The sequence below is a fragment of the Kitasatospora sp. McL0602 genome, assembly GCF_052076145.1.
Lineage (GTDB): Bacteria > Actinomycetota > Actinomycetes > Streptomycetales > Streptomycetaceae > Kitasatospora.
Genome location: NZ_CP197246.1, coordinates 4,543,428 through 4,597,253, shown reverse-complemented (window position 1 = coordinate 4,597,253; position 53,826 = coordinate 4,543,428). Strand labels below are relative to the sequence as shown.

The window sequence follows — 53,826 nt, the reverse complement described above, 5'->3', positions numbered from 1 at the left end:
CATGCCTCGGATTGTGCCTCGGGTGCTCGCCCGCCCCAAAATCAATTACCCGAGTCCAAGATCCGGAACGCTGCATCCCTGACGGGCAGTCAATCCGGGACAAAGGGGACACCGGGCACGCCACTCGAACGGGCCGTCGACCGGGCTGGCTAGGCTGTGGCGCATGGGGATGCAACCGAACAAGCGGCAACGGCTGGTGGCGGCAGTGGTCGCCTTCGTGGTGTCGCTGCTGGCGACGATCCTGGCCAGTGCCTTCCCGTCCGCGTCCTCCTCCCCGCCGGAGCCGGCCCCGTCGCCCTCGGCGAGCGGCTCGGCCCCCTCCCCCACCGCGACGGCGGCCGCAGCCGACCCGAACGAGCTGCGGATCGGCATCGCGTACGGCGACAGCCTCACCTGGAAGTCCGACCCGGACCTGGCCGTCGGGCTCGACGACGCCGTGCACTCCGGCGCGAAGTGGGTGCGCGTCGACCTCTCCTGGAAGAACATCCAGCCGGACAACGCCACCCACTACCAGTGGCAGCGCTTCGACCGGATCGTGAAGGCGGCCCAGGCGCGCAACCTGGAGGTGCTGGCGACGCTCGCCTACACCCCCACCTGGGCCCGGAAGTCCGGCTGCGGCAAGGACGACGGCTGCCCGCCCGCCAAGCCGGAGGCGTTCGCCGCCTTCGCCAAGGCCGCCTCCCAGCGCTACACGCCGATGGGCGTGCACACCTGGGAGATCTGGAACGAGCCGAACCTCCCGTTCTGGGCGCCCAAGCCCGACCCGGCCGGGTACACCGACCTGCTGGTCGCCACCAGCAAGGCGCTGCACGCCGCCGACCCGAAGGCGTTCGTGCTGATGGGCGGGCTCGCGGCGGTCGGCACCGACCCGTCCAGCGGGTACGTCGCGCAGGCCGAGTTCCTGGACGCGGTGTGCAAGCTCGGCGCCAACAAGGCGGTGGACGCCATCAGCTACCACCCCTACACGTACCCGTACCTGCCGAGCGCCAAGACCGACTTCGGCACCGCGATGGAGCAGATCAGCACCACCAAGGACAACCTCGTCGGGGTGCTGTCCTCCAACGGCACGCCGAACCTGCCGGTCTGGCTGACCGAGACCGGCGCCCCGACCCAGGGGCCCGGCAGCGCCACCGACGGCAAGGCGATCGGGCCGGACACCACGCACGTGACGGAGGCGTTCCAGGCGCAGATCGCCGCCGACACGGTGCCCGCCGCGGCGGCCAACCCGCACGTCGGCGCGGTCTTCTGGTTCGCCGACGAGGACTCGGGGACGGACAAGGACCGCCAGCACCGGTCGCTGTTCTACGGCCTGCGGCACTACGACGGCACGCCGAAGCCGGCCCTCCAGGCCTGGCAGGAGTCGATCAGCAGCTACCTGAAGAACCGCCGCCCGCGCGCTACAGCGACCGGAACAGGCTGAGGTAGCGGCCCAGCACGCTGTCCCAGCCGTAGCGCTCGACCACCCGGCGCCGCCCCGCCCCGCCCAGCCGGTCCGCCAGCGGACCGTCCGTCAGCACCCGTCGGCAGACCGCCGCCAGCCCCGCCGGATCTCCCGGGGGCGCCAGCAGCCCGCTCTCGCCGTCCACCACCAGGTACGGGATGCCGCCCACGTCGGAGCCCACCACCGGGGTGCCGCAGGCCATCGCCTCGGCCAGCGCCATGCCGAAGGACTCGGCCTCGGTACGGGCCGGCAGGACCACCACCCCGGCGCTGCGCACCTCCTCGACCAGCGCGTCGCCGGTCAGCTCCCCCACCGCGTCCACCCGGTCGGCGACGCCGAGCCGGTCGGCGAGCGCCAGGTGGTCCGGCAGCGCGTCGCCGCCGCCCACCAGCCGCAGCCGCAGGCCCGGCAGGTCGGTCAGCTCGACGAAGGCCCGGACGAGCACGTCGATGCCCTTCCAGGCCGAGGTGCGGTCCATCCGCCCGACGTAGGAGACGGTCTGCCGCCTCCGCACCGGCGGCTCCCCCGGCGTGAAGCGCCCGGTGTCCACCCCCGGGCTGATCTCCACCGCGTGCGGGTGCCCGGCCGCCAGCGAGGTCGGCGACACCGCGACCAGCCGGTCGGCCCGGCGGAAGACCCGGGGCAGCAGGTGCCGTTCGTACAGGGCGATCAGACGGTCCGCCAGGCCGCTGCCCGGCTCGCCCTTGTGCATCGAACCGGCGTGGTACGTGAACACCGTGGGCCGGCGGCCGGCGCACACCACGGCGAGGTCGCCGAGGCCCGGCACGGGTGCGTGCGCGTTCACCAGCTCGGCGCCGGTGCGCCGCAGCCAGTACCGGAGTTGGAACGGCCAGAGCGGGCTGAGCGGCGTGTTCGACACCCGCACCCACGCCCCGAGCCGGACGATCTGCACGCCGTCCTCCACCGAGACGGTGGTGCGCAGGCCCTTCAGCCGGGTGGTGACCACCACCGGCGTGAAGTCCGGCGCGGCGGCGAGGGCGCCGGCGATCCGGGCCGCGTAGTGCTCCGCGCCGCCGACCTTCGGCGGGTAGTACGGCGCGACCACCGCGACCGTCCGGCGGGCGGTCACCGCGTCACCTCGCGCAGCAGGCCGGGGAAGCGCTCCGCGTCGTCGACGTAGGCGGGGATTCGCTGCTCCAAAACGGCCCGGTACCCGGCCTCGTCGGCGCGGAGCGCGGCCACCCGCTCCATCAGCCGGGCGTACGTCACCTCGGCGATCGGCAGCACCCACTCGCCCAGGCCGAGGTCGGCCATGATGCCCCGGGTCTTGTGCTCGTACTCGATCGCTATGCACGGCACGCCGCTGGTCAGCGAGAAGATCACCGAGTGGAAGCGGGTGCCGATCAGGAAGGAGCACTCGGTGTAGAGGCTCTTGATCTCCCGGTAGTCCACCCGCTCGTCGACCCGCAGCGGCGCGGTGGCGCAGCGGGCCGCTATCCGGCTCTCGACGATCCGGTCGTCGTCGCCGAGGTAGTCGGTGCTCACCTGCGGGATCAGCACGACCTGCGTGCCGTCGGCCTGGAGGGTGTCGATCGCCTCGGCGAGCGCGCCCTCGTAGCGGTCCTGGGCCTCCCGGGCGAGCCAGCGGCGGGCGGTGATGCCCACCACGGGCCGGTCCGGGTCGAGGCCGAGTCTGCCGCGCCAGCCGACGGCGGCGGGCGGCGCGAACGCGAACCCGGCGTCGACGGCCCGCCGGATCTGCGGTTCCGGGAGGCCGCAGCCCCGCAGCTGGCCGACGCTCTCGTCCTCGCGGGCCAGCACCAGCGCGGCCCGGCCCAGGGTGTGCCGGACGAGCCGGCGCTGCGCCCTGGCCGGGAAGGGCCCGAAGGACTGCGGGGCGAACACCACCGGGGTGCCCACCCGCTGGGCGAGCAGGGCGGGCAGCAGCACGAACAGCACGTTCTGGTAGCCGTCCAGGCCGGGCCGGGCCAGCAGGTAGCCGCCGCCCATCGAGACCACCAGGTCGGCCCCCAGCACGGCGGCGGCCTCCCGGCGGGCCTCGGCGGGCAGCAGCCGCAGCAGCAGCGACCGGCCGCGCTGCCCCGGCAGCAGCAGCCAGCCGACGACGAGCTGGGCGACGAGCAGCTTGCGCAGCACCCGGCGGCCCAGCGAGACCTCGCCGTCGGCGACGTACCGGCGGATCGAGCCGAGGTTCGGCGTCTCCTCGAAGGTGGCGTGGACGGCGGCGTCCTCCATCCCGGCGACGCTCACCCGGGCGCTCGGGAAGGCCTCCCGGACGTGTCGCAGACAGACCGACAGCAGCGCGGCGTCCCCCGCGTTCCCGCGGATGTACGCGTTGACGACGACGATGTTCACTGCGTGACACTCCCAGGTCGGGCTTGGCTGGTACTCGGTCGGCCGAGCTGTCCGGCGCTCGGCGGCGGCCCGGCCGCCACCCGGCCGCCCAGGAGTGCGACGGCGGCGTACAGCCCGGAGGCGAGGTTGCCGACGCCCCACGCCCAGCCGACCCAGACCAGGCCGCGCGGCGCCCAGGCGGCCGCCAGGCCGACGGAGACGACGGCGAAGAGCACGTTGCTGAGGATCAGGTGGGTCATCCGCCCGGCCAGCTTGAGCGCGAAGCTGGCCCAGGTGTTGAGCGCCACGGCCAGTGCGCCGAGCGCGAGCACCACGAGCACGCCGTGCGCCCGCGCCTCGTAGACGCCACCGAAGAGCCGCAGCAGCAGCCCGCTGCCCAGCGCGATCACCGCGACGGCGGGCACCTGCACCGCCGCCAGGATGCGGGCGGAGCGCCACAGCAGCTCGCCGAAGCGCGACTCGTCGTTGGAGACCTCGGCGAAGACCGCCTCCCCGACGGCGGCGGACACCGCGTGCAGCAGGCTGGCGATCTGGAAGGCGACGTAGTAGTACCCGGCCTCGGCGGTGCCGAGCCGCTGCAGCACGATCAGCGGTATGACCATCAGCGGCAGCAGGTTGAGCAGGCTGGAGACGTAGCTCGCCGCGGAGAACCCGAGGTGTTCGCGCAGCCGGGTGCCGCGCGTGCGGAAGTCGAAGCGGAAGCCGAGCCGGCTCCGCATCAGCACCAGCGAGGCGATCAGCGCCACGCCGTACCCGCCGCCGATCGAGCCGAGAATGCCGTACGCCCCGAAGCCGACCAGCCCGACCGGCAGGGCGAGCTTGGCGAGGCCCTGGAGCAGCCCGTCGACCAGCACGTTGTACTGCGGCTGGCGGGCGCCGATGAAGACCGAGTCGGTCAGCATGTTGACCGCCGCCCAGACGCAGAACAGCACGAAGCCGACCTCGGGCAGCAGGTGCTCCCGGACGAAGAGCAGCTTCGGCCCGTAGAGCGGCAGCCCGTACAGGTAGAGCGCGGCGGCGACCACCGAGACGCCGCCGACCAGCGCGATCGACTGGGTGAGCTGGCCGTTGCGGGCCTCCTCCGGGGCGGGGAAGCGCACCAGCGTGCTGTTCAGGCCGAACATGCTCAGGTAGGCGAGCAGCGAGGTCGCCGAGATCAGCGAGGTCGCCAGGCCCACCTGGTCGGGGGTGTAGTACCGGGCGACGACGACCCAGAACACGAAGCCCAGCCCGGCCGTGGTGACCGAGGAGGCCAGGAGGAAGAACGAGCTGCGGTAGACCTGGTCCGGGGGGCGCGCGTGCCGCCCCCGGGTCATCTGTTCTCCCGGTAGTGCCGGAGCAGCGTGCTCACGTGCTCCGGCCAGGGGAACCGCGTGGTGGCGTACTCCAGCGAGTAGCGGCGCATCGCGGCCAGCCGGTCGGGGTCGCCGACCAGCCCGGTGAGTGTGTCGCCGAGCACCTCGGCGTCCCGGGGCAGCAGCGCGACCAGCGAGCGGTCCAGCTCGTACGGCGCGTAGCCCGGGTCGTCGGTGGTGACCAGGGGCAGCCCGGAGGCCATCGCCTCCTGGACGGTCATCGGGAAGCCCTCGGCGGTGGACGGCAGCGCGAAGACGTCGCAGGCGCGGTACGCCTCGGCGAGGATCTCGGGCGCCAGCGCGCCGAGGTGGTGCACGCCGGGGCGCCCGGCCAGCGCCCCGGCGTCGCCGTCCCCGGCGAAGACCAGGTCGTAGGCGGCGGTGTCGTGAGCCGCGAGCAGCAGGTGGTAGCCCTTCTTCGGCACCAGCCGGCCCGCGAAGAGCACCAGCGGCCGGTCCTGCGGCAGGCCGAAGCGGCGCCGGGCGAGCGCGCGCTCCTCGGCGGAGACGGCAGGCCGGAACAGCTCGGAGTCCACGCCGTTCGGCAGGTGGCCGAGCCGCTCGGGGCGGGTGCCGAGCCCGCGGACGAAGTCGGTGACGGTGGCGTTCAGCGTGAACACCCGGCGGGAGCGCCGCAGCAGGGCCCGCCCGGCGACGGCGTAGACCACCCGCTGGACGGCCCGGACCAGCCCGGACGGGTGCTCCACCATCGCCACGTGCTGGGTGAGCACCTGCGGCGTACGGGTCAGCAGGGCCGCCAGCCCGGCCGCCCAGGAGGTCAGGTACAGGCAGTCGTGCACGTGCACGACGTCGGCCCGGCGGGTGAGCCGCAGCGCGGCGGTCAGCAGCCTCGGCGAGGGGACGGGGAAGGGCACACCGGCCCGCTCGACGCCGTTCCAGGCACCGATCCGGACGACCGTCACGCCCTCCTCGTCCCGGACGCTGCTCGACTCGCCGCTGGTCAGCACCGTCACCTCGACGCCCAGGGCGGTCAGGTGGCGCGCCTCCTGGCGGACGACCGTCTCGATGCCCCCGACGTGCGGCGGGTAGTAGTGGCTGACGAGCAGGACGCGGAGCGGGCTCTCGGCCGTGGCCTTCGACTGGTCCCCGGTCATCGGTAGATCACCGCTCCCTCACTGCTGTAGATCTTGTTCTTGGTGGAGTCCAGCAGCGCCTTCGGGTACCGGTAGGTGATCAGGTCGCCCCGGTAGAAGATCGTCACGTCGTCCTTGCGCACCGTGGTCGAGCCGAGCAGGACGTACGCGTTGGGCCGCACCACGGTCGGGAAGACGTCACCCTGCGCCGTCCCGGTGATCAGCGGCTGGAGGCGGCTGTAGCTGAAGCGGTCGGTCTGGAGGATCTGCCGGCGGTCCGAGGCGATCCGCTGCTCCAGCCAGAACGCGGCGTCCCGCTCCTCGTCGTGCGGGTAGTAGACGTCGTAGTACAGCCCCGAGTTGCTGAGCTGGAGCTGCGCCGGGTAGCCGCCGAGCACCTTGGGGACGACCCCGGAGAGGTCCAGGAACATCGCCGCCACCAGCGCGCAGGCCAGCGGCACCGTCCGGCGCCCGGCCCAACGCAGCAGCCACAGCGTGCCCGCCGCGATGAACGGCGCGTAGAAGAACAGCCCCTGCTGGAAGGCGCGGAGCACGCTGTAGTCCACCGACAGCTGCGGCATCAACGTGAACGTCGCCACCACCGCGAGCGCCCCGACCGTCAGCGTGACCTGGTCACGGGACGGCTGGAAGGAGCGGCGGCGCGACCAGACGGCGACGGCGAAACCGATCAGCACCAGCAGCTGGAGCAGCAGCGCGGCGCCCTGCCGGAGCAGGCCATTCAGCCCCGGGACGCTCACCCCGGCCGACTGCAACGCCTGCCCGAAGCCGGTCAGCGGCTGGTTCAGCGGCGCCACCACCGGCGTCTTGTACGGGTCCACCACCTTCAGCGGCAGGTAGTCGCCGGCCGCCCGCTGGGTGACCGTGGCGTCGACCGACTCCTTGCGGTACTGGGCCAGCCGCTCGGTGGGGCTGGTCTTCACCCCGCCGAAGATGCTGTACGAGGTGTCCGAGGACCCGGCGGTGCCCTTCCCCGGGTGCAGCAGCTGCGACACGGCCGTGCCGAGGGTGCTCTGCAGCTGCACGCTGGTGTGCGTGACCGGCCCGGCCCAGACCAGCGCCAGCACGGCCGGGAAGAGCACCATCCACCAGGTCACGAAGCCCCGCGTCGGGTGGTGCAGGCCCTTGCGGCGCGGCCGCCGGTGCGCCCGCCGGGCGGCGAACCGCCAGAGCAGGTCCGTCACGTACGCGATGCCGAGGGTCGCCACCACGACGTAGGTGGTCGAGTAGTGCGAGAGCACGCAGCCGACCAGCAGCACCGCGACCATCAGCCGGCGGTGCAGCACCGGCCGGCGCGAGTCGGTCAGCACCACCATGGCGCAGCCGACCAGCAGGAAGGCGATCTCCTGCCGCCCGAGGAAGGTCATGTCGGTGAGGAAGGTCGGGAAGGCCATGAAGAAGACCGCCGACAGCAGCGCCACCGGCTGCGAGGCGACGTTGCGGACGGACCGGTGCACCAGCACCGGGCAGAGCGCGAACAGCAGCGGCAGCACGACCTTGAAGACGTAGATGTCGGGGATGGCCGTGAGCCGGACGATCGTCACCGGCAGGATGGTGATGCTCAGACAGGCGTTGTACGCGTCCGGGTAGAGCTCGACGTTCCAGAGCGAGCCGCCGAGCGTCAGCCGGAAGTACTCGTACTCGCGCTGGATGTCGTGCCCGGCGATCGTCCAGCCGCGCAGCGAGTTCAGCATCAGCAGCGAGACGGCCGCGACGTACAGCCCGCCCTCCAGCACCGGGGTGCCGTAGCTGCGACGGCGCAGCACCAGCAGCACCAGCAGCGCCGCGACGGTGACCAGCGCCACCGTGCTGACCGTCCCGCTCAGCCCGTTGTTGAGCCGGATCGGCCCGGCCACCGAGAGCAGCAGGGCCAACCCGCCGAGACCGGCGACCGGGAGCAGCCCGCGCGGCCGACGGGCGCCGCGCGGCCGCCTGCGGCGCCGCTCCTCGGGGGCGAACGCGCCCACCACGATCAGCACCATCGCCAGCGCCCCGGCAAGGTTGGTGGTGCTGAGCGGGTGGTGCTGCCCGAACAGCGGCAGCACGGTGTTCACCGCGAGCGCGACCACCAGGTCGGTGACGACGGCCAGGCCGACCGCGAGCATCAGGGCGGCCTCTCGGGTGGAGACCGCCCGGGAGGCGACCCCGCGCCAGACCGCGACCGGCGCGCCGAAGAGCAGCCACAGCCCGGCCAGCGTCAGCGGCAGGGCGGGCGTGCCCGGCAGCAGCACCACGACATCGGCCAGGGCGGTGCCCAGCAGTACGGCGAGCCGCCCACGGAAGGCCATCGGCAGCGTCATCCGGCGACCTCGTCGTAGACCAGCTCGACCAGCTCCGACACGGCCTCCCAGGAGTACCCCCGGGCCGCCTCGGCGCTGCGCCGGGCGAGCCGCAGCCGCAGCTCCGGATCGGCGGCGAGCCGGTCGATCGCGGCGGCCAGCGCGGCGGGCTCGGGCGCGGCGAGCAGCCCCACCTCGCCGAGCAGCTCGGCGTTGCCGGGCACGTCGGTGGCGACCAGCGGCAGCGCCGCCGCCATCGCCTCCAGTGCGACCAGCGGCATGCCCTCCTTGTCGGAGGGCAGCACGAACGCGTCGGCCTCGGCGTACGCCCGGACCAGCTCGGCCCCCAGCAGGCCGCCGGAGAACTCGACGTCCGTGAGGCCGAGCCGGGCCACCTGGGCGGTGAGCTGCTCGCGCTGCTCGCCGTCCCCGACGACGCGCAGCCGGACGGGCTGCTTCAGCAGGCTCACGGCCTCCAGCAGGCGGCCGACGTTCTTCTGCGGGCTGAGCCGGCCGACGAACAGCAGCCGGAGCGGCGCCTGCTCAGCGGCCTGCCGGTCGGCGTGCTCCCGGACTGGCATGAAGTAGTCGGCCCCGACGCCGTTGGGCACCACGAAGACCCGCTCGGCGGGGACGCGGTAGCTCTCCCGGATGAAGGCGGCCTGGCTCTCGGTCAGCGCGATCACACCCGCTGCCCGGCGCATCACCCGCCCGAGGACGTGCTTCTTGTACGCGGGCAGCAGCCGGCCGACCGGGCCGGAGGCGTCCACGTCCAGGTGGAAGTGCAGGACGAAGCGCTGCCGCCGGGCCCAGGCCGCGAGCGCGACCACCTCGGGCAGCAGGGCGTGCGCGCAGTGCAGGTGCAGCAGCGCCTTCCGGGGCGCGCGCAGCAGGGAGAGCGGCAGCCCCGGGGCGATCGCGGTGTGCGCCAGCTCGACCGCGCGGTGCCGGCGGACCGTCACCCGGCCCTCGGCGGCGCGGCGCGGCGCGCCGTCGGCGCCCAGCACTGTGGTGACGACGCGGACCTCGTGCCGCTGCCCGAGCTGCCTGGAGAGGTGTTCGACCACACGTTCCAGCCCACCCAGGTGGGGCGGGTAGTACGGGGTGACCTGCAGGATGGTGCGCATCAGGCTTCCAGGGCAGTGGCGGCTCGGGCGGAGTTCGTGCTTCGCACTCAGTGGTCGGGGAGCAGCTGCTTCCCGAAGCGGTAGTGCAGGGTCTGCGGATGACCCACCAGGGCCACCCGCACCATGGCCACCTCGGACTTCGCCTGCAGCTTGACGACGGTCACCACCGGGGCTCCGTAACGCGCTGCGATCTTCACCGTGGTGCTGTCGACGGCCTGGCCGCTGGGCGATTCTAGCGTCACGGCCAGCTGGTAGCCCTTGGCGCCCTCACCGTGGTCGGTCACCGCGACCGGGACGACGACGGTCGCGCCCTCGAAGGTGGGCAGGGTGGTGAAGAAGAGCTCGGCGTAGACCTTGTCCTGTTCGGTGAACGACTGGCGCAGCTCCGTGCGGACGGCGGGCACCGACCAGCAGGCGGCGCCGAGACCGACGGCGGCGAGCACGGCCAACACGGCCGTCCCGGCCCGCCGGGGCCCGCTCGGACGGCGGCGACGCCTGCGCGACGCGGCCGCCGGCTTCTCCTCGGGCTCCGCTTCGGGCTCGGCGTCAGGGTCTGCGTTGGTGTCAGGGTCCGGGCCGGGCTGCTGCTCCGGCTCGTCGTGCGCCTGGCTCACACCGGCTCGTAGCGCTGGGCCGAACGCTGGGACGGGATGCCGGCCGCCTCGGCCTCGGCCCGGCGCAGCCGGTGCGCGAAGAGCTGGCGGAGGTTGCCCATCCCGTCCGGCAGCGCGTTCAGCTTCACCTCGCCGCCGCGCACCCGGTACTCGATCGGCACCTCCAGGAAGCGGAAGCCGGCCCGGGTCGCGGCGTTCTTGATCTCCTGCGAGAAGGCCATGCCGGAGGAGCGGACGTCTATCCCGTGCCACACGTAGCGGCGGAAGATCCACATGCCCGACTGGGAGTCACGCAGCCCGTTGCGGAACAGCACCCGGCTCAGCGCGCTCAGCGCGTGGTTGGCCACGAAGTGCGAGGGCTTCATCGCCTCGCGGTTCTCGCGCTGCAGCCGATCGGTCGTCATGAACTCCACGTCCCGATCGACCATGGTGCGCAGCAGCTCGGGCAGCGCGTCGAACGGGTAGGTGCAGTCCGCGTCGCCGGTGGCTATGACGTCCCCCGTCGCCGCCTCGAACCCTGCCTGGTAGGCGTTGCCGTAGCCGCGGTCGGGCTGCGAGACCACCCGCGCCCCGAGCGAGCGGGCGACGTCGGCGGTCCCGTCGGTCGACGCGTTGTCGACCACCACCACCTCGGTCCGCCAGCCCATCTCCGCCAGCTCGGCAACCGGGACGGACTCCATTACCGCAGGCAGGTTTGATGCCTCGTTGAGCGCGGGAATGACGACTGACAGCGTGTTCACGCGTTCCCCCCTAAGACAGTTGTCCCGCGGGATACTACTCCAGGCGCGTGTCGGGCCAATGGCCCACCCCGTCGCACTGGTTCGCAGACGACCGCCGCCACCCGCCCCGGGCGCCGGGCCCGTCCGGGCCCGTCCCGTCCCGTCGCTACCGGCTCAGCCGACCAGCCAGGAGCCGAGCGCCACCGAGTCCAGCACGGAGCCCTTCTCCTTGAGCGTGCCGATCTGCGTGGGCGTCAGGGGCTGCTGCCAGATCTGGACATGGCCGATCACCCCGGCCCAGAAGCCGCCCCAGCTCGCGTGCGAGCGGTTGCGCCCCACCTGCAGCGGTCCGGGCCCGGCCCAGACCCCGGGCACCTTGGTGACGCCGACGGGCTTCCCGTCCACGTACAGGGTGATGGTCCGCTGGTTCACGTCGTAGACCCCGGTCAGCAGCACCCACTTGCCGACGGTGTCCACGCTCGGCGAGAGCGCGTGGAAGCTGGTGGCGTCCGCCCCGCCGTCGGCGGTCTGCACCCGGAAGATCCAGACCGTCTTGCCGCCGTAGTCGTCCCGGGCCAGGTCGAAGGCGTACGAGCTGCCGTCCCCCTGGCTCATGACGGTCCGGTAGCCGTCCTTCGCCTCGTTGTAGACCCAGGCCGAGATGGTGAAGCTCTTGGTGACGTCGACGACCTGCGACGACGACTGGGCGTACGAGTTGGTGTTGCCCCGCAGCCGCAGCGCGAAGCCGCCGCTCTGCACCGGGTCCACCTCGGCGTCCGGGCTGACCGCGAGGTCGGCGTGGCCGGTGTGGTCGGCCAGCTGGTTCGGCTTGCCGGGGACGGTGGGGGTGTTGACCGGGACGGTGGAGCCCGCGCTGGGCTGGCCGGTCTGGCTCGCGCTCGCGGTCGGGTTGGTCTTCGGCTTGTCGTGGGTGCCCCGCACCACGGCCGTGCCGACTATCCCGCCGAGCAGGCAGGCCGTCAGCACGATCCCGCCGGTCCACATCCACTTGCGGCGGCGCGAGCGGGACTGGTGGTCCTCGGCGAGCGCCTCCCAGTCCGGCATGGTGGCGGCGGCGGCCGGGCCGAAGCTCTGCGCCGGCGGCCCGAACCCCTGGTTCGGGAACGGCTGCTGCTGCTGCGGGTAGCCGTACCCGCCCTGCTGCTGCGGGAAGGGCGGCTGCTGCTGCGGGTAGCCGTACCCACCCGGTGCGGCCGGGGCAGCCGGAGCAGCCGGAGCGGCCGGCGGCGTGGGCTGGGCGTTCTGCCCGGGGACGGCCGCATCCCCGTTCGCGTGTTCCATACCGTCAGTCATAAACCGGATGTTAGGACATCCCCCCAGCACCGCCACCGGTTCCCCCCGTTTACGGGACGGGTGAGATCGGTTCGTTGCGCAGCACCGCCCGGCCGGCCCCGGACACCCCGTCAGCTGCCCGGCAGCGTCCTGAGCCGTCGGGCGGTCCGGTTGCGCTCGGCGAGCTGGTCGTCGGCCGGGTAGCCGACCTCCTCCAGCGTCAGCCCGTACGGCCGGATCACGTTGACCGCCGAGTTCCGGACGCCGCCCGCGAGCACCTCGCCGGGGAATTCCACCGGCCGGTGCCCGTCGCCGACCAGCAGCATCGCGCCGACCAGCGCCCGCACCATGTTGTGGCAGAACGCGTCCGCCCGCACCGTCGCGACGGCCAGGTCCCCCGCCAGCCCGGCGGTGTGGCCGTCGGCGGGCACCCGCTCCCAGTGCAGTTCGAGCAGCGTCCGGATGGTGGTCGCCCCCTCGCGCTTCTTGCAGTACGCGGCGAAGTCGTGCTCGCCGACCAGCAGCCGGGCCGCCTCGTTCATCTTCGCGATGTCCAGCGGCCGGTCGTGCCAGAGCACGTGCCCGCGCAGCAGCGGGTCGACCCCGCCCTGGTTGTCCGCCACCCGGTACGCGTACCGCCGCCAGATCGCCGCGAACCGCGCGTCGAACCCGGCCGGCGCCTCCGACAGCCGGTACACCCGGATGTCCCCCGGCAGCCGCCCGGCGAGCCGCCGCAGCAGCTTCTCCCCGTGCAAGGCCCACAGCTCCACCGGCAGGTCCACGTGCGCCACCTGCCCGCGCGCGTGCACCCCGGCGTCCGTCCGCCCGGCCACCGTCAACGCGAACGGCTCCGCCGACCGCGTCACCACCTGCAACGCGTCCTCGAGCTCCCCCTGGACCGTCCGCCGCCCACGCTGCCTGGCCCACCCCGAGAACTCCGCCCCGTGGTACGCCAGATCGAGCCTGATCCGGATCAGCCCCTCGGCGGGCCCGTCCTGGCGCGGCGGCGTCTGCTCGCAATCCTTCAGCACTGCTGATCTCTCCAGACCCTCATACGGGAACGGGCCCGCTCCCCCATCACTGGGAGAACGGGCCCGGACACAACACCTACCGGTGTCAGGCGGTCTCGACCTCAGTGGTCTCGACAGCGGCGGCCTCGTCGGCCTCCTTGACGGCGCGCTTGGTGGCGCCCTCGGCCTCGCCGACGGCGGTCTGCGCGACGGTGAGCGCCTCGACCAGCTCGATCACGGCCATCGGGGCGTTGTCGCCACGACGGGGACCGATCTTGGTGATACGGGTGTAGCCACCCGGGCGGTTCTCGTAGCGCGGCGCGATCTCGGTGAAGAGGGTGTGCAGCACAGAGACGTCGGTGATCGTCTTGCGGACGATGCGACGGTTGTGGATGTCACCGACCTTGGCCTTGGTGATGAGGCGCTCGGCCAGCGGGCGCATCCGACGGGCCTTGGCCTCGGTCGTGGTGATGCGGCCGTACTGGAACAGCTCGCGGCACAGGCCGGCGAGCAGCAGCGGCTCGTGGTGCGGGCCACCGCCGAGGCGGGCACCCTTCGTGGGACGGGGCATGGTAGCTCCTTGAATCTCCGAATCCGGCCGTATCAGGTACCGGAACGGGCGTCCGGGCACTGTTGCCCGGACGGCTTTCCTTCATCGAGAAGGGGGCGGCCCGCTGGGAGTCGCCCCCGACCCAAACTTGTGACTAGTACTGCTCGGTCTCCGCGTAACCCGCGTCGTCCAGGTCGTCGGCGCCGAAGGCGTCGGCGGCGGCGGTCGGGTCGAACCCGGGCGGGCTGTCCTTCAGGGCCAGGCCCATGCCGGCCAGCTTCGCCTTGACCTCGTCGATCGACTTCGCACCGAAGTTGCGGATGTCGAGCAGGTCGGCCTCGGAGCGGGCGACGAGCTCACCCACGGTGTGGATGCCCTCGCGCTTGAGGCAGTTGTACGACCGAACGGTGAGCTCGAGCTCCTCGATCGGCAGGGCGAGATCAGCGGCCAGGGCGGCGTCCGTCGGGGACGGGCCCATGTCGATGCCCTCGGCGTCGATGTTCAGCTCGCGGGCGAGACCGAACAGCTCCACCAGGGTCTTACCGGCCGACGCCATGGCGTCACGCGGGCGCATGGCGGGCTTGGTCTCGACGTCGACGATGAGCTTGTCGAAGTCGGTCCGCTGCTCGACACGGGTGGCCTCGACCTTGTAGGTGACCTTCAGCACGGGGCTGTAGATCGAGTCGACCGGGATGCGGCCGATCTCCTGGCCGGAAGCCTTGTTCTGCACCGCGGAGACGTAGCCGCGACCGCGCTCGACGGTCAGCTCCATCTCCAGCTTGCCCTTGCCGTTCAGCGTGGCGAGGACCAGCTCGGGGTTGTGGCACTCGACACCGGCCGGGGGCGCGATGTCGGCGGCGGTGACGACACCCGGGCCCTGCTTGCGCAGGTACATCACGACCGGCTCGTCGTGCTCCGAGGATACGACCAGCTGCTTGATGTTGAGGATGAGGTCGGTGACGTCCTCCTTGACGCCCGGCACGGTGGTGAACTCGTGCAGGACACCGTCGACCCGGATGCTGGTGACAGCGGCGCCGGGGATCGAGGAGAGGAGCGTGCGGCGGAGCGAGTTGCCGAGGGTGTAGCCGAAGCCCGGCTCGAGCGGCTCGATGACGAAACGCGAGCGGAATTCGTCGACGACCTCTTCGGTCAGCGACGGACGCTGAGCGATCAGCATGGTTCAGATCCTCCAGTTGTATTCGGCGCCCACTATTTGACGCCGACAGGACCAAGCGTACGGGGTCCCGTGGAAAACAGGACCCCGTACGTGGTTTAAAGCAGACCCGCGTGCCCGAAGGGCGCTGCGTCAGACGCGGCGGCGCTTCGGCGGACGGCAGCCGTTGTGCGGGGTGGGGGTGACGTCCTGGATCGAGCCGACCTCCAGGCCGGTGGCCTGGAGCGAACGGATCGCGGTCTCGCGGCCGGAGCCCGGACCCTTCACGAAGACGTCGACCTTGCGCATGCCGTGCTCCTGCGCGCGGCGAGCGGCCGACTCGGCGGCCATCTGCGCGGCGAACGGGGTGGACTTGCGCGAGCCCTTGAAGCCGACGTGGCCGGCAGAGGCCCAAGAGATCACGTTGCCCGCGGGGTCCGTGATCGAAACGATGGTGTTGTTGAACGTGCTCTTGATGTGGGCGTGCCCGTGAGCGACGTTCTTCTTCTCCTTGCGGCGGATCTTCTTCGCGCCGGCAGCCTGACGACCCTTAGGGGGCATAAGTCTGTTTCTCCTACTGAGGTGGTCGGTCCGCTAACCCGCGGGCCGGAGGGATGTCCGGTTACGGGACGGACTACTTCTTGCCCGGCTTCTTCTTGCCGGCAATCGCGCGACGCGGGCCCTTGCGGGTACGCGCGTTGGTGTGCGTGCGCTGACCGCGGACCGGGAGGCCGCGACGGTGACGCAGACCCTCGTAGCAGCCGATCTCGACCTTGCGGCGGATGTCGGCGGCCACCTCACGGCGGAGGTCACCCTCGACGGTGTAGTTGGCGTCGATCCACTGCGCGAGCTTGACGAGGTCGTCCTCGGAGATGTCGCGGACACGGATGTCCGGGTTCACTCCGGTCTCGGCCAGCGACTGCTGGGCGCGAGTACGGCCGATGCCGTAGACGTACGTGAGGGCGATCTCGATCCGCTTTTCGCGGGGGAGATCAACGCCGGCGAGGCGTGCCATTCATGGCTCCTGTGATTCTTCAGAGGTCTTACGTGCTACCTACTCCGACACCTCTCGGTGTGGGAGCCCCGGCCTCTGACCGGGGGTGGCAGTCCGTCGTTGCCGACGGATCGGGCAGCCCGCGTATGACGTTGTGCGCGTCGCGCGAAGTACTACGAGAAATGCGGGAGGATCAGCCCTGGCGCTGCTTGTGGCGCAGGTTGTCGCAGATCACCATGACCCGGCCGTGACGGCGGATCACCTTGCACTTGTCGCAGATCTTCTTGACGCTCGGCTTGACCTTCATGATTCAGGTTCTCCGGGTCTAGAAATCTGAACGTTCTTACTTGTAGCGGTAGACGATCCGACCGCGCGTCAGGTCGTAGGGGCTGAGCTCCACCACGACCCGGTCGTCCGGGAGGATACGGATGTAGTGCATCCGCATCTTTCCGCTGATGTGCGCGAGGACCTTGTGACCGTTCTGCAGCTCAACCTTGAACATGGCGTTCGGGAGAGACTCGATCACGGTGCCCTCGATCTCAATGGCGCCTTGCTTCTTTGCCATGAACTGCGAGATCCACCTTCCGGGACCGGCTACCGTATGCGGCACGCTCGTGCGAACCTGGGTTCACCCCTTCACACAGAGTGAAGAGGGCGTGCTGAAGCACGCTACGAGTGAGCCGACAGTCCATCTTACACGTCAGTGAGCATGGACCGGCACACTGCCGATCACGGCGGTGCACGCGGAGCACCGGTTGGCCGCGGCGGGCACCTCGGTCAGGCACTCCGGGCAGGGCCGCTTGGCCACCTTCGGCTTGACCGGCAGGTAGCGGGCGGTCGCCTTGGTGATGGGCAGCACGACGCAGAAGTACAGCACCGCGGCCGTCATCAGGAACGCGATCAGCACGTTCAGGAACTGGCCGTACGGGAAGACCACGCCCGCGATGTTCGCCTTGTAGCTGCTGAAGTCACCCGCCGCGCCGACCACCACACCGACCAGCGGGGTCAGGAAGGCCGACACGAAGCCGGTCACCACGGCCGTGAAGGCCGCACCGATGACGACACCGACGGCCATGTCGACCACGTTGCCGCGCATCATGAAGTCACGGAAGCCCTTGAGCACGCTGCTCTCCCCTATTAGTCCGGCTGTACTACAAGCCTGGGAGCTTAGCGAAGCCTGCGGCAGTAGCAAAAACGGACAAAAGCCCGCAGGTCAACAGACCTGCGGGCTTCCTCCCGAAACGGCCTGCCTGTCGAAACGGGCTGCCTGTCGAACGCGCTGCTAGCCGAGCGGGTCCGGGGCGGCCGTGACGCCGAGGGCGGCCAGCGCCGCCTTGCCGCCGTCGAACGCCGTCAGCACCAGCGGGCCCTCCTCGGTGATGGCCACCGAGTGCTCCCAGTGCGCCGCCCAGGTGCCGTCCGTGGTGACGACCGTCCAGTCGTCCTCCAGCACGGTGGTGTGCGGGGTGCCGAGCGAGACCATCGGCTCGATCGCCAGCACGGTGCCGGGCACGAGCTTCGGGCCCTTGCCGCGGCCGCGCTCGACGTAGTTCAGCACGTGCGGCTCCATGTGCATGGCGGTGCCGATGCCGTGGCCGCCGTAGCCCTCGGTGATGCCCCACTTGCCCTTGGGGGGCAGCGGCTGGCGGCGGATGAAGCCCTCGATCGCCTTGGAGACGTCGGCCAGCCGGTTGTTCTTCTTCATCTGGGCGATGCCCGCCCACATCGAGCCCTCGGTGACCCGGCTCAGCATCTCCACCTCGGGGCGGACCTCGCCGACCGCCACCGAGATGGCCGCGTCGCCGTGCCAGCCGTCGATGATCGCACCGCAGTCGATCGAGATGAGGTCGCCCTCCTGGAGCACCCGCTCACCCGGGATGCCGTGCACGACCTCGTTGTTGACCGAGGCGCAGATCACACCGGGGAACCACAGCCCGCCGTGGTCGGCCCGGAAGTTCGAGGTGGCGCCGTGGTCGGCGATCACCTTCGCCGCGATGTCGTTCAGGTCCTGGGTGCTCACCCCGGGGGCGACTGCCTCCCGGCAGGCCTTGAGCGCCTCGGCGACGACCAGCCCGGCCGCTCGCATCTTCGCGATCTGCTCGGGGGTCTTGATCTCCACCATCTGGTCACGCCTTCCACTGTCGTCGCGCGCCCGGTCCTTGCCGGGCCGCCGTGCACTCCTACCACCGTACGACGCCGTACGGCCGCGAAGCCCCACCCGGGGCTCCGCGGCCGTACGTACGTTTTGGTCCGGGCCGTCAGCGCTTGAGCGCCTCGATCGCCCGCTGGGTGACCTCGTCCACCTTGCCCAGCGCCGGGATGGTCGCGACCACGCCCTGCTCCTGGTAGTAGGCGATGATCGGCTCGGTCTCCGTGTGGTAGACGTCGAGCCGGTTGCGCACCGTCGACTCGGTGTCGTCCGCGCGCTGGAACAGCTCGCCGCCGCACTCGTCGCAGACGTCCTCGACGGCCGGCGGGTTGTACACCACGTGGTACACGTGGCTGCCGTCGTTGCGGCACAGCCGGCGACCGGCGATGCGCTTGACGACCTCGTCCTCGGGGACCTCCAGGTCCAGCACCCCGTCGAGCGCGATGCCCCACTCGGCCAGGATCCCGTCGAGCGCCTTCGCCTGCGCGAGGTTGCGCGGGAAACCGTCGAGGAGGAATCCGTTGGCCGCGTCGGGCTGCGCCATCCGGTCCTTGGCCATCCCGATGGTGACCTCATCCGGTACCAGGTGACCCGCATCCATGTAGCCCTTGGCCTCGAGCCCCAGCGGGGTGCCCTGACCAATGTTGGCGCGGAAGAGGTCGCCGGTCGAGATGTGCGGGATGGACAGGGTCTTGGCGAGCAGGTGCGCCTGAGTACCCTTCCCGGCCCCGGGAGGTCCGACGAGGACGATACGCATCAGCGGAGGAACCCTTCGTAATTACGCTGCTGGAGCTGGCTCTCGATCTGCTTCACAGTTTCGAGTCCAACACCGACGATGATGAGGATGCTGGTACCGCCGAACGGGAAGTTTGTCTGCGCGCCGAACGCCACGAGGGCGATGAGCGGGACCAGGGCGATCAGCCCCAGATACAGCGAACCTGGCCACGTGATGCGGGTAAGCACGTAGTTAAGGTACTCGGCAGTCGGACGGCCGGCCCGGATGCCCGGGATGAAGCCACCATACTTCTTCATATTGTCGGCAACTTCTTCGGGGTTGAAGGAGATCGCGACGTAGAAGAAGGCGAAGAAGACGATCAGGATGAAGTACGTCGCCATGTAGATCGGGTGGTCACCCTTGACGAAGTTCGTCCGCACCCACGTCGCCCAGCCGGACTGGCTGCTGGTCAACTGGACCACCAGCGAGGGGATGTACAGCAGCGACGAGGCGAAGATGACCGGGATGACACCGGCCTGGTTGACCTTCAGCGGGATGTAGGTCGAGGTGCCGCCGAAAGCACGGCGGCCGATCATGCGCTTCGCGTACTGGACCGGGATCCGGCGCTGCGCCTGCTCGACGAAGATGACCAGGATCACCACGATGACGCCGACCGCGATGACGCTGAAGAACTCGACCCAGCCGCCGCCGATCTTGCCGGACTGCTTGATGCCCCACATCGACGCCGGGAAGCCCGAGGCGATCGAGGTGAAGATCAGGATCGACATGCCGTTGCCGATGCCGCGGTCGGTGACGAGCTCACCGAGCCACATGATCACCGTGGTACCCGCGGTCATCGTGATCACCATGGTGGCGATCCGGAAGACCGACGTGTCCGGGACGATCTGGTTGGCGTAGGCACAGCCGGAGAACAGCGCGCCGCTGGAGGCCGTCGCCACGATGCCGGTCCCCTGGAGGATGGCGAGCGCGATGGTCAGGTAGCGGGTGTACTGGGTGATCTTGGCGGTACCGGCCTGCCCCTCCTTCTTCAGGTTCTCGAGGCGTGGGATGACCACGGTGAGAAGCTGGAGGATGATGCTGGCCGTGATGTACGGCATGATGCCGAGCGCGAAGATCGTCAGCTGCAACAGCGCGCCACCACTGAAGAGGTTGACGAGCCCGAAGAGGCCACTGCTCTTCTGGGAGCTGATGCACTGGTTGACCGCGTGGAAGTCGACGCCCGGCACGGGGATGTGCGCACCCACCCGGTACAGAGCCACGATGCCCAGCGTGAAGAGCAGCTTCTTGCGCAGGTCGGGCGTCTTGAACGCCCGCGCGAACGCACTGAGCACGGTGCCTCCTGCGCCCCCCGCACGTCGTCGGCGGGAGGGTCGGTCCTGATGTGGGGAGCGGGCCGGTCCGGCCCTGGTGTTGCGGGCCTCGTAGCGCCTGCTCAGGCAAGCCTGGGCGCAGCCTACAAGGGAACTCCACGGACTCTAACAGTGTGTGGCCACCAGGAAGAAGCGTGTGCAGCCACCGCACCACTGATGAGGTACGGGATGCCCGGATTTGACACACAAAAAGCTCGGGCAAACGGCCCGGGGCAAAAGAAACGGGCCCCGTGTCTCCCTGAGGAGACACGGGGCCCGAAGTCAGCAGGCTCAGAGGAGCTCGGTGACGGTGCCGCCCGCGGCGGTGATCTTCTCGGCGGCGGAGCTGGAGACGGCGTCAACCGTCACCTGCAGCGCCACGGCGATGTCGCCGGTGCCGAGGACCTTGACGAGCTCGTTCTTGCGAACGGCGCCCTTCGCGATCAGGTCGGCGATGGTGACCTCGCCACCAGCCGGGTAGAGCTCGGCCAGCTTGTCCAGGTTCACGACCTGGAACTGCTTGTGGGCCGGGTTCTTGAAGCCCTTCAGCTTCGGCAGACGCATGTGGAGGGGCATCTGCCCACCCTCGAAGCGTGCCGGAACCTGGTAACGGGCCTTGGTGCCCTTGGTACCACGACCAGCGGTCTTACCCTTGGACGCCTCGCCACGACCCACGCGGGTCTTGGCGGTCTTGGCACCCGGGGCGGGACGCAGGTTGTGGAGCTTCAGCGGGTTAGTGTCCGCCATTTCAGTCCACCTCCTCGACCGTGACGAGGTGACGGACAGTCTGGGCCATCCCGCGGATCTCGGGACGGTCCTCCTTCACGACCACATCGTGCATGCGCTTGAGACCAAGCGAACGCAGGGTGTCACGGTGGTTCTGCTTGCTACCGATGTAGGACTTGGTCTGCGTGATCTTGAGACGGGCCATCAGGCACCGGTCCCAGCCGCACGCGCCCGCAGCAGAGCAGCGGGAGCCACATCCTCCAGCGGCAGACCACGACGGGCGGCAACCTCTTCGGGGCGCACGAGGCCCTTCAGAGCGGCCACCGTGGCGTGCACGATGTTGATCGCGTTGGACGAGCCGAGCGACTTCGACAGGATGTCGTGAACGCCGGCGCACTCGAGCACGGCACGCACCGGGCCACCGGCGATAACGCCGGTACCGGGGGACGCCGGCTTGAGCAGGACGACGCCCGCCGCCTTCTCACCCTGGATCGGGTGCGGGATGGTGCCCTGGATACGGGGGACCTTGAAGAAGCTCTTCTTGGCCTCCTCAACACCCTTGGCGATGGCGGCCGGAACCTCCTTCGCCTTCCCGTAGCCGACACCTACGGTGCCGTCACCGTCGCCCACCACGACCAGCGCGGTGAAGCTGAAACGACGACCACCCTTGACAACCTTGGCGACACGGTTGATCGCGACAACGCGCTCGACGTAAGCAGTCTTCTCGACAACCGGGGCGCCGCCCCGCTCGTCACGCTTACGGTCGCGCCGCTCGCCACCGGTGCCGCCGCCGGCGCCGCTACCGCGGCGCTGGGGTCCAGCCATTGGAATTACCTCTCTCGATTACGTCCGTCGACTGAGCCGACGAGCGGCTTAGAAGTCGAGCCCGGCCTCACGAGCAGCGTCCGCCAGGGCGGCGATGCGCCCCGCGTAACGGTTGCCCGCGCGGTCGAAGACGACCGTCTCGATGCCGGCAGCCTTGGCGCGCTCGGCGACCAGGGCTCCGACCTTCTTGGCCAGCTCGGTCTTGTCGCCCTCGTTGCCACGGATGGACACGTCGAGGGTGGACGCCGACGCGAGGGTGTGACCCTTGGCGTCGTCGATGACCTGGGCGAAGATGTGGCGGTTCGAGCGGGTCACGACCATGCGAGGACGAACCTCGGTGCCGGTGACGCGCTTGCGCACACGGATCGCGCGACGCTTGCGGGCAGCGTTCTTGTAGCCGTTGCCCTTGCCGATCTTGACAGAAAGACTCATGGCTTACTTACCGCTCTTTCCGACCTTGCGGCGGATGACCTCGCCCGCGTACTTAACGCCCTTGGCCTTGTACGGGTCGGGCTTACGCAGCTTGCGGATCTTGGCCGAAACCTCGCCGACCAGCTGCTTGTCGATCCCGTCCACGTGGAACTTGGTGGGCGTCTCGACCACGAAGGAGATGCCCTCCGGGGCCTCGATCAGGATCGGGTGGCTGTAGCCGAGCTGGAACTCCATGGAGGAGCCCTTCGCTGCGACTCGGTAACCAACACCGCTGATCTCCAGCGACTTGCGGTAGCCCGCGGTCACGCCGGTGATCATGTTCGCCACCAGCGTGCGCGAGAGCCCGTGCAGGCTCTTCGACAGACGCTCGTCGTTGGGGCGAGTGACGACCAGAGTGCCGTTCTCGTCCTTGCTGATCTCGATCGGCGCAGCGACAACGTGCGTGAGGGAGCCCTTGGGGCCCTTCACGCCGACCGTCTGGCCATCGATGGTGACGTCCACGCCGGCGGGAACCGGGATGGGCAGCCGTCCAATACGAGACATTGCTGTACCTCCGTTTCCCGAATTACCAGACGTAGGCGAGAACTTCTCCGCCTACGCCCTTCTTGGCGGCCTGCTTGTCCGTGAGGAGACCCGAGGACGTGGAGATGATCGCCACGCCCAGGCCGCCGAGGACCTTCGGCAGGTTGGTGGACTTTGCGTAAACGCGCAGACCCGGCTTGCTGATGCGCTTGATGCCGGCGATGGAGCGCTCACGGTTGGGGCCGAACTTGAGCTCGATGGTCAGCTTCTTGCCGACCTCGTTCTCCTGCGGCTCCTCAACCTTCCAGGAGGAGATGTAGCCCTCCTGCTGCAGGATCTGGGCGACGTGCGCCTTGATCTTGCTAGCCGGCATTGCCACGGTGTCGTGGTACGCCGAGTTCGCGTTACGCAGACGCGTGAGCATGTCTGCGATGGGGTCGGTCATGGTCATGATGGCCTCAGGCCTCTCTCGCCGTGGTTTCTCCGCGCCAGGTCCCCCTGCCGCACTCCGAGGAGTGCGGCAGGGGCACAGACGCAGGGGACCTGCGGCGTTAGTAAGACTGGGTGCGAGCCCTTCCATGGAAGGGCCGCGAGCATCCATGGAGATGCCGCGGCAGGGGGCCCGACCCCACCACCTTACGGGTTTCCGTACGGTGACCCAAATCTGGGTGATGTGGGGTCGGGCACCACTGCTTCGCTCTGTCTGCTACCGCTGACTGAAAAGCTCTGGCGATCTTCTACTGGAGAAGGACTACCAGGAGCTCTTGGTCACGCCCGGCAGCTCGCCGCGGTGCGCCATCTCACGGAGGCACACACGGCACAGGCCGAACTTGCGGTACACCGAGTGCGGACGGCCGCAGCGCTGGCAGCGGGTGTAACCGCGGACAGCGAACTTCGGCTTGCGCTCGGCCTTCGCGATGAGGGACTTCTTCGCCATGTGGTTACGCCTCCTTGAACGGGAAGCCCAGAGCGCGCAGGAGCGCCCGGCCCTCGTCGTCGGTCTGGGCGGTGGTCACGACGGTGATGTCCATACCGCGCTGACGGTCGACCTTGTCCTGGTCGATCTCGTGGAACATGACCTGCTCGGTCAGACCGAAGGTGTAGTTGCCACGGCCGTCGAACTGCTTCGGGGAGAGGCCACGGAAGTCACGGATACGCGGCAGAGCCAGCGACACCAGACGGTCCAGGAACTCCCACATGCGGTCACCACGGAGGGTGACGTGGGTGCCGATCGGCTGGCCCTCACGCAGCTTGAACTGCGCGATGGACTTGCGAGCCTTCGTCACCGCCGGCTTCTGACCGGTGATGGCGGTGAGGTCGCGGATCGCGCCCTCGATCAGCTTGGAGTCGCGGGCGGCCTCGCCCACACCCATGTTGACCACGACCTTGACCAGGCCGGGGATCAGCATGACGTTCTCGTAGGAGAACTCTTCCTTGAGCTGGCCCTTGATCTCGGAGTTGTAACGCTCCTTGAGGCGGGGGGCCACCTTCTCGACGTTCTCGATGGTCGTCTCAGACATCAGATGTCCTCACCGGTTCGCTTGGCAACGCGGATCTTGTTGCCCTCGTCATCGAAGCGGTAACCAACGCGAGTGACGACCTTCTTGCCGTCCTTCTCGACGACCAGCTGCACGTTGGAGACGTGCACGGGCGCCTCGACGGTGACAATGCCACCCTGAGTACCCGGGCCGGGCTTGGTGTGCTTCTTGACCCGGTTCACACCCTCGACGAGGACCTTGTTCTCGGCGGGCATGGCCTGAATGACCTTGCCCTGCTTGCCGCGGTCCTTGCCGGTGATGACCTGAACCAGGTCACCCTTCTTGATCTTCATGCTGTTCGCCATGGGTTAGAGCACCTCCGGCGCAAGCGAGATGATCTTCATGAACTTCTTGTCACGCAGCTCGCGGCCCACCGGGCCGAAGATGCGGGTGCCACGGGGGTCACCATCGGTGTTCTTGAGGACGACGGCGGCGTTCTCGTCGAACCGGATGTACGAACCGTCGGGACGACGGCGCGACTTCACGGTGCGGACGATGACGCACTTGACGACGTCACCCTTCTTGACCGAACCACCGGGGATCGCGTCCTTGACGGTCGCGACAATGACGTCCCCGATACCGGCGTAGCGACGACCGGAGCCACCGAGAACGCGGATGCAAAGGATTTCCTTCGCGCCCGTGTTGTCGGCGACACGCAGTCGCGACTCCTGCTGGATCACAGCTTTCTCCTGATCGTCAACGAGAGCTGGCGGGCCGGCCGCTGCTCACACCAGCGCCCACAAGGGGCCTGGTGCACATACGGCCGTACCCGGACAACTTCGTTACTTGGCCTTCTCGAGGATCTCGACGACGCGCCAGCGCTTCGTCGCGGACAGCGGACGGGTCTCCGCGAGGAGCACCCGGTCGCCGATGCCGCAAGCGTTGGTCTCGTCGTGCGCCTTCAGCTTGTTCGTACGGCGGATGACCTTGCCGTAGAGCGCGTGCTTGACACGGTCCTCGACAGCGACGACGACGGTCTTGTCCATCTTGTCGCTGACGACCAGACCCTCGCGGGTCTTACGGAAGCCGCGGGCCTCGGTCTCAGTGGTGTTCTCAGTCATCAGGCGTTCTCCACCGTCTCGATGCCCAGCTCGCGCTCGCGCATCAGGGTGTAGATCCGCGCGATGTCCTTACGGACGAGCTTGAGCCGTCCGTGGTTGTCGAGCTGCCCGGTCGCCGCCTGGAAGCGGAGGTTGAACAGCTCCTCCTTGGCCTCGCGGAGCTTGCCAACGAGACCATCGTTGTCGAGCTCACGAAGCTCTGCAGCCTTGGTGCCGGCCGACATCAGCTCTCACCTGCCTCGCGCCGGACAATCCGGCACTTCATCGGGAGCTTGTGAGCAGCGCGGGTGAGCGCCTCACGAGCAACCTTCTCATTGGGGTAGGACAGTTCAAACATGATCCGTCCCGGGTGAACGTTGGCAATCCACCACTCCGGCGAACCCTTACCGGAACCCATGCGGGTCTCGGCAGGCTTCTTGGTGAGGGGACGGTCCGGGTAGATGTTGATCCAGACCTTGCCGCCACGCTTGATGTGACGGGTGACGGCGATACGAGCGGACTCGATCTGCCGGTTCGTCACGTAGGCCGGGGTGACGGCCTGGATGCCGTACTCGCCGAACGCGAGCTCGGTGCCACCCTTGGCAGCGCCACGGCGCTTCGGGTGGTGCTGCTTGCGGTGCTTGACCCGACGGGGGATCAGCATGACGGTCAGGCCTCCGTTCCGGTGCTCTCGGCAGCCGGCGTCTCCGTCACAGCCGCGGCCGGAGCCTCGGTGTTCTGGGGACGACGGGCGCCACGGGCGCCGCCACGCTCGCCGCCACGGCCGCCACGCTCGCCACCGCGCGCGGGGCGGGCGTCGTTGCGGGCCGGACGGTTGCCCGAGCGGGCAGCAGCGTTCTCAGCGCGGACCTCGGCGATGTTCTTGACGTCGCCCTTGTAGATCCAGACCTTCACGCCGATACGGCCGAAGGTCGTCTTGGCCTCGAAGAAGCCGTAGTCGACGTTCGCGCGCAGCGTGTGCAGCGGCACACGACCCTCGCGGTAGAACTCCGAACGGCTCATCTCGGCGCCGCCGAGACGACCGGAGCACTGGACCTTGATGCCCTTGGCGCCGGACTTCATGGTGCCCTGCATCGACTTGCGCATGGCACGGCGGAACGACACGCGGGAGGACAGCTGCTCCGCGACGCCCTGAGCCACGAGCTGGGCGTCCAGCTCGGGGTTCTTGACCTCGAGGATGTTCAGCTGGACCTGCTTGCCGGTCAGCTTCTCGAGGTCGCCGCGGATGCGGTCGGCCTCGGTGCCACGGCGACCGATGACGATGCCGGGGCGGGCGGTGTGGATGTCGACCCGGACGCGGTCGCGGGTGCGCTCGATCTCAACCTTCGAGATGCCGGCGCGCTCCATGCCCTTCGTCATCATGCGACGAATGGCAACGTCTTCCTTGACGTAGTCCGAGTACAGCTTGTCGGCGTACCAGCGGGACTTGAAGTCCGTGCTGATGCCGAGGCGGAACCCGTGCGGGTTAACCTTCTGGCCCATTACCGGGTCCCTTCCTTGCTGCTGACGACCACGGTGATGTGGCTGGTCCGCTTGCGGATCCGGTAGGCGCGGCCCTGGGCACGCGGACGGAACCGCTTCAGGGTCGGGCCCTCGTCAACGTACGCCTCGCTGATGACGAGGTCGTCCACGTTGTTGTGGTTGTAGTTGTGCACGGCGTTGGCAATGGCGCTGTCGAGCACCTTGCCGACCGGCACGGTCGCGGCCTGCGGAGCGAAACGCAGGACCGCCTGGGCCTCCGTGGCGTTCAGGCCACGGATGAGGTCCACCACGCGGCGGGCCTTCATGGGCGTGACGCGGATGTACCGCGCCTGGGCCCTGGCTTCCATGGTTGTCCCCTTGCTGGTGTAAGTCATTGAGTCGGTAATCTCGCTGGCGACTAGCGACGCTTCGACTTGCGGTCGTCCTTGACGTGGCCGCGGAAGGTACGCGTCGGCGCGAACTCGCCGAGCTTGTGGCCGACCATCGACTCGGTGACGAACACCGGGACGTGCTTACGGCCATCGTGCACCGCGATCGTGTGGCCGAGCATGGCCGGGAAGATCACGGAGCGACGGGACCAGGTCTTGATGACGTTCTGAGTACCCGCCTCGTTCTGCGCGTCCACCTTCTTGAGAAGGTGGCCGTCGATGAAGGGGCCCTTCTTGAGACTGCGCGGCATCTGACCTGCTCCTAGCGCTTCTTGTTGGTCTTGCGGCGGCGCACGATGAGAGCGTTCGAAGCCTTCTTCGGGCTACGAGTGCGACCCTCCTTCTGGCCCCACGGCGAAACCGGGTGGCGACCACCAGAGGTCTTACCCTCACCACCACCGTGCGGGTGGTCGATCGGGTTCATGGCGACACCACGCACGGTCGGGCGAACGCCCTTCCAGCGCATACGGCCGGCCTTGCCCCAGTTGATGTTCGACTGCTCGGCGTTGCCGACCTCGCCGACCGTCGCGCGGCAGCGCGCGTCGACCAGGCGGATCTCACCGGAGGGCATGCGCAGGTGCGCCATCTTGCCCTCACGAGCCAGCAGCTGGATGCCGGCACCGGCGGACCGGGCCATCTTGGCACCGCCACCGGGACGCAGCTCCACCGCGTGGATGGTGGTACCGACCGGGATGTTGCGCAGCGGCAGGTTGTTGCCGGGCTTGATGTCGGCCGCGGGGCCGTTCTCAATCCGGTCACCCTGCGTGATGCCGCGCGGCGCGATGATGTAGCGCTTCTCGCCGTCCGCGTAGTGCAGGAGCGCGATGCGCGCGGTGCGGTTCGGGTCGTACTCGATGTGAGCGACCTTGGCCGGCACGCCGTCCTTGTCGTGACGACGGAAGTCGATCACGCGGTAGGCGCGCTTGTGTCCGCCACCCTGGTGGCGAACGGTGATCCGACCGGCGTTGTTACGGCCACCCTTGCTGTGCAGGGGGCGAACCAGCGACTTCTCCGGCGTGGACCGCGTGATTTCGACGAAGTCGGCCACGCTGGAGCCACGACGGCCCGGCGTAGTCGGCTTGTACTTGCGGATGCCCATTGGCTTCTCTCGTCCTCGTCCTAATCGACGATCCGACACTCCGTCAGGAGGTCGGACCCCCGAAGATGTCGATGCGGTTGCCCTCGGCCAGCGTCACGATGGCGCGCTTGGTGTCCTTGCGCTTGCCAAAGCCCGTCTTGGAGCGCTTGCGCTTGCCCTGACGGTTGAGCGTGTTGACCGACTCGACCTTGACCGAGAAGACCGCCTCGACGGCCTGCTTGATCTGGGTCTTGTTAGCGCCCGGCGACACGACGAACGTGTACTTGTTCTCGTCGAGGAGCGAGTAGCTCTTCTCGGAGATGACCGGCTTCACCAGGACGTCACGGGGGTCCGTGAACGTCTTGCTCGTGATCTCTGCAGCCATCAGGCGGCGCTCCCTTCGAGCTCGCCCTCAGCAGCCACAGCCTTGGCGGACGCGGCGGGACCCGCCACGAAGCGCTCGAAAGCAGCCTGGGTGAAGATCACGTCGTCGGAGACGAGCACGTCGTAGGTGTTCAGCTGACCCGCGTCCAGGATGTGCACGTTCGGCAGGTTGCGAGCGGACTTGATGCCCAGCTCGTCCGCGCGCTCGACGACCAGAAGGACGTTCTTGCGCTCGGAGATCTTGCCGAGCAGGCCCTTGGCGGCCTTGGTCGACGGAGCCTCGACCGCAACGACGTCGGTGATGACGTGGATGCGGCTGTGGCGGGCCCGGTCGGTGAGCGCGCTGCGCAGGGCGGCGGCGATCATCTTCTTCGGGGTCCGCTGCGAGTAGTCACGCGGCTTCGGGCCGTGGACAACGCCACCGCCGACGAACTGCGGGGCGCGGGTCGAGCCCTGACGGGCGCGGCCGGTGCCCTTCTGGCGGTACGGCTTGCGGCCGCCGCCTCGGACCTCGCCACGACGCTTCGTGGAGTGCGTGCCCTGACGGGCAGCGGCGTTCTGAGCGACGACGACCTGGTGCATCAGCGGAATGCTGACCTTGGCGTCGAAGATCTCAGCAGGCAGCTCGAGGCTGCCGACCGTGTCGCCCGAGGGCGACAGGATGTCAATGGTGGTCATATCCTCACAGCCCCTTCGCCGCAGTGCGGACGAGGACGAGGCCGCCGTTCGGGCCCGGGATTGCGCCCTTGATCAGGAGCAGCCCCTTCTCCGCGTCAACGGCGTGGACGGTCAGGTTCTGGGTGGTCACGCGCTCGTGGCCCATCCGGCCGGCCATCTTCATGCCCTTGAACACGCGACCCGGGGTGGCACAGCCACCGATCGAGCCGGGCGAACGGTGCTTGCGCTGCACGCCGTGACCGGCGCCGAGGCCCTTGAAGTTGTGACGCTTCATGACACCGGCGAAGCCCTTGCCCTTGGAGGTGCCGGTCACATCGACCTTGACACCCGCCTCGAACAGCTCGGCGGTGATCTCCTGGCCCAGCGTGTACTCGGACGCGTCCGAGGTACGCAGCTCGACCAGGTGGCGGCGCGGGGTGACACCGGCCTTGGCGAAGTGACCCGCGAGGGGCTTGTTCACCTTGCGGGGGTCGATCTCGCCGAAGCCGATCTGGACGGCGTCGTAGCCGCCCTCGCCGTCAGCGGTGTGGACCTGGGTAACGACATTCGGCCCGGCCTTGACGACGGTCACCGGAACGATCCGGTTGTTCTCGTCCCAGACCTGGGTCATGCCGAGCTTCTCGCCCAGGATTCCCTTAATCTGCTTTGCCATCTTCGTCGCGCCTCTCAGAGCTTGATCTCGATGTCGACGCCGGCCGGAAGGTCGAGGCGCATCAGCGAGTCAACGGTCTTCGGGGTCGGGTCGAGGATGTCGATCAGACGCTTGTGGGTGCGCATCTCGAAGTGCTCGCGCGAGTCCTTGTACTTGTGCGGCGAGCGGATGACGCAGTAGACGTTCTTCTCAGTGGGCAGCGGCACCGGGCCCGCGACCTGCGCACCAGTACGGATCACCGTCTCGACGATCTTCTTCGCCGAGGAATCGATGACCTCGTGGTCGTAGGCCTTGAGCCGGATGCGGATCTTCTGTCCCGCCATGGCTACTAGTAGTCCTTTGTCCGTGTCGCTTCTGCGGCCGGCCCCATCCACTGCGGATGTTTCCGGTGGCGTCCCCGGGTGGTTACCTTCCGACCCACGCGGTCGGGCGTGTCGCGCCCTCGCTTGCAAAAAATCCGAGAGAGGCGTACTCTCCGCGGATTTTCACTTGGTCGGTAGGCCTTGCACCCACCAGGCGCCGGATCGAGACCCTGCCCACGCTTCCCGGAAGATTCCCGTACGTCCGCCCCGCAGCTGCCGCGGTGTCGCTTACACACCACTGCATTCACACACAACACGTGAACACATGAACGGCCATCACGGGAACGACGAGTACATGGGACTCGCTTCCAGTCCTCCCGGCGGGAGGCGCGCAGCATCGGCACTCAACCGAGCAACTTGAACATCCTGCCACAACCGGCAAGCCGAAAGCCAATCGGGGGTGGCCGGAGCCACCCCCGACGGCGGTTCAGTACGACGGAGTGGTCATCGACCTGAAGCCGGCCAGCATCTCCGGGCGGAGCACGAACGCACGGAACTGCTCCTTCGTCAGCGGCGGGGCCGCCACCGAGGTCCTCGTACGTGCAGCTGAGCGCGTAGCCATCGCGGTCGCCCGGACCGCAGCCGGGGTGCTCCGTGAACACTGCGAGCCTCTGGATGTTGATCAGCCCGGTCGCGCCGTTCCCCGCACAGCAGGTAGCGCTCCGGAAGAGCGCCACCCGCCGGGCGGCGACGTAGCTGTGGATCTCGTCCTCCTGCTCCGTCATCCCTCCCCCTCACTCATGGGCACTCCTGCCTGTACAAGTGCGTCGGCGGGGCGCTCGCGTTGCAGAAAACCAGCGGGCCCTGCGCGTCGGTGTCGACGTGCAGGGCCCGCAAGGCAGTTGGGGATCAGATCTCGGTGCGGCGCAGCGCGAAGAGGATGTTGTTGCGCTTCGGGGGGACGCGGGTCTCGCAGAACACCGAGAGGCCCGGCAGGGCGCTGGAGACGGTGGCGAGCAGCTCGTCGCGGTCGCCGAAGACGACGTTCTTGTCGCCGGAGACGTACTTGTCGGCCGTGTATGCCATCAGGTGCGCGAGGTCCGAGCGGCGCTCCCACTCCTTGACGATCAGGGTGCCGCCGGGGGCGAGCAGGGCCTCGGCGTCGCGCAGCAGGGCGTCGCGCTGGGCGGGCGGCACGTGGTGCAGCACGTCCACGACGAGGACGAGGTCGAAGAGGGCCGGCTCCTCGGCCCGCAGGTCGTGCGAGTAGACGGAGCGGAACTCGGCCCGGCCCCGGTCGCCCTGGAAGAGCCGACCCGGGTTGTCCATCACGTCGATGCCGACGTACTCGGCGTCCGGCAGTGCACCGACCAGGCGCTCGGCGACCGCGCCGTCGCCGCAGCCGATCTCCAGGATGCGCTTCGGCTTGCCGAGGCTGAGCAGCGTGGTGGCGAGGCTGTCGAGGTCGATGAAGACGGACCGGTAGAGCTCGGCCGCGGGTATCTCGTACTTGCCGAGCCGACGGCGGACGGCGGTGGTGATTCCCATGCGATCTCTCCGAGACGTACGGCGGACTCCTGACCACGGGAGTCTGACAGTCTGGGTGCGGCAGGGCGGCAGCGGGGTGGTGACGGACGTCTTCGGGGAGGAGCGCAGCAGATGGCTGGAGCACGTACGGGGGCCGAGAGCCTGCCCTCGGCCTGGTCGGCGCGGAACGGCTTCGGGGCTCTGCGGCTCGCCCTGGCCCTGGCCGTCATCGCCTCGCACGCGATGCCGCTCGGCTTCGGGCGGCCGAACCTGGGGACGGCGGCCACCCACGGGCAGACCGATGTCGGCACGCTGGCCGTGTGCGGGTTCTTCGTCCTGTCCGGGCTGTTGATCACGCGCAGCGGGCGGCGGCTGGGGTTCTGGCGCTTCCTGTGGCACCGCGCCCTGCGCATCCTGCCCGGCCTGTGGTGCTGCCTGCTGGTGACCGCACTGGTGGTCGCCCCGCTGCTCGCGCTGCACGAGGGGCAGGACGTCACCGCCTGGTGGTCGCGGCCGGACGGGCCCTGGAGTTACCTGGCCGCCAACTGGGCGGTCACCGTCCACCAGTACGGGATCGGCGGCCTGTTGGCGCACGTCCGCTACCCCGGCCCGTTCGACGGATCGCTCTGGTCGCTGCGCTACGAGCTGCTGGCGTACCTGGTGGTGGGTCTGCTGGCGGTGGCGGGGGTGTTCCGCCGGGCCCGCTGGGTGGTGGTGGCGGCGGCGCTGACGGGGTTCGTCGTGTTGGCGCGGGCGGCCGCGCCGTACGACCTGCTGCGGGCGCCGACGTACGCCACCCACGGTGGGACGGCCTTCACGCTGCCCGTGTTCGGGGTGGGCAGTACGAACCTGCTGGTGCCGCTGTTCCTGATGTTCGCCCTGGGGGCGCTGGCCGAGCTGTACCGCGAGCGGCTGCCGATCAGCGGCCCGGCCGCCGGTGTGGCCCTCGTCCTGCTGCTCGGGTCACTGCGGGTGGGCGGCTTCACGCTGCTCGGGCTCCCCGCCCTCGCCTACCTGCTCGTCTGGTGCGCGATGCGGATGCCCGGCGCACTGCGCGGGGTGGGCGCCCGGCACGACTACTCGTACGGGCTCTACATCTACGCCTTCGTCGCCCAGCAGGTGCTGGCCGAGTTCGGGGTGAACCGCTGGGGGTACGTCCCGTACGTCGCCCTCTCCGTCGTCGGTGCGTTCTCGGCGGCGGTGCTGTCCTGGCACCTCGTGGAGGCGCCGGCGCTCCGCCTGAAGGCGGTGTTCGGCCGCCGTCGCGCCGTCAGGGCGTACGGACCCGTTCCGTCGCAGGCCGGGCCGAGCCGGTCGCGGGACGCGGTGCGCCCCAGCGGCTGAGCGACCAGGCCATGGCCAGCGCGGTGGCCGCCGTACCGGCAGCGAAGGCGATGGTGACGCGGGTGGCGATGCTGCCCGGCAGCATGGTCACGCCGCACAGGACGGCGCTGCCGAACAGCCACGAGGCCAGCTGCACCCGGTGCCGGTGCAGCACGATCAGCGCCTGGCCGAGGACCTGGGCCAGCAGGTAGCAGAGGGTGCCGGCCGAGAGCCAGAGGAAGTCGAACCGGGTGAGCACGTCCGGTGCGGCGAAGAGCAGCCGGATCAGCCACGGGCCGATCAGCACGGCCGGGACGGCGCCGCAGAGCGAGAGCACCGTCACCACCAGGCAGGCCTTGCGGAGCATCCGCAGGAAGCCGCCGTGGTCCCCGGTCGCCGCCACACTGGCGAGGCCGGAGAGCAGCGAGGCCTGGAGGGCGGCGAACACGAACAGCGGCACCCGGGCCAGCACCAGGGCGTTCAGCAGGGCCGCGACCAGCGCCACCTCGGTGGGGGCGAGCAGCTGGGTGCTCAGCACCACGGCGTTGACCATCATCTGCGCGAGCAGGGTGGAGCCGATCAACGGCCCGAAGCCGCGCAGCAGGTCGGGCCAGCTGATCGGCGGGCCCGGCAGCGAGGCGCGGACGGTGACCGGCAGGGTGAGGGCGAAGGCGATCAGCGGCGACACCGCCAGGATCAGGCTGAAGGCGAGGGCGGAGTGCGGCCCGAGCGCCCCGAGGGCGAGGGCCAGCACTATCCGCAGCCCGCCGTCGATGGCCAACTGCGCGCCGTAGGCGTGGAACCGGCCGAGGCCGGCCAGCACCCCGCGGGTCATGAAGGTCAGTGCCAGGCCGACGAACGAGCCCGCCAGGGCCCAGACCAGCTGGGCGTCACCGTGGAAGAAGGTGTCCGCCAGCGGCCGTTCGAAGACGGCGAGCAGGCCGACCACCGCCGCGAGGAACCCGCCCGTCAGCAGCGCCGCCCGGCGCAGCACCGGCGCCGCGCCCTCCTGGTGGACGGCCCGCGCGGCGACGATCCGGGTGAGCTCCTGCTCCAGCGGGAAGAACAGCCCCATCCCCACGGACATCACTATCGTCCACAGCACGGAGACCCCGGCCATGTCGGCCGTCGAGAGGCTGTGTCCGGCCACCGCGAGGTGCACGTACGAGGCGGCGCCGAGGACGACCGTCCCCACCGCGACGATCTTCGTCCCCGGGGGCAGTGCGTTGCTGAGTCTGGCCAGCGGGTTCATGGTTCGAACGTCCAAACGTCAGCGGGCCGCGTGGCGGAGCATCGCGGAGACTCCGGGGCGGCCGGCGTGGCGGGCGGCTCCGGGGAGGAGGGTGAGGGCGTGCAGGCGGGAGGAGAGGTGCATCCGGGAGACCTTGGCGGCCTGCGGCCAGCCGAAGGCCTCCAGGCGGTCGGCGGTGTCCAGGAAGAAGCGCTTGGCCTCCTCGAAGCGGTCGCCGGTGTAGGCCTTGGCGGAGGATTCGCTCTCGGCGTGCCGACGGTAGCTGAAGCAGACCTCCGGGGTGGTGGCCAGGGACTCCCCCGCGACCAGCAGGTCGACGACGAGGGCGAGGTCCTGGATCACGCCGAGATCGGCGCGGAAGCCGAAGCGGCGGACGGCCTCGGTGCGCCAGCAGATCGACGGGAAGTAGAGCCAGTTGCCGCGCAGCAGGCTGACGGCGAGCTGCTCCCCGCCGAGCAGCGCCCGGCCGGGGCCCTTCGGCGAGTAGAGCTTGCGCTTGGTGCGGTCGACCAGCGTGTCGTAGGGCAGCCCGTCGCTGCCGATCACCTCGACGCCGGGCTGGATCATCGCGGCCTTCGGCTCGCGGTCGGCGGTGGCCCGCACGACGGCGAGGTAGTCGGGGCGCAGCAGGTCGTCGCAGCCCATCAGGACGACGTACTCGTACTCGGCGAGCTCGACGCAGCGGTTGAAGTTGCCGGTCACCCCGAGGTTGCGCTCGTTGCGGTAGTACCGGACGCGCGGATCGCCGAGGGCGGCGAACCACTCCGGCACGCCGGGCTCGCGCCCGTCGTCGACGACGGTGAGCCGCCAGTCGTCGCCGGGCTGGGCGAGGACGCTGCGGACGGCGTCCTGCATCAGCGCGACGTCGCCGTAGTACGGCATGGTGATCTCGAAGCGGGACATCAGGGCTCCTGGGCCTAGGCCTCGGCCTCGGCGACGAGGGCGTCGCGTCGCTGGACCGCGGCGGAGTAGTAGGGCGAGCCCGGCGCGAGGTCCTTCAGTTCACGGGGGATGCGGCGGATCATCGCGAGCAGCAGCACCAGCCCGGCCCGGACGAGGTAGATCGTCGCCTTCACCGGGGACGCGCTCGGCCGCCCGGTGGTGCGGGCGCGCATCGCGACCGGCACCTGGCGGACGGTGAAGCCGCAGCGGGCCGCGCCGACCAGGCTCTCGACGGTGTCGCCGAGGTACTCGACCGGGTACCAGCGGGCGAAGAACTCGATCAGCGGACGGTTGCAGGCCCGGAAGCCCGAGGTGGTGTCGGTGAGCCTGGTGCCGGTCACCCGGGAGAGCACCACCGAGAGCAGCCGCATCGCCCAGCGGCGCGGGCCGCGCGCCTCGTACTCGCCCTCGCCCGCGAACCGCGCGCCGATCACCAGATCGGCGTCGCCGAGCCGCTCCAGCAGCACGGGGACGTAACTGGGGTCGTGCTGGCCGTCCGCGTCGACCTGGACCGCGACGTCGTAGCCGTGCAGCTGGGCGTAGCGGTAGCCGAGCCGCATGGCACCGCCGACGCCGAGGTTGTAGGGCAGCCGGGCGACGGCGGAGCCGGCTGCGGCGGCCACCTCGGCCGTCCGGTCGGTGGAGCCGTCGTCGACCACCAGCGTGTCCACGTACGGGAGTTGGCGCTTGATCTCACCGAGCACGGTAGGCAGGCCGTCGGCCTCGTTCCAGGCCGGGAGGATGATCAGGATGCGGCGCCGCTCGGTCATGAGTTGTTCTCCGGAGCTGCGTGGTCGGTCGACGTGCGGCTGCTGCCGGCGGTGGTGCTGTGGCTGCTGCTCGGAAGGGCGCCCGGCACGCCCGGCACGCTGCCCAAGGGGATACCCTGCTCGGCGAGGTGCGCCCGGATCAGCGCCACGTCCTCCGCCAGCATCCTGGTCTCGGACTCCAGGCGACTGGACTCCCAACTGAGGTGCAGGCTGACCAGCAGCACCAGGACGAACCCGGCGAACAGCACCAGGCTGACGCCCGAGGCCACCCCGAGGTGCCGCGCGGTGGAGTCGAGCAGGTGCGGGACGAAGCCCAGCGGCGCGATCACCAGCCCTATGCTCAGCCAGATCGCGGCGTACTTCTCGCGGAGCTGCTGCCGGCGCAGCAGCTCCAGGATGTAGGCGAGCACCACGATTCCGGTGATCGACGTCAGGAAAGAGAGTTGCACTGCCGAGGGCGCCTTTCCGTGCGCGGGGCGGTTCTCGTGGTACTGGCTGGGGTCCCCGTGGTGCCAACAGCGTAGAGCAGTCGCCGGTGACGCCTCGGACGGGTGAAGCCCTCCGGCGACGGACCGGCCAGGCGTGCTACCTGCGGAAGGCCGGCCGGGTGAGCGCCTCCGCCAGGGACTCGCGCCAGTCGGCGAGCGGGGTCAGCCCGGCGGCCTTCCAGCGGTCGTGCCCGAGGACGCTGTACGCGGGCCGGGCGGCCGGGCGCGGGTACGCGGCGGAGCTGGTGCGGTGGATGCGCTCGGGGTCGAGGCCGGTCAGCTCGTAGGCGGCGCGGGCGAGCCCGTACCAGCTGGTCTCGCCGGAGGCGGTGCCGTGGTAGACGCCGGGCGGCGCCTCGGCGCTGCGGCCGAGTGCGACGAGCTGCCGGGCCAGGGCCCACGACCAGGTGGGCTGGCCGAGTTGGTCGTCCACCACGTCGAGGGTCTCGCGCTGGGCGGCCAGGCTCAGCATGGTCGCGACGAAGTTGCGGCCGTGCTCGCCGTAGAGCCAGGCCGTGCGCACGATGTAGCCACGCTCGGGCAGGAGTTCGGCGACGGCCCGCTCCCCCACGAGCTTGCTGCGCCCGTACGCGTTGACCGGGCCGGTGGGGGCGTCCTCGGCGTACGGCTGCTCGGCGTCACCGGGCAGCACGTAGTCGGTGGAGACCTGGATCAGCCGGGCGCCGCTCTCCGCACAGGCAGCGGCGATGTGGCGAACTCCCGTGCCGTTGACGGCAGTTGCTGCCTCCTCGGCGGTCTCGGCACCGTCCACGTCCGTCCAGGCGGCGCAGTTGACCACCACGTCGTGCCCGGCGACGGCCGCCCGGACGGCGGCCGGGTCGGTGATGTCGAGATCGGCCCGACCCAGCGCGGTGACGCGTTCACCGGTGAGGACCGGCTCACCGGTGAGGACGGCCGTCAGGTCCTGGCCGAGCATGCCGCCCGCGCCGGTGATCAGCCAGCTGGTCATGCTCCCGCCTTCACGGAGAGCCCGGCCTTGAGCGGCTCCCACCAGGCGCGGTTGTCGCGGTACCAGGCGACCGTCGCGGCGAGGCCGTCGGCGAAGGAGACCTGCGGCTCGTAGCCGAGCTCGGTGCGGATCTTGCTGATGTCGAGCGAGTAGCGCAGGTCGTGGCCCTTGCGGTCGGCGACGTGCTCGACGCGCTCCCAGCCGGTGCCGGTGGCCTCCAGCAGCAGAGCGGTCAGCTCCTTGTTGGTGACCTCGGTGCCGCCGCCGATGTTGTAGACCTGACCGGCCCGGCCGCCGCGCATCACCAGGTCGATGCCCCGGCAGTGGTCGGAGACGTGCAGCCAGTCCCGGATGTTGCCGCCGTCGCCGTACAGCGGGACGCTGCCGCCGTCGATCAGGTTGGTGGTGAAGAGCGGGATGACCTTCTCGGGGAACTGGTAGTACCCGTAGTTGTTCGAGCAGCGCGTCACCACCACGTCCATGCCGTGGGTGCGGTGGTAGGCGAGCGCGAGCAGGTCGGAGGCCGCCTTCGAGGCGGAGTACGGGGAGTTGGGCGCGAGCGGCCACTCCTCCGTCCAGGAGCCCTCGGCGATCGAGCCGTAGACCTCGTCAGTCGAGACGTGGACGAAGCGGCCGACGCCGTGCTTGCGGGCCGCGTCGAGCAGCACCTGGGTGCCGACGACGTTGGTCTGCACGAACGGCCCGGCGCCCTCGATCGAGCGGTCGACGTGCGACTCGGCGGCGAAGTGCACCACGACGTCGTGGCCGGGCATCACCTCGTCCACGGTCGCGGCGTCACAGATGTCGCCCCGGACGAAGCGGTACCCGGGGTGGTCCGCGACGGGCGCGAGGTTGACCTCGACCCCCGAATAGGTGAGCTTGTCGAGGACAGTGATGCGAGCGGAGGCGTCCGCGCCCAACAGCGAGCGGACGAACTCCGAGCCGATGAAGCCGGCACCGCCGGTCACAAGGATGCGCATAGTTCGCGAAGTGTACCGCCGCGCAACCAATTTACGGGTTCGACCGGAAGTAGCCGACTACAGGGTGTCAGCGCTCGCATAGGGTGCTGTCATGCGAGGAATTCTCCTGGCCGGCGGCACCGGCTCACGACTGTGGCCGCTGACCCGCGCGGTGTCGAAGCAGCTGCTCCCGGTGTTCGACAAGCCGATGATCTACTACCCGCTCTCCACCCTGGTCATGGCCGGGATCAGCGAGATCCTGATCATCACCACACCGGAGGACCAGGCCCAGTTCGCCCGTCTGCTCGGCGACGGCTCCCAGTTCGGGCTCCGCCTCGAGTACGCCGTCCAGGACCGGCCGGAGGGCATCGCCCAGGCGTTCGTCCTCGGGGCCGACTTCATCGGCGACGAGGGCGTCGCGCTGATCCTCGGCGACAACATCTTCCACGGCAGCGGCCTCGGCACCCGGCTCGCCGAGCACACCGGCGAGAAGGGCGGCAGGGTCTTCGCGTACCCCGTGGCCGACCCGACGGCGTACGGCGTGGTCGAGTTCGACGAGCACGGGCACGTCATCTCCATCGAGGAGAAGCCCACCGCCCCCAAGTCCCGCTACGCCGTACCCGGGCTGTACTTCTACGACAACCAGGTGGTCGAGATCGCCCGCGGCCTGAAGCCCAGCGCCCGGGGCGAGCTGGAGATCACCGCGGTCAACGACGCCTACCTGCGGCGGGGCGAGCTCCACGTCACCAAGCTCGACCGCGGCACCGCCTGGCTGGACACCGGCACCTTCGTCTCGATGGTGCAGGCCTCGGAGTTCGTCCGGGTGATCGAGGAGCGCCAGGGCTTCAAGATCGGCTGCGTCGAGGAGGCCGCCTGGCGGGCCGGGCTGATCGACAACACCCAACTCCGGGCACTGGCAGAGCCGTTGCTCAAGAGCGGGTACGGTCGCTACCTGCTGGACCTGCTGGACGAGGACGCTGCGAACGACAGTGCTGTGAACGATGCCGCGAACGAGGAGAACACCCCGTGAAGTTCCGCGAGTTGGCGATCCCAGGCGCCTTCGAGATCACCCCGCAGCTGCACGGCGACCCGCGCGGGCTCTTCATGGAGTGGTACCGCTTCGACAAGCTGGCCGAGGTGGTCGGGCACCCGCTGCGGTTCGCCCAGGGCAACCTCTCGGTCTCGGCGCGCGGGGTGGTGCGCGGCATCCACTTCGCGGACGTCCCGCCCGGTCAGGCGAAGTACGTGAGCTGCGTGCGCGGGGCGGTGCTCGACGTCGTCGTCGACCTGCGGGTCGGCTCGCCGGCCTTCGGCCGCTGGGAGTTCGTCCGGCTGGACGACGCCGACCGGCGCTCGGTCTACGTGCCCGAGGGAGTCGGCCACGGCTTCTGCGCCCTCACCGACGACGCCACGCTCTCGTACGTGTGCTCGGAGACGTACAGCCCGACCGGCGAGCACGCGGTGCACCCGCTGGACCCGGACCTCGCCATCAAGTGGCCGCAGGACATGCCACAGCTCTCCGACCGGGACGACGCGGCGCCATCGCTGGCGGACGCGCTGACGAGCGGGCTGCTGCCGTCGTTCGAGGCGTGCATGACGTACACGGCTTCGCTGAGCGTCGACGACTGACAGCTGGCGACTGCCGAGTGGCAGAAAACAGCGAACGGCTGACAGATTCTGAAATCTGTCAGCCGTTCGCTGTTTTCTGCCAACCAAGAAGGGCCCGCCCTCCCCCCACCCTCACGGGCAGCGGGAGAACGGACCCTCAAGGAGTCAGGTCAGACCATCAAGTAATTACTTGAGGATCTTGGTGACCTGGCCGGCGCCGACGGTGCGGCCACCCTCACGGATGGCGAACTTGAGGCCCTCCTCCATGGCGATCGGCTGGATCAGCACGACCGTCATGGCGGTGTTGTCGCCCGGCATGATCATCTCGGTGCCCTCGGGGAGGGTCACAACGCCGGTCACGTCCGTGGTACGGAAGTAGAACTGCGGGCGGTAGTTGTTGAAGAAGGGGGTGTGACGACCACCCTCGTCCTTCGACAGGATGTAGGCCTGGGCCTCGAACTCGGTGTGCGGCGTGACCGAACCCGGCTTGATGATGACCTGGCCGCGCTCGACGTCCTCGCGCTTGATGCCACGGAGGAGCAGACCGACGTTCTCGCCCGCCTGGCCCTCGTCGAGCAGCTTGCGGAACATCTCGATGCCGGTGACCGTGGTGGTGGTCTTGGTCTGCTTGATGCCGATGATGTCGACAGTCTCGTTGACCTTGAGGACACCACGCTCGATACGACCGGTGACGACGGTGCCACGACCGGTGATCGTGAAGACGTCCTCGACCGGCATCAGGAACGGCTGGTCGGTGGCGCGCGGCGGGGTCGGGATGAACTCGTCGACCGCAGCCATGAGGCCGAGGAGCTTCTCGCCCCACTCCTTGTCGCCCTCGAGCGCCTTCAGCGCCGAGACGCGCACGACCGGCAGGTCGTCGCCCGGGAAGTCGTACTCGGAGAGCAGCTCACGGACCTCGAGCTCAACGAGCTCCAGGATCTCCTCGTCGTCCACCATGTCGGCCTTGTTCAGGGCGACAACGATGTTCGGGACGCCGACCTGGCGGGCCAGGAGCACGTGCTCCTTGGTCTGCGGCATCGGGCCGTCGGTGGCGGCGACGACGAGGATCGCACCGTCCATCTGGGCCGCACCGGTGATCATGTTCTTGATGTAGTCCGCGTGACCGGGGCAGTCGACGTGGGCGTAGTGACGCGCCTCGGTCTGGTACTCGACGTGCGCGATCGAGATGGTGATACCGCGCTGACGCTCCTCCGGCGCCTTGTCGATCTGGTCGAACGGCGTGAAGGGGTTGATCTCCGGGTACGCGTCGTGCAGCACCTTGGTGATGGCCGCGGTAAGGGTCGTCTTACCGTGGTCAATGTGACCGATGGTGCCGATGTTGACGTGGGGCTTCGTCCGCTCGAACTTCGCCTTCGCCACTGCAGTCCTCCTGAGGACAGTTCTGTACGCCGTGCTGACGTCAGTTGGTCTTTGATCGGGTTGGGTGCGGAGTGCCGGTTGGGCACCCCGTACCGTCCCGCGGTTGGGCGGAGGAGACCCGGGGGGATCTGGGTAGATCCCCCCGGATTCGCCTCCTAATAGCCTAAGGGGTCTGGAACGTCCCGATTGCGGGAGTTACTCGCCCTTGGCCTTGGCGATGATGTCGTCCGCCACGTTCCGCGGAACCTCGGCGTACGAGTCGAACTGCATCGAGTAGCTTGCGCGACCAGAGGTCTTGCTGCGCAGGTCACCGACGTAGCCGAACATCTCGGAGAGCGGCACCAGCGCCTTGACGACGCGAGCACCGAAACGCTCATCCATGGCCTGGATCTGGCCACGGCGAGAGTTGATGTCGCCGATCACGTCGCCCATGTAGTCCTCGGGCGTGGTGACCTCGACGGCCATCATCGGCTCGAGAAGAGCCGGGGACGCCTTGCGAGCGCCCTCCTTGAAGGCCATCGATCCGGCGATCTTGAACGCCAGCTCGGAGGAGTCGACGTCGTGCGAGGCACCGTCGAGCAGCGTCACGCGGACGCCCTGGAGCGCGTAGCCCGCGAGGACACCGAACTCCATGGCCTCCTGGCAACCGGCGTCGACCGACGGGATGTACTCGCGCGGAACGCGGCCACCAGTGACCTTGTTCACGAACTCGTAGCCCTCGCCGGACTCCAGCGGCTCGATCGCGATCTGGATCTTCGCGAACTGGCCGGAACCACCGGTCTGCTTCTTGTGCGTGTAGTCGATGCGCTCGACGGCCTTGCGGATCGTCTCGCGGTACGCGACCTGCGGCTTGCCGACGTTGGCCTCGACCTTGAACTCACGCTTCATACGGTCGACCAGCACCTCGAGGTGCAGCTCGCCCATACCCGCGATGATGGTCTGGCCGGTCTCCTCGTCCGTGTTGACCTGGAAGGAGGGGTCCTCCTCCGCGAGACGCTGGATGGCAACGCCCAGCTTCTCCTGGTCGGACTTGGTCTTCGGCTCGATCGCGACACGGATGACCGGGGCCGGGAAGTCCATGGACTCCAGGATGACCGGGTGCTTGTCGTCGCTCAGGGTCTCGCCGGTGGTGGTCTGCTTGAGACCCATGACGGCGACGATGTCGCCGGCGCCCACCGAGTCGATCTCCTCACGCTTGTTCGCGTGCATGCGGTAGATCTTGCCGATGCGCTCCTTCTTGCCCTTCACCGAGTTGAGGACGGCGGTGCCGGCCTCAAGACGCCCGGAGTAGACGCGAACGAAGGTGAGCTTGCCCAGGTGCGGGTCCGACATGATCTTGAACGCGAGCGCGGCGAGCGGCTCCTCGTCCGAGGCCTTGCGGAGGATCTCCACCGACTCGTCGCCGGGCTTGTGGCCCTTGATGGACTCGATGTCCAGCGGCGACGGGAGGTAGTTGACGACCGCGTCGAGCAGGGGCTGAACGCCCTTGTTCTTGAACGCGGTGCCACAGAAGATCGGGGTGAACGCGGAAGCCAGGGTGCCGCGGCGGATGCCGGCGATCAGCTGCTCCTCGGTGGGCGCGGTGCCCTCCAGGAACAGCTCCATCAGCTCGTCGTCGCCTTCGGCGGCCGTCTCGAGCAGCTTCTCGCGGTACTCCTCCGCCTGGTCCGCCAGGTCGGCCGGGATGTCGACGACGTCGTACATCTCGCCCTTGGCGGCCTCGGCGGTCCAGACCAGAGCCTTCATGCGAACAAGGTCGACAACACCCTTGAAGTCGCCCTCGGCGCCGATCGGGAGCTGCATCACCAGCGGGGTCGCGCCGAGGCGGTCCACGATGGTGTCGACGCAGAAGAAGAAGTTCGCGCCCGTGCGGTCCAGCTTGTTGATGAAGCAGATGCGCGGAACGCTGTAGCGGTCAGCCTGCCGCCACACGGTCTCGGACTGGGGCTCCACACCGGCGACACCGTCGAACACCGTGACGGCACCGTCGAGCACGCGGAGCGAACGCTCCACCTCTACGGTGAAGTCGACGTGGCCCGGGGTGTCGATGATGTTGATGGTGTTCTCGACGTCATCGAGGGTCCAGTGACAGGTCGTCGCGGCCGACGTGATCGTGATGCCGCGCTCCTGCTCCTGCTCCATCCAGTCCATGGTGGCAGCGCCATCGTGGACCTCACCGATCTTGTACGAGACACCGGTGTAGAACAGGATCCGCTCGGTGGTGGTGGTCTTGCCCGCGTCGATGTGCGCCATGATCCCGATGTTGCGGACCCTGGCGAGGTCAAGGGAGGTTGCAGCCATGGTGGCTCGTTCTCTCTCTGTCTAGTGACGGGGTTCGGACTACCAGCGGTAGTGCGCGAAGGCCTTGTTGGACTCGGCCATCTTGTGGGTGTCCTCGCGACGCTTCACGGAAGCACCGAGGCCGTTGCTGGCGTCGAGGATCTCGTTGAGCAGACGCTCGGTCATGGTCTTCTCGCGACGGGCGCGGGAGTAGCCGACCAGCCAGCGCAGCGCCAGAGTGTTGGCGCGGCCCGGACGGACCTCGACCGGCACCTGGTAGGTGGCGCCACCGACGCGGCGGGACTTCACCTCAAGGGTGGGCTTGACGTTCTCAAGCGCGCGCTTGAGGGCGACCACGGGGTCGGCACCGGTCTTCTCACGGACGCCCTCGAGGGCGCCGTAGACGATCCGCTCGGCGGTGGAGCGCTTGCCGTGCAGCAGGATCTTGTTGACCAGCGAGGTCACGAGCGGCGAGCCGTAGACCGGGTCGATGATGACCGGGCGCTTCGGGGCGGGACCCTTACGAGGCATTCTTACTTCTCCTTCTTGGCGCCGTAGCGGCTACGAGCCTGCTTGCGGTTCTTGACACCCTGGGTGTCGAGCGAGCCGCGAATGATCTTGTAGCGCACACCAGGAAGGTCCTTCACACGGCCACCGCGCACCAGCACGATGGAGTGCTCCTGCAGGTTGTGGCCCTCACCCGGAATGTAGGCGGTGACCTCGATCCCGCTGGTGAGGCGCACACGGGCGACCTTACGGAGAGCCGAGTTCGGCTTCTTCGGGGTCGTCGTGTACACACGGGTGCAAACACCACGGCGCTGGGGGGAGCCCTTGAGCGCGGGCGTCTTGTTCTTCTCGACCTTGTCCTGCCGGCCCTTTCGGACCAGCTGCTGGATCGTAGGCACAATTTCTCCGTTTTCTGTGTGCCAAGGCTGCGTAAAACTAACCTGCGGCGACCCCAACCCTCCGACCCACGCGGTCGGGTGTGTTGAGCCTCTTCCGTACTGCGGCGCTGGCCGTGAGGCCTGCTCGCGCAGTGGGAGGAATCGCGGAATCCCATGATGCTGATGTGCAGCGACGGCGCTCGCGCGCGCGGGGCGGTTTGAAACGCTCCGGTGTGGCGCGGCGGCCGGTGTGCTTGCACGCACAAGGACCCGGGGACACCCCAGGCACAAGGTCAGAGCGTACCTAGCGCATCGGCGCCGGTCAAAACAAATGCAACGCCGCAGCTCGGCGCGGACGGGCCCGGGGCACCCGGACGGCGCAGCGGGACACAGCCGTCATACCACAGACGGCGGCACGGGGCGAGCCGAGCACTGCAGGCCGCCCACCTGCCGCTCACCCGCTGGTCATCAGCCCGATCGCGATCAGGGCCAGCCAGCCCGTGACCGACAGCCAGCCGAGCAGCAGGCCGGCCAGGGCCATCCCCTCACCGCTCTCGCCCTGGGCCCGGATCTGTCGGGTCGCCAGGTGGCCGGTGACGACGGCGGGCAGCCCGAGCAGCCCGAGCGTCGGGACGCAGAGCAGCCCGAGCACCAGCGAGGCGACGGCGGCCGGGCTGGTGCGCGGCGCGGGGGCGGGGGCGGGCGCCAGAAAGGTCTGCGGCACACCGGCGGGCTGTCCGACCATCGGCCCGGCGGGCAGATCCGCGACGAGCTGCGCCAACTGCCCGTACGTCTTCGCCTGCTGGGCGTGGTCGAAGCGGTCCGAGTACTCCTCGGCCGAGAGCCGGCCCTCGGCGTACGCAGCCTTCAGGACGTCGACGGTGCGGTCCCGGTCGGTCTGCGCGGCCCGCATCCCGGCGGGCTGCCACGTCTGCGCCGGGTTGGGCTGCGGCGGGTAGGACTGCGGCGGGTACGACTGCGGCGGGTAGGCCTGGGGCGGGTACGGCTGCTGGCGGGGCTGCGGCTGCTCCCACGGCTGTACGTCCACCTGGCACCTCCCGGTGTGCTGTGCGTCCCGTGCGTGCAGTGCGGCGCCCGCGTCCTCACGTGCCCGCGCACTCTCTCACGTGGAGGACGAACGAGCCCGGCGGACAGTTGCATTCCGGTTGGAGCGGCTGGGCGGACGGCCGGACATTTCACCCGTTCGGCCCAGACACGCCGAGGCCGGGCGGCTTCCCCACCGGGCCCGGCCGGGCGGTGAGAGGCTGAGCCGCACACACGTGCCCGTACCCGTCGTACCGACTAGCAGGAGACCCCCGCCATGCAGGCGACCACACCGCCGTCCGCCGCCGTGAGCATCCACAACCTGTGGAAGCGCTTCGGCCAGCACACCGCCGTGGCGGGGCTGACCCTCGATCTCCCCGCCGGGTCGTTCGTCGGGCTGGTCGGGCCGAACGGCGCCGGGAAGACCACCACGCTCTCGATGGTCACCGGCCTGCTCCGCCCCGACCACGGGACGGTGCTGGTGCACGGCGCCGACGTCTGGACGGACCCGGTCGCCGTCAAGGCGCGGATCGGCATCCTGCCGGAGGGCCTGCGGATGTTCGAACGGTTGAGCGGGCGTGAACTCCTGCAGTACAACGGCCGGTTGCGCGGCCTGCCGGGCGCCGAGGTGGACCGCCGGGCCGAGGAGCTGCTGACCGTCCTCGACCTGCTCGGGGCCGCCGACAAGCTCGTCGCCGACTACTCGACCGGCATGCGCAAGAAGATCGGCCTGGCCGCCGCCCTGCTGCACAACCCGGACGTGCTCTTCCTCGACGAGCCGTTCGAGGGCGTCGACCCGGTCTCCGCGCAGACCATCCGCGGCGTGCTCAAGCGGTACGCCGCCGCCGGCTCCACCGTGGTGTTCTCCAGCCACGTGATGGAGCTCGTCGAGCAGCTCTGCGACTGGGTCGCCGTCATAAACGCCGGCCAGGTCATCGCCCAGGGCCCGCTGGACACCGTCCGCGGCGACCGCTCGCTGCACACCGTCTTCCTGGAGCTGATCGGCGTCCGCGAGGACGACGGCGCGGCCCTCGACTGGCTGGGCGGCGAGCGATGAGCCTCGCCGTACCCGAGGACAGGGCCGTCGTCCGGGCCCTCGTCCAGCTCAAGCTCCGGCTGCTCGCCAACGGGCTGAAGCGCAGCCCGCAGCGGATGGCCGTCTACGTCATCGGCTCGCTCGTCGGCCTGCTCTTCGTCACCGCGATGTCCGTCGCCTTCGCCTTCCTGCACGGGCACGCCGGTGCCGCCGACGCGGCCGTGATGCTCGTCACCGGCCTGACCGTCGGCTGGGCCGCGCTGCCGCTCTTCCTCTTCAGCAGCGACGAGAGCGCCGACCCGACCCGCCTCACCATGCTGCCGCTGCGGCCCGCCGCGATGCTGCGCGGCACCCTGATCGGCGCGCTGATCGGGCCCGGCCCGGTGCTGACGCTGCTGCTGCTCACCGCCGCCGCGATCGCGGCCGCCGACGGCGGGGTGTCCGCCCTGGTGGCGGTGCTCGCCGTGCCACTGACGGCGGTCACCTGCGTCACGCTCTCCCGCGCCGTCGCGGCGGGCAACGCCAGACTGCTGTCCAGCCGACGCGGCAAGGACTTCGCGATCTTCGGCGGGCTGCTCTTCGCCGTCCTGATCCAGGTGGCGAACCTCACCTCGCAGAGCGTCTTCGGCCACCACGGCGGCCGGCTCGACCTCTCACCGCTGAAGCCCTTCGCCGCCGTGCTGCGCTGGCTCCCGCCGGTCAGCGCCGTCGACGCGGTCCGCAGCGCCGGGGACGGCTCGTACGGCGCCGCGGCCGGGCAGCTCGCCCTGACCGGCGCCCTGCTCGTACTGCTGCTGCGCTGGTGGCGCGGCAGCCTCCAGCAGCTGATGGTGACGGCCGACGCCTCCACCCAGATCGACACCAAGGCCGTCGGCCGCTCGCGCACCGACCGCCTCCTCCCCCGGGGCCGGGCCGGGGCCGCCATGCAGCGCCACCTCCGGTACGCCTGGCGCGAGCCGCGCGCCAAGGCCGCCGTCTTCACCAGCATCGGCATGACGGTGGTCTTCTGCGTCCTCTCCGTCATCCAGGGGTGGTCCTCGGTCTACGTGGTCTGCCTGGCCGGTCTGATGCTCGGCCTCCAGATGGTCAACCTCTTCGGGATGGACGGCTCGGCGTTCTGGATGGTCGCCAGCAGCATCGCCACCCCCGCCCACGCCCGCGAGGAACTGCGCGGCCGGGCGTACGCCGTGGTCGCGTACGCCGTGCCGAGCGCCACGCTGCTCGCCGTGGTGCTCGCCGCCGCCACCGGCCAGTGGAGCCAGCTGGCGCCCGCGCTCGGCCTCACCCTGGCCGCGCTCGGCTGCGGCGTCGGCCTCGGGTCGGTGCTCAGCGTGCTCGTGCCGTACACGATGCCCGCCGACAGCAACCCGATGCGCAACGCCGCCCCCGGGCAGAGCGGGGTGGTGCTGCTCAACAGCTTCGGCTCGCTGCTCGGTGTGTTGCTGCTCACCCTCCCGGTCGGCGGGCTGCTGCTCGCCCTGCTGCTGACGGACACCCCGATCTGGCCCGTCCTGCTGGCCGGGCCGCTGTACGGCGCCGGGGCCGCCGCCCTCGGCATCCGCCTGGCGGCGCGCCGGCTGCTCGGCCGCCTCCCGGAGATCCTGGCCGTCGCCGTCGAACGCTGACGCACCGGCCCGGGTCCGTCCGTGGCCGGGTCCGTTCGCGACTGGGTCATCATGGGTGGGAGATCCGACAGCGAAAGAGGATGCGTGAGCAAGGACGAGGCGACGGACCAACTGGTCGCACAGGCAGTGCAGCAGGCGGTCGCCGCGACGCCCGAGCGGCTCGACTTCGCGCTGGACTGCGGGGCCTCGATGCTCGCCGCCTCCGCCGAGCGGTGGCCGGCCGTGAGCCGGTCACTGCTCGGGTACGCGGAGCTCGCCGTGGGGCGGGCCTGGACGGGCGGGTGGCGCCCGGCCGATCTGGTGCGGGTGGTGCGGCGCGGGCTCGGCCCCGTCCAGCTGGCACTCGGGGTCGACCTGATCGCCGCCGAGGCGCGTCGGCACCCCGCCGCGACGCTGGACCGGCGCTGGCAGGAGCAGCTGCGCGAGCTCGCCACCGAGGTGTGGTGGGCGAGCGACGAGGCGTACCTCGGCGAGTTCGCCACCCGGCACCGGCTGGACAGGTTCGCGCTGGCGACCGCCGCGCTGGAGCTGCTGCGGGCCTGGGCCCACCTGCCGGCGATCACCCCCGTCGGGCCGGCGCCCGGCACCGCGCCCGTCCGGCCGTCCGGCCCGGTGGCCGGCGAGCCCCGGATGCTCTCGCGGATCAGGGCGCTGCTCGCCAAGGCCGAGTCCACCGAGTACCCGGAGGAGGCCGAGGCGCTCACCGCCAAGGCCCAGCAGCTGATGGCCCAGCACAGCATCGACGAGGCCCTGCTCGCCGTCGGCCGCCCGTCCAGGGACACCCCCGCCGCACTGCGGATCGGCGTGGACAACCCGTACGAAGTCCCGAAGACGATGCTGCTGGACGCCGTCGCGGCGGCCAACCGCTGCCGGGTGGTCTGGGCGAAGGAGTTCGGCTTCTGCACCATCATCGGCTTCGACGCCGACCTGGACGGCGTCGAACTGCTCTACACCTCCCTGCTGGTGCAGGCGACGTCGGCGATGAGCCGGGCGGGCAGCCGCCAGCACCTGGACGGCGCCTCCCGCACGAAGTCCTTCCGGCAGTCCTTCCTGGTCGCGTACGCCGCCCGTATCCGCGAGCGGCTCACCGCCGCCACCGAGCAGGCCACCAAGGACGCCGCCGCCGGGCGCCACCTGCGCGAGGACGGCACCGCCGAGCAGCTCGTCCCCGACGAGCGGCTGCTCCCCGCACTGGCCGCCCGCGAGCAGGCCGTCGACCGCACCGTCGGCCGGATGTTCCCCAAGCTCACCTCCCAGCGCGTCCGCGTCAGCGACGGCGAAGGCTGGGCCGCCGGCCGCGCCGCCGCCGACCGCGCCGACCTCCACGGCCGAGCAGGCGCCATCCGCGGCTGAGCTCCGCAGCCGTGGGTGCGGCGGCGCGCGGTACCCGGGCTGAGGGGCGGTGGGGGCGGTGTGTCCATAATTCGGCTATGGAACCTGCGGTCACGGCACGAACCAACGTCCTCACCCGCGCCGCGCTGGCGGCGACCGCGCTGTTGACGCTGCTGACGGGGTGCTCCGCCACCGCCGCGCCTTCGGCGCCGCCGTCCTCGGCCGCACCGGGCTCGCTGACCGTGCAGGGTGCCCGTTCGCACCTGGAGCTGAGCGGGGGCGTGCTGCACCGGGACGCCTCGGGTGCCGCCGAGCTGACGCTGACCGTCCGTAACGCCGGGACGGTGCCGGAGCACCTCAGCCTGGTGAGCACCCCGGCCGACGGCCGCGCGACCCTCCAGGGCAGCGCGGGCCCGGACAACGCACTCAGCACGGCCGGTGTCCTGATCCGGCCCGGCGAGTCCGCCGTCTTCGGGGGCCAGGGGCCGACCATCAAGTTCCCCGCCCACTCCGGGGCTTCGGCCGCCCCGGGCACGGTGGACACCATCCTGATCTTCAGCGTCTCGGGCATCGTCCACCTGCCGACGCCGACGCAGTAATTCGCTAGGTGCGGTCCCAGAGGGCACCGAAGGCGAGGAGCTCGTCGCGGTGCTCGATCCGGCGGACCCAGTCGGCAGGCCAGGCCGCCGCGCCGTGGTGGGCGCCTGCGAAGGCGCCGGTCAGGCAGGCGATCGAGTCGGAGTCGCCGGAGGAGTAGGCAGCCCGGCGGACGGCCGCGACCGGGTCGTCGGGGAGCAGCAGGAAGCAGAGCAGGCCCGTGGCGAGCGCTTCCTCCGCGATCCAGCCTTCACCGGTGGCGAGGCACGGGTCCTGGTCCGGCCGGGGGTCGGCGAGGGCGGCGTCCAACCGGTCGAGGACTCCCAGGCAGTCCGCCCAGCCGCGCGCGGTGTAATCGCCCGCCGAGGCGTCCTGGGCGTACGCGGCGAGGTCGCCGAGCCAGTCGGCGTCGTACCGGGCCCGCCCTGCGGTCGCGTACTCCCGCAGCAGGGAGGTGAGTTCGCCGGGCGCCGCCCCCTGCACCAGCAGCCGGACGGCGTACGCGGTGAGGTCGCTCGCCGCCAGCGCGGTGGGGTGGCCGTGGGTCAGCGCGGACTGGAACTGGGCCGCCCCGGAGAACTGGCTGTCCGCCAGGTCGGGGACGAGGCCCACCGGCACCACCCGCATGTTCGCGCCGCAGCCCTTCGACCCGACGTCGCTGGCCTGCTGCCAGCGCATCCCTGGCCGGCCGAGCCGCTCGCAGGAGGCGAGGCAGGTCATCCCGGGGGCACGGTTGTTGTCGGGCGAGGCGTACCAGGCGGTGAACTCGGCGCGGGCCGGCCCCTCCAGGGCCGCGGCCGTGAACGGGCCGCCGTCGGCCAGGGTGGTGCGCAACGCGCGGGCGAGGGCGAGCGTCATCTGCGTGTCGTCGGTGACCAAGGCCGGCGAGGGGAGCGGGAGTTCACGCCAGTCGGGGCACCAGGCGGCGATGTGCTCGATCTCGTCGAACTCCGTGGGGTACCCCAGGGCGTCGCCGATCGCCAGGCCCAGCATCGCGCCGGTCGCGGACTTCCGCACGGCCCCCACCTCTCCACCAAGGCCCGCCCTCTGCCGACGGGGCGCCCGGTTGCTGCCGTCGGCAGCTCCGGGTGGGCGGAATGGTATCGCGGCCGTACCCGAACGGGCCTGTGAGTTCTACGTCAGGCCGGAGGCGACGCCATCGCTCGGGCGCTGGTCCTGCTCGACCGGGAGGAGGAGTCGGCCGAGCAGGGGCTGAGCGGAGGTTCAGGCCACGCGTGTCTGTGCCCAGTTGTAGAGGCGGTGGGCGCTGTCGCCGAGGCGGGTGGCGTAGAGCGTGTCGGTCCGGCCGCCCGCGAGGTCGTCGGTGGTGGTCGTGACGCCGACGACGGTGCCGATGCCGGTTCGGGGGTCGAACTGTGCGAGGTGCGGGCCGCCGCTCGCACCGTGCGACATGTCGCAGGGCTCGCCCCAGAGCAGTGGGGCCTTGGGGCCGGGCTGGGCCGGTCCGGCGCAGTGGATCATGCGTGACCCGGCGTACTTGGCGGCGGCGTCGTTGAGCCGGTCCTTCGGGTACCCGAAGGTGTGGATGAACTCGCCCTTGACGGGCTTGGTGAACGCGATCCTCTGGCTTCCCGTGACGTCCGCGATTCGTCGTCCGTCCGTCGAACGGTTCACCACGAGGATTCCCGTGTCGTAACCGGCGACGGCGACGTCGTCCCCGGTCGTCCCGCTCGGGTCGGCGTCCCAGCGGGAGGAGGTGGCCATGCTCTTGACGCTGAATCCGCCGAGCGGCTTCGTCCCGTTGCGGTAGCCGGGCACGAAGTAGAGGTTGTGCCGCCACGTGTCGGAGGCGGCGGGGGCCCCGACGCCTCGCAGGCAGTGCGCAGCCGTGATGACGGTGCTGCGGTTGGCGCTGGTGACGACCGTTGCCGTGCAGCTGCCGTCGTAACCGTCGGAGAAGGTGAAGAAGAGCCGGCCGACGCTCCTGTCCACCGCTCCGCCGTGTGTCCAGGTGGCCCCGGGGTCCAGCGTGTTCGCCGGGAGGGGGTTCGGATCGTCGGGCGTGTTGTCGTCCTCGGGCACGGGGGTGACCTCGGGGACGAGGGCACCGGCCAGCTTCATCCGGGTGGGCGTCCAGTAGGTGTCGATCCGGCTGCGTTCCTGGTCGGTCGTGGCGCCGGAATGCGTGGTGACGGATTCCTGCTCCGCGGCGAAGGCCACGGTCGGCAGCAGCACGGCCGCCGTGGTCGCGATCAGCAGGAGTGCTCCCGCAGTGGCGAGGGTGCGGGGGAATGCTCGGTGTGCGGCTGTCATCGGTGCCGTCCTTCTGTCGGGTTCGGTTCGTTTGGAGGGGCGGCTCGGCAACGCCTCAGGAGCGTTCGGCGGCCTTGTACAGCGGCTTCGTGATCGCGGAGGTGAACTGCGGGCCTACCAGGTGCCGGGTGCAGGCGGGGTCGCCGTGGTCGCAGACCTGGCCCGAGGAGTCGAAGAAGGCACCCAGGGTGTTGTCACCCACCACGGCGCCGATCCCGGAGGACGGGTCGAAGTCGGCGATGCGGGGGCCGCCGCTGGAGCCGCCGCCCATCACGCAGGGGGCGCCCCACTCGCCCCGGGGCTGCGGGTGGTCCTCGGTGCCGGGGTACTCGCGGGTCTGCCCCACGCAGTGGGCGAGCCTGGCGCCGGTGTACTCGGGCAGCCCCGCACGGGTGGGATCACCCGAGGCCTCGCGCGGATAGCCGAACTCGTGGACCAGGGCGTTGCCCGGCCGGTCGAAGCCGATGCGCTGTGCGGCGCCGACGGCGTCCTGTACGCGTCTGCCTGCGGCGTTGGTGTTCAGGGCCAGGAACGCCTGGTCGTACGAGTTGTACTTCAGCGCGCTCTGCTCGTCGTTGAGGAGCCAGGTGGCGTCGGCGACGCCGGCTCGGGCGACGAACCTGCCGTACGGCGCGAGACCGTCGTGGTAGCCCGGGACGAACATCTCGTTCGACAGCCACTCGTCGTTGTCGCCAAGGAGGTCAGGGCTGTTGACGCAGTGGCCCGCCGTGACGACGGTGCTGCGGTTGGCGCTGTTCACGACCGTCGCGGTGCAGCTCTCGTCCTCACCGTGGTTGGTGAAGAAGAGCCTGCCCACCGTCCTGCTCAGGGCGCCGGCGCCCGCCCACGGAGCGCCGTCGGGGCCCTCCTTGGGCTGATTGCCGGAGGACGGCGTGGTCAGGGCGGCTGTCCGCTCGGGCGTCCAGTAGTCGAGGACGGCCTGCTGCTGCGCGGCCGTGACCGCCTCCGGATGGACGACCACCTGGCTCTTGGCGGCCGCGCCCGTTGCCACGGCTCCTGCCGGCCCAGCTGACGCCAGCGCCATACCTACGACCAACACGCCTGCTGTCAGAACGACTTGTGTGTGCGACATGGGTGTGACGGTAGGGGCGGGACATCTGATTCCCGCCTCAGGAGAGTCTCACCAGTTCATCGGTGACATCAGGTTCCTGTAACAAGCATCTCGGCCCCGTATCCGGCACTAGATTT

Annotated in this window: 67 protein-coding genes (2 of these 67 running past the window's edge); 8 read left to right on the top strand and 59 right to left on the bottom strand. The window is 69.9% G+C overall.

Features of this window, described 5'->3' with window-relative positions:
* Positions 1–3 carry the 5' end (the start) of an ABC-F family ATP-binding cassette domain-containing protein gene (locus tag ACR68M_RS21140; protein WP_441245665.1) on the bottom strand. 1,662 nt of this gene lie to the left of the window's left edge, so 3 of the gene's 1,665 nt are visible here — the first part of the coding sequence; its start codon is at positions 1–3; the stop codon falls past the left edge of the window.
* A gap of 160 nt (positions 4–163) precedes the next feature.
* Here ACR68M_RS21140 and ACR68M_RS21135 point away from each other — a divergent pair, with 160 nt between their 5' ends.
* Entirely contained in the window at positions 164–1,420 is a 1,257-nt protein-coding gene (locus tag ACR68M_RS21135; RefSeq protein WP_441245664.1) for a cellulase family glycosylhydrolase, read from the top strand.
* Here the strand turns inward: ACR68M_RS21135 and ACR68M_RS21130 are convergent.
* The 43 genes from ACR68M_RS21130 to ACR68M_RS20920 all read right to left on the bottom strand — a co-directional run bounded on the left by ACR68M_RS21130 (position 1,398) and on the right by ACR68M_RS20920 (position 31,874).
* The gene (locus tag ACR68M_RS21130; RefSeq protein WP_441245663.1) at positions 1,398–2,531 is read right to left on the bottom strand and encodes a glycosyltransferase family 4 protein; all 1,134 of its coding nucleotides are present in this window, start codon (positions 2,529–2,531) and stop codon (positions 1,398–1,400) included. The genes ACR68M_RS21135 and ACR68M_RS21130 overlap by 23 nt on opposite strands.
* A complete protein-coding gene (locus ACR68M_RS21125) occupies positions 2,528–3,778 on the bottom strand; it encodes a polysaccharide pyruvyl transferase family protein (protein ID WP_441245662.1) in 1,251 nt (416 codons plus the stop codon). Before ACR68M_RS21125 ends, ACR68M_RS21130 begins: the two co-directional genes overlap by 4 nt.
* Positions 3,775–5,094, bottom strand: coding sequence for a lipopolysaccharide biosynthesis protein (locus ACR68M_RS21120; RefSeq protein WP_441245661.1), 1,320 nt, complete (start codon positions 5,092–5,094; stop codon positions 3,775–3,777). Before ACR68M_RS21120 ends, ACR68M_RS21125 begins: the two co-directional genes overlap by 4 nt.
* A complete protein-coding gene (locus tag ACR68M_RS21115; protein WP_441245660.1) occupies positions 5,091–6,248 on the bottom strand; it encodes a glycosyltransferase family 4 protein in 1,158 nt (385 codons plus the stop codon). The genes ACR68M_RS21120 and ACR68M_RS21115 overlap by 4 nt, the downstream gene beginning before the upstream one ends.
* Entirely contained in the window at positions 6,245–8,545 is a 2,301-nt protein-coding gene (locus ACR68M_RS21110; RefSeq protein WP_441245659.1) for a DUF2206 domain-containing protein, read from the bottom strand. Before ACR68M_RS21110 ends, ACR68M_RS21115 begins: the two co-directional genes overlap by 4 nt.
* On the bottom strand, positions 8,542–9,651 hold the full coding sequence (locus ACR68M_RS21105; RefSeq protein WP_441245658.1) for a glycosyltransferase family 4 protein: 1,110 nt from the start codon (positions 9,649–9,651) through the stop codon (positions 8,542–8,544). Before ACR68M_RS21105 ends, ACR68M_RS21110 begins: the two co-directional genes overlap by 4 nt.
* Before the next feature lie 47 nt (positions 9,652–9,698).
* Positions 9,699–10,265, bottom strand: a complete 567-nt coding sequence (locus ACR68M_RS21100) for a hypothetical protein (protein ID WP_441245657.1) — start codon at positions 10,263–10,265, stop codon at positions 9,699–9,701.
* Positions 10,262–11,005 (bottom strand): glycosyltransferase family 2 protein, encoded by a 744-nt coding sequence (locus tag ACR68M_RS21095; RefSeq protein ID WP_441245656.1) that lies wholly within the window; start codon positions 11,003–11,005, stop codon positions 10,262–10,264. The genes ACR68M_RS21100 and ACR68M_RS21095 overlap by 4 nt, the downstream gene beginning before the upstream one ends.
* A 153-nt stretch (positions 11,006–11,158) precedes the next feature.
* Positions 11,159–12,298 (bottom strand): LamG domain-containing protein, encoded by a 1,140-nt coding sequence (locus ACR68M_RS21090; RefSeq protein WP_441245655.1) that lies wholly within the window; start codon positions 12,296–12,298, stop codon positions 11,159–11,161.
* Between the two features lie 110 nt (positions 12,299–12,408).
* Entirely contained in the window at positions 12,409–13,305 is an 897-nt protein-coding gene (truA, locus tag ACR68M_RS21085) for a tRNA pseudouridine(38-40) synthase TruA (protein ID WP_441251668.1), read from the bottom strand.
* Positions 13,306–13,393: 88 nt separating this feature from the next.
* The gene (rplQ, locus tag ACR68M_RS21080; protein ID WP_441245654.1) at positions 13,394–13,858 is read right to left on the bottom strand and encodes a 50S ribosomal protein L17; all 465 of its coding nucleotides are present in this window, start codon (positions 13,856–13,858) and stop codon (positions 13,394–13,396) included.
* A gap of 133 nt (positions 13,859–13,991) precedes the next feature.
* Positions 13,992–15,014: a DNA-directed RNA polymerase subunit alpha gene (locus ACR68M_RS21075; protein ID WP_441245653.1), complete on the bottom strand. Its 1,023-nt coding sequence runs from the start codon at positions 15,012–15,014 to the stop codon at positions 13,992–13,994.
* Positions 15,015–15,143: 129 nt separating this feature from the next.
* The gene (gene rpsK / locus ACR68M_RS21070; RefSeq protein ID WP_253797211.1) at positions 15,144–15,551 is read right to left on the bottom strand and encodes a 30S ribosomal protein S11; all 408 of its coding nucleotides are present in this window, start codon (positions 15,549–15,551) and stop codon (positions 15,144–15,146) included.
* Between the two features lie 73 nt (positions 15,552–15,624).
* On the bottom strand, positions 15,625–16,005 hold the full coding sequence (gene rpsM, locus ACR68M_RS21065) for a 30S ribosomal protein S13 (RefSeq protein WP_145790757.1): 381 nt from the start codon (positions 16,003–16,005) through the stop codon (positions 15,625–15,627).
* Positions 16,006–16,177: 172 nt separating this feature from the next.
* The gene (rpmJ, locus tag ACR68M_RS21060) at positions 16,178–16,291 is read right to left on the bottom strand and encodes a 50S ribosomal protein L36 (protein WP_003956441.1); all 114 of its coding nucleotides are present in this window, start codon (positions 16,289–16,291) and stop codon (positions 16,178–16,180) included.
* A gap of 36 nt (positions 16,292–16,327) precedes the next feature.
* Complete coding sequence (gene infA, locus ACR68M_RS21055) at positions 16,328–16,549, bottom strand: translation initiation factor IF-1 (protein ID WP_003956442.1); 222 nt, start codon at positions 16,547–16,549, stop codon at positions 16,328–16,330.
* A gap of 135 nt (positions 16,550–16,684) precedes the next feature.
* Positions 16,685–17,107, bottom strand: coding sequence for a large conductance mechanosensitive channel protein MscL (mscL, locus tag ACR68M_RS21050; RefSeq protein WP_441245652.1), 423 nt, complete (start codon positions 17,105–17,107; stop codon positions 16,685–16,687).
* 159 nt (positions 17,108–17,266) lie between these two features.
* Complete coding sequence (map, locus tag ACR68M_RS21045) at positions 17,267–18,106, bottom strand: type I methionyl aminopeptidase (RefSeq protein WP_441245651.1); 840 nt, start codon at positions 18,104–18,106, stop codon at positions 17,267–17,269.
* Positions 18,107–18,242: 136 nt separating this feature from the next.
* On the bottom strand, positions 18,243–18,890 hold the full coding sequence (locus tag ACR68M_RS21040) for an adenylate kinase (RefSeq protein WP_441245650.1): 648 nt from the start codon (positions 18,888–18,890) through the stop codon (positions 18,243–18,245).
* Complete coding sequence (secY, locus tag ACR68M_RS21035; protein ID WP_441245649.1) at positions 18,890–20,200, bottom strand: preprotein translocase subunit SecY; 1,311 nt, start codon at positions 20,198–20,200, stop codon at positions 18,890–18,892. The genes ACR68M_RS21040 and secY overlap by 1 nt, the downstream gene beginning before the upstream one ends.
* Positions 20,201–20,509: 309 nt before the next feature.
* Positions 20,510–20,965: a 50S ribosomal protein L15 gene (gene rplO, locus ACR68M_RS21030; protein ID WP_441245648.1), complete on the bottom strand. Its 456-nt coding sequence runs from the start codon at positions 20,963–20,965 to the stop codon at positions 20,510–20,512.
* A 1-nt stretch (position 20,966) separates the two neighbouring features.
* Complete coding sequence (gene rpmD / locus ACR68M_RS21025; RefSeq protein WP_030251557.1) at positions 20,967–21,149, bottom strand: 50S ribosomal protein L30; 183 nt, start codon at positions 21,147–21,149, stop codon at positions 20,967–20,969.
* Positions 21,149–21,769 (bottom strand): 30S ribosomal protein S5, encoded by a 621-nt coding sequence (gene rpsE, locus ACR68M_RS21020; protein ID WP_441245647.1) that lies wholly within the window; start codon positions 21,767–21,769, stop codon positions 21,149–21,151. Before rpsE ends, rpmD begins: the two co-directional genes overlap by 1 nt.
* A 48-nt stretch (positions 21,770–21,817) precedes the next feature.
* Positions 21,818–22,201, bottom strand: a complete 384-nt coding sequence (gene rplR / locus ACR68M_RS21015) for a 50S ribosomal protein L18 (RefSeq protein ID WP_441245646.1) — start codon at positions 22,199–22,201, stop codon at positions 21,818–21,820.
* Between the two features lie 3 nt (positions 22,202–22,204).
* On the bottom strand, positions 22,205–22,744 hold the full coding sequence (rplF, locus tag ACR68M_RS21010) for a 50S ribosomal protein L6 (protein WP_441245645.1): 540 nt from the start codon (positions 22,742–22,744) through the stop codon (positions 22,205–22,207).
* Between the two features lie 22 nt (positions 22,745–22,766).
* A complete protein-coding gene (gene rpsH / locus ACR68M_RS21005; protein WP_280717588.1) occupies positions 22,767–23,174 on the bottom strand; it encodes a 30S ribosomal protein S8 in 408 nt (135 codons plus the stop codon).
* A 300-nt stretch (positions 23,175–23,474) separates the two neighbouring features.
* Positions 23,475–23,660, bottom strand: coding sequence for a type Z 30S ribosomal protein S14 (locus ACR68M_RS21000; protein ID WP_057231320.1), 186 nt, complete (start codon positions 23,658–23,660; stop codon positions 23,475–23,477).
* 4 nt (positions 23,661–23,664) lie between these two features.
* Positions 23,665–24,243: a 50S ribosomal protein L5 gene (rplE, locus tag ACR68M_RS20995; RefSeq protein WP_073924301.1), complete on the bottom strand. Its 579-nt coding sequence runs from the start codon at positions 24,241–24,243 to the stop codon at positions 23,665–23,667.
* Positions 24,243–24,554: a 50S ribosomal protein L24 gene (rplX, locus tag ACR68M_RS20990; RefSeq protein WP_030055828.1), complete on the bottom strand. Its 312-nt coding sequence runs from the start codon at positions 24,552–24,554 to the stop codon at positions 24,243–24,245. Before rplX ends, rplE begins: the two co-directional genes overlap by 1 nt.
* Positions 24,555–24,569: 15 nt before the next feature.
* Entirely contained in the window at positions 24,570–24,941 is a 372-nt protein-coding gene (gene rplN / locus ACR68M_RS20985; RefSeq protein WP_035800854.1) for a 50S ribosomal protein L14, read from the bottom strand.
* A 102-nt stretch (positions 24,942–25,043) separates the two neighbouring features.
* Positions 25,044–25,322, bottom strand: a complete 279-nt coding sequence (gene rpsQ, locus ACR68M_RS20980; protein WP_280717586.1) for a 30S ribosomal protein S17 — start codon at positions 25,320–25,322, stop codon at positions 25,044–25,046.
* Positions 25,322–25,546, bottom strand: a complete 225-nt coding sequence (rpmC, locus tag ACR68M_RS20975) for a 50S ribosomal protein L29 (RefSeq protein WP_280666724.1) — start codon at positions 25,544–25,546, stop codon at positions 25,322–25,324. Before rpmC ends, rpsQ begins: the two co-directional genes overlap by 1 nt.
* Positions 25,546–25,965 (bottom strand): 50S ribosomal protein L16, encoded by a 420-nt coding sequence (gene rplP / locus ACR68M_RS20970; RefSeq protein WP_057231329.1) that lies wholly within the window; start codon positions 25,963–25,965, stop codon positions 25,546–25,548. Before rplP ends, rpmC begins: the two co-directional genes overlap by 1 nt.
* A 5-nt stretch (positions 25,966–25,970) precedes the next feature.
* Complete coding sequence (gene rpsC / locus ACR68M_RS20965) at positions 25,971–26,804, bottom strand: 30S ribosomal protein S3 (RefSeq protein WP_441245644.1); 834 nt, start codon at positions 26,802–26,804, stop codon at positions 25,971–25,973.
* On the bottom strand, positions 26,804–27,151 hold the full coding sequence (rplV, locus tag ACR68M_RS20960; RefSeq protein WP_033824229.1) for a 50S ribosomal protein L22: 348 nt from the start codon (positions 27,149–27,151) through the stop codon (positions 26,804–26,806). Before rplV ends, rpsC begins: the two co-directional genes overlap by 1 nt.
* A gap of 50 nt (positions 27,152–27,201) precedes the next feature.
* On the bottom strand, positions 27,202–27,483 hold the full coding sequence (rpsS, locus tag ACR68M_RS20955) for a 30S ribosomal protein S19 (RefSeq protein WP_030055821.1): 282 nt from the start codon (positions 27,481–27,483) through the stop codon (positions 27,202–27,204).
* 11 nt (positions 27,484–27,494) lie between these two features.
* On the bottom strand, positions 27,495–28,331 hold the full coding sequence (rplB, locus tag ACR68M_RS20950) for a 50S ribosomal protein L2 (RefSeq protein ID WP_441245643.1): 837 nt from the start codon (positions 28,329–28,331) through the stop codon (positions 27,495–27,497).
* Positions 28,332–28,374: 43 nt separating this feature from the next.
* Positions 28,375–28,695: a 50S ribosomal protein L23 gene (gene rplW / locus ACR68M_RS20945; protein WP_030393296.1), complete on the bottom strand. Its 321-nt coding sequence runs from the start codon at positions 28,693–28,695 to the stop codon at positions 28,375–28,377.
* Positions 28,695–29,372: a 50S ribosomal protein L4 gene (gene rplD / locus ACR68M_RS20940; RefSeq protein WP_441245642.1), complete on the bottom strand. Its 678-nt coding sequence runs from the start codon at positions 29,370–29,372 to the stop codon at positions 28,695–28,697. The genes rplW and rplD overlap by 1 nt, the downstream gene beginning before the upstream one ends.
* A 4-nt stretch (positions 29,373–29,376) precedes the next feature.
* A complete protein-coding gene (gene rplC, locus ACR68M_RS20935; protein WP_441245641.1) occupies positions 29,377–30,024 on the bottom strand; it encodes a 50S ribosomal protein L3 in 648 nt (215 codons plus the stop codon).
* Between the two features lie 14 nt (positions 30,025–30,038).
* Positions 30,039–30,347, bottom strand: coding sequence for a 30S ribosomal protein S10 (gene rpsJ / locus ACR68M_RS20930; RefSeq protein WP_012785157.1), 309 nt, complete (start codon positions 30,345–30,347; stop codon positions 30,039–30,041).
* A 383-nt stretch (positions 30,348–30,730) separates the two neighbouring features.
* On the bottom strand, positions 30,731–31,111 hold the full coding sequence (locus tag ACR68M_RS20925) for a hypothetical protein (protein WP_441245640.1): 381 nt from the start codon (positions 31,109–31,111) through the stop codon (positions 30,731–30,733).
* 124 nt (positions 31,112–31,235) lie between these two features.
* Complete coding sequence (locus ACR68M_RS20920; protein WP_441245639.1) at positions 31,236–31,874, bottom strand: class I SAM-dependent methyltransferase; 639 nt, start codon at positions 31,872–31,874, stop codon at positions 31,236–31,238.
* 111 nt (positions 31,875–31,985) lie between these two features.
* Between ACR68M_RS20920 and ACR68M_RS20915 the strand changes: the two genes are divergently transcribed.
* Positions 31,986–33,197: an acyltransferase family protein gene (locus ACR68M_RS20915; protein WP_441245638.1), complete on the top strand. Its 1,212-nt coding sequence runs from the start codon at positions 31,986–31,988 to the stop codon at positions 33,195–33,197.
* Here the strand turns inward: ACR68M_RS20915 and ACR68M_RS20910 are convergent.
* From ACR68M_RS20910 to rfbB, 6 genes are all read right to left on the bottom strand, one after another.
* Positions 33,124–34,428, bottom strand: a complete 1,305-nt coding sequence (locus ACR68M_RS20910; RefSeq protein ID WP_441245637.1) for a lipopolysaccharide biosynthesis protein — start codon at positions 34,426–34,428, stop codon at positions 33,124–33,126. The genes ACR68M_RS20915 and ACR68M_RS20910 overlap by 74 nt on opposite strands.
* Before the next feature lie 18 nt (positions 34,429–34,446).
* On the bottom strand, positions 34,447–35,331 hold the full coding sequence (locus ACR68M_RS20905; protein ID WP_441245636.1) for a glycosyltransferase family 2 protein: 885 nt from the start codon (positions 35,329–35,331) through the stop codon (positions 34,447–34,449).
* Between the two features lie 14 nt (positions 35,332–35,345).
* Entirely contained in the window at positions 35,346–36,140 is a 795-nt protein-coding gene (locus ACR68M_RS20900; protein WP_441245635.1) for a glycosyltransferase family 2 protein, read from the bottom strand.
* On the bottom strand, positions 36,137–36,589 hold the full coding sequence (locus ACR68M_RS20895; RefSeq protein WP_441245634.1) for a DUF2304 family protein: 453 nt from the start codon (positions 36,587–36,589) through the stop codon (positions 36,137–36,139). The genes ACR68M_RS20900 and ACR68M_RS20895 overlap by 4 nt, the downstream gene beginning before the upstream one ends.
* A gap of 136 nt (positions 36,590–36,725) precedes the next feature.
* Complete coding sequence (gene rfbD / locus ACR68M_RS20890; RefSeq protein WP_441245633.1) at positions 36,726–37,598, bottom strand: dTDP-4-dehydrorhamnose reductase; 873 nt, start codon at positions 37,596–37,598, stop codon at positions 36,726–36,728.
* Positions 37,595–38,578: a dTDP-glucose 4,6-dehydratase gene (rfbB, locus tag ACR68M_RS20885; protein WP_441245632.1), complete on the bottom strand. Its 984-nt coding sequence runs from the start codon at positions 38,576–38,578 to the stop codon at positions 37,595–37,597. The genes rfbD and rfbB overlap by 4 nt, the downstream gene beginning before the upstream one ends.
* A gap of 91 nt (positions 38,579–38,669) precedes the next feature.
* Here rfbB and rfbA point away from each other — a divergent pair, with 91 nt between their 5' ends.
* Together rfbA and rfbC are read left to right on the top strand one after the other, a co-directional pair.
* The gene (rfbA, locus tag ACR68M_RS20880; protein ID WP_441245631.1) at positions 38,670–39,587 is read left to right on the top strand and encodes a glucose-1-phosphate thymidylyltransferase RfbA; all 918 of its coding nucleotides are present in this window, start codon (positions 38,670–38,672) and stop codon (positions 39,585–39,587) included.
* A complete protein-coding gene (gene rfbC, locus ACR68M_RS20875) occupies positions 39,584–40,186 on the top strand; it encodes a dTDP-4-dehydrorhamnose 3,5-epimerase (RefSeq protein ID WP_441245630.1) in 603 nt (200 codons plus the stop codon). The genes rfbA and rfbC overlap by 4 nt, the downstream gene beginning before the upstream one ends.
* A 165-nt stretch (positions 40,187–40,351) precedes the next feature.
* Here rfbC and tuf read toward each other — a convergent pair whose 3' ends face one another.
* From tuf to ACR68M_RS20850, 5 genes are all read right to left on the bottom strand, one after another.
* The gene (gene tuf, locus ACR68M_RS20870; protein WP_441245629.1) at positions 40,352–41,545 is read right to left on the bottom strand and encodes an elongation factor Tu; all 1,194 of its coding nucleotides are present in this window, start codon (positions 41,543–41,545) and stop codon (positions 40,352–40,354) included.
* Positions 41,546–41,740: 195 nt separating this feature from the next.
* Positions 41,741–43,846 carry an elongation factor G gene (gene fusA / locus ACR68M_RS20865; protein WP_441245628.1) on the bottom strand — a complete coding sequence of 702 codons (2,106 nt, stop codon included), beginning with the start codon at positions 43,844–43,846 and terminating at the stop codon, positions 41,741–41,743.
* 39 nt (positions 43,847–43,885) lie between these two features.
* A complete protein-coding gene (gene rpsG, locus ACR68M_RS20860) occupies positions 43,886–44,356 on the bottom strand; it encodes a 30S ribosomal protein S7 (protein ID WP_030457432.1) in 471 nt (156 codons plus the stop codon).
* A gap of 2 nt (positions 44,357–44,358) precedes the next feature.
* Entirely contained in the window at positions 44,359–44,730 is a 372-nt protein-coding gene (gene rpsL, locus ACR68M_RS20855; protein WP_014144289.1) for a 30S ribosomal protein S12, read from the bottom strand.
* Between the two features lie 433 nt (positions 44,731–45,163).
* Positions 45,164–45,757, bottom strand: coding sequence for a DUF1707 and DUF4190 domain-containing protein (locus ACR68M_RS20850; protein ID WP_441245627.1), 594 nt, complete (start codon positions 45,755–45,757; stop codon positions 45,164–45,166).
* Positions 45,758–46,030: 273 nt separating this feature from the next.
* Here ACR68M_RS20850 and ACR68M_RS20845 point away from each other — a divergent pair, with 273 nt between their 5' ends.
* The 4 genes from ACR68M_RS20845 (at position 46,031) to ACR68M_RS20830 (ending at position 50,345) form a co-directional block, all read left to right on the top strand.
* Positions 46,031–46,810: an ABC transporter ATP-binding protein gene (locus ACR68M_RS20845; RefSeq protein WP_441245626.1), complete on the top strand. Its 780-nt coding sequence runs from the start codon at positions 46,031–46,033 to the stop codon at positions 46,808–46,810.
* Entirely contained in the window at positions 46,807–48,414 is a 1,608-nt protein-coding gene (locus ACR68M_RS20840) for a transporter (protein ID WP_441245625.1), read from the top strand. The genes ACR68M_RS20845 and ACR68M_RS20840 overlap by 4 nt, the downstream gene beginning before the upstream one ends.
* Positions 48,415–48,498: 84 nt before the next feature.
* A complete protein-coding gene (locus tag ACR68M_RS20835; RefSeq protein WP_441245624.1) occupies positions 48,499–49,767 on the top strand; it encodes a DUF2786 domain-containing protein in 1,269 nt (422 codons plus the stop codon).
* 77 nt (positions 49,768–49,844) lie between these two features.
* Positions 49,845–50,345, top strand: coding sequence for a hypothetical protein (locus tag ACR68M_RS20830; RefSeq protein WP_441245623.1), 501 nt, complete (start codon positions 49,845–49,847; stop codon positions 50,343–50,345).
* Between the two features lie 4 nt (positions 50,346–50,349).
* Here ACR68M_RS20830 and ACR68M_RS20825 read toward each other — a convergent pair whose 3' ends face one another.
* The 4 genes from ACR68M_RS20825 to ACR68M_RS20810 all read right to left on the bottom strand — a co-directional run.
* Positions 50,350–51,336, bottom strand: a complete 987-nt coding sequence (locus tag ACR68M_RS20825) for an ADP-ribosylglycohydrolase family protein (protein WP_441251667.1) — start codon at positions 51,334–51,336, stop codon at positions 50,350–50,352.
* Between the two features lie 231 nt (positions 51,337–51,567).
* Positions 51,568–52,617 carry a trypsin-like serine peptidase gene (locus tag ACR68M_RS20820; RefSeq protein WP_441245622.1) on the bottom strand — a complete coding sequence of 350 codons (1,050 nt, stop codon included), beginning with the start codon at positions 52,615–52,617 and terminating at the stop codon, positions 51,568–51,570.
* A gap of 55 nt (positions 52,618–52,672) precedes the next feature.
* Positions 52,673–53,629 (bottom strand): trypsin-like serine peptidase, encoded by a 957-nt coding sequence (locus tag ACR68M_RS20815; protein ID WP_441245621.1) that lies wholly within the window; start codon positions 53,627–53,629, stop codon positions 52,673–52,675.
* Between the two features lie 189 nt (positions 53,630–53,818).
* Positions 53,819–53,826 carry the 3' portion of a cytochrome P450 gene (locus tag ACR68M_RS20810; RefSeq protein ID WP_441245620.1) on the bottom strand. It continues 1,207 nt past the right edge of the window, so 8 of the gene's 1,215 nt are visible here — the last part of the coding sequence; its start codon lies beyond the right edge, outside the window; its stop codon occupies positions 53,819–53,821.

Coding starts and splice junctions, on each gene's coding strand:
- rplE (WP_073924301.1), bottom strand. CDS start 24,243: ATGTCTGAGACGACCATCGAGAACGTCGAGAAGGTGGCCCCCCGCCTC.
- ACR68M_RS21105 (WP_441245658.1), bottom strand. CDS start 9,651: ATGCGCACCATCCTGCAGGTCACCCCGTACTACCCGCCCCACCTGGGT.
- ACR68M_RS20900 (WP_441245635.1), bottom strand. CDS start 36,140: ATGACCGAGCGGCGCCGCATCCTGATCATCCTCCCGGCCTGGAACGAG.
- rplB (WP_441245643.1), bottom strand. CDS start 28,331: ATGGGCATCCGCAAGTACAAGCCGACTACGCCGGGCCGTCGTGGCTCC.
- rplR (WP_441245646.1), bottom strand. CDS start 22,201: ATGAGTCTTTCTGTCAAGATCGGCAAGGGCAACGGCTACAAGAACGCT.
- ACR68M_RS20830 (WP_441245623.1), top strand. CDS start 49,845: ATGGAACCTGCGGTCACGGCACGAACCAACGTCCTCACCCGCGCCGCG.
- ACR68M_RS20825 (WP_441251667.1), bottom strand. CDS start 51,336: ATGCTGGGCCTGGCGATCGGCGACGCCCTGGGGTACCCCACGGAGTTC.
- rpsQ (WP_280717586.1), bottom strand. CDS start 25,322: ATGACTGAGAACACCACTGAGACCGAGGCCCGCGGCTTCCGTAAGACC.
- rpsC (WP_441245644.1), bottom strand. CDS start 26,804: ATGGGCCAGAAGGTTAACCCGCACGGGTTCCGCCTCGGCATCAGCACG.
- ACR68M_RS21135 (WP_441245664.1), top strand. CDS start 164: ATGGGGATGCAACCGAACAAGCGGCAACGGCTGGTGGCGGCAGTGGTC.
- ACR68M_RS21000 (WP_057231320.1), bottom strand. CDS start 23,660: ATGGCGAAGAAGTCCCTCATCGCGAAGGCCGAGCGCAAGCCGAAGTTC.
- ACR68M_RS21040 (WP_441245650.1), bottom strand. CDS start 18,890: ATGCGTATCGTCCTCGTCGGACCTCCCGGGGCCGGGAAGGGTACTCAG.
- rpmJ (WP_003956441.1), bottom strand. CDS start 16,291: ATGAAGGTCAAGCCGAGCGTCAAGAAGATCTGCGACAAGTGCAAGGTG.
- ACR68M_RS20925 (WP_441245640.1), bottom strand. CDS start 31,111: ATGACGGAGCAGGAGGACGAGATCCACAGCTACGTCGCCGCCCGGCGG.
- ACR68M_RS21075 (WP_441245653.1), bottom strand. CDS start 15,014: ATGCTGATCGCTCAGCGTCCGTCGCTGACCGAAGAGGTCGTCGACGAA.
- rplF (WP_441245645.1), bottom strand. CDS start 22,744: ATGTCTCGTATTGGACGGCTGCCCATCCCGGTTCCCGCCGGCGTGGAC.
- rpmC (WP_280666724.1), bottom strand. CDS start 25,546: ATGTCGGCCGGCACCAAGGCTGCAGAGCTTCGTGAGCTCGACAACGAT.
- ACR68M_RS20920 (WP_441245639.1), bottom strand. CDS start 31,874: ATGGGAATCACCACCGCCGTCCGCCGTCGGCTCGGCAAGTACGAGATA.
- rpsJ (WP_012785157.1), bottom strand. CDS start 30,347: ATGGCGGGACAGAAGATCCGCATCCGGCTCAAGGCCTACGACCACGAG.
- rplW (WP_030393296.1), bottom strand. CDS start 28,695: ATGGCTGCAGAGATCACGAGCAAGACGTTCACGGACCCCCGTGACGTC.
- rfbB (WP_441245632.1), bottom strand. CDS start 38,578: ATGCGCATCCTTGTGACCGGCGGTGCCGGCTTCATCGGCTCGGAGTTC.
- ACR68M_RS20915 (WP_441245638.1), top strand. CDS start 31,986: ATGGCTGGAGCACGTACGGGGGCCGAGAGCCTGCCCTCGGCCTGGTCG.
- rpsM (WP_145790757.1), bottom strand. CDS start 16,005: ATGGCACGCCTCGCCGGCGTTGATCTCCCCCGCGAAAAGCGGATCGAG.
- rplD (WP_441245642.1), bottom strand. CDS start 29,372: ATGACCACCATTGACATCCTGTCGCCCTCGGGCGACACGGTCGGCAGC.
- ACR68M_RS20910 (WP_441245637.1), bottom strand. CDS start 34,428: ATGAACCCGCTGGCCAGACTCAGCAACGCACTGCCCCCGGGGACGAAG.
- rplQ (WP_441245654.1), bottom strand. CDS start 13,858: ATGCCCCGTCCCACGAAGGGTGCCCGCCTCGGCGGTGGCCCGCACCAC.
- ACR68M_RS20820 (WP_441245622.1), bottom strand. CDS start 52,617: ATGACAGCCGCACACCGAGCATTCCCCCGCACCCTCGCCACTGCGGGA.
- ACR68M_RS21090 (WP_441245655.1), bottom strand. CDS start 12,298: ATGACTGACGGTATGGAACACGCGAACGGGGATGCGGCCGTCCCCGGG.
- infA (WP_003956442.1), bottom strand. CDS start 16,549: ATGGCAAAGAAGCAAGGCGCCATTGAGATCGAGGGCACCGTGATCGAG.
- ACR68M_RS20840 (WP_441245625.1), top strand. CDS start 46,807: ATGAGCCTCGCCGTACCCGAGGACAGGGCCGTCGTCCGGGCCCTCGTC.
- ACR68M_RS20905 (WP_441245636.1), bottom strand. CDS start 35,331: ATGTCCCGCTTCGAGATCACCATGCCGTACTACGGCGACGTCGCGCTG.
- ACR68M_RS21120 (WP_441245661.1), bottom strand. CDS start 5,094: ATGACCCGGGGGCGGCACGCGCGCCCCCCGGACCAGGTCTACCGCAGC.
- rplP (WP_057231329.1), bottom strand. CDS start 25,965: ATGCTGATCCCCCGTCGGGTCAAGCACCGCAAGCAGCACCACCCGAAG.
- rpsG (WP_030457432.1), bottom strand. CDS start 44,356: ATGCCTCGTAAGGGTCCCGCCCCGAAGCGCCCGGTCATCATCGACCCG.
- rplV (WP_033824229.1), bottom strand. CDS start 27,151: ATGGAAGCCAGGGCCCAGGCGCGGTACATCCGCGTCACGCCCATGAAG.
- ACR68M_RS21110 (WP_441245659.1), bottom strand. CDS start 8,545: ATGACGCTGCCGATGGCCTTCCGTGGGCGGCTCGCCGTACTGCTGGGC.
- rplX (WP_030055828.1), bottom strand. CDS start 24,554: ATGAAGATCAAGAAGGGTGACCTGGTTCAGGTCATCACCGGCAAGGAC.
- rplC (WP_441245641.1), bottom strand. CDS start 30,024: ATGGCAAAGCAGATTAAGGGAATCCTGGGCGAGAAGCTCGGCATGACC.
- rpsE (WP_441245647.1), bottom strand. CDS start 21,769: ATGGCTGGACCCCAGCGCCGCGGTAGCGGCGCCGGCGGCGGCACCGGT.
- fusA (WP_441245628.1), bottom strand. CDS start 43,846: ATGGCTGCAACCTCCCTTGACCTCGCCAGGGTCCGCAACATCGGGATC.
- map (WP_441245651.1), bottom strand. CDS start 18,106: ATGGTGGAGATCAAGACCCCCGAGCAGATCGCGAAGATGCGAGCGGCC.
- ACR68M_RS20845 (WP_441245626.1), top strand. CDS start 46,031: ATGCAGGCGACCACACCGCCGTCCGCCGCCGTGAGCATCCACAACCTG.
- rpsS (WP_030055821.1), bottom strand. CDS start 27,483: ATGCCGCGCAGTCTCAAGAAGGGCCCCTTCATCGACGGCCACCTTCTC.
- rplO (WP_441245648.1), bottom strand. CDS start 20,965: ATGGCGGACACTAACCCGCTGAAGCTCCACAACCTGCGTCCCGCCCCG.
- rfbD (WP_441245633.1), bottom strand. CDS start 37,598: ATGACCAGCTGGCTGATCACCGGCGCGGGCGGCATGCTCGGCCAGGAC.
- ACR68M_RS21115 (WP_441245660.1), bottom strand. CDS start 6,248: ATGACCGGGGACCAGTCGAAGGCCACGGCCGAGAGCCCGCTCCGCGTC.
- rpsK (WP_253797211.1), bottom strand. CDS start 15,551: ATGCCCCCTAAGGGTCGTCAGGCTGCCGGCGCGAAGAAGATCCGCCGC.
- rpsH (WP_280717588.1), bottom strand. CDS start 23,174: ATGACCATGACCGACCCCATCGCAGACATGCTCACGCGTCTGCGTAAC.
- rfbA (WP_441245631.1), top strand. CDS start 38,670: ATGCGAGGAATTCTCCTGGCCGGCGGCACCGGCTCACGACTGTGGCCG.
- rpmD (WP_030251557.1), bottom strand. CDS start 21,149: ATGGCCCGTCTCAAGATCACGCAGACCAAGTCCTACATCGGTAGCAAG.